Source organism: Kribbella sp. NBC_01505 (genome assembly GCF_045040285.1).
GTDB lineage: Bacteria > Actinomycetota > Actinomycetes > Propionibacteriales > Kribbellaceae > Kribbella.
Genome location: NZ_CP109425.1, coordinates 5,968,261 through 6,023,921, shown reverse-complemented (window position 1 = coordinate 6,023,921; position 55,661 = coordinate 5,968,261). Strand labels below are relative to the sequence as shown.

The 55,661-nt window shown below is 67.7% G+C and carries 60 protein-coding genes (1 of these 60 running past the window's edge); 18 read left to right on the top strand and 42 right to left on the bottom strand.

All coding sequences use genetic code 11. The annotated features are described in order from the left end of the window. The first annotated feature begins 15 nt into the window (after positions 1-15). Positions 16-666 (top strand): DUF1345 domain-containing protein, encoded by a 651-nt coding sequence (locus tag OG474_RS28480; RefSeq protein WP_405056658.1) that lies wholly within the window; start codon positions 16-18, stop codon positions 664-666. Here the strand turns inward: OG474_RS28480 and OG474_RS28475 are convergent. Further along, on the bottom strand, positions 653-1,612 hold the full coding sequence (locus OG474_RS28475) for a helix-turn-helix domain-containing protein (protein WP_405056657.1): 960 nt from the start codon (positions 1,610-1,612) through the stop codon (positions 653-655). The two genes, OG474_RS28480 and OG474_RS28475, sit on opposite strands and share 14 nt — an antisense overlap. On the opposite strand from OG474_RS28475, the gene OG474_RS28470 reads away from it, so the two are divergent. Beyond that, on the top strand, positions 1,611-2,003 hold the full coding sequence (locus tag OG474_RS28470; protein WP_405056656.1) for a hypothetical protein: 393 nt from the start codon (positions 1,611-1,613) through the stop codon (positions 2,001-2,003). The two genes, OG474_RS28475 and OG474_RS28470, sit on opposite strands and share 2 nt — an antisense overlap. 148 nt (positions 2,004-2,151) lie before the next feature. Here OG474_RS28470 and OG474_RS28465 read toward each other — a convergent pair whose 3' ends face one another. Continuing rightward, complete coding sequence (locus tag OG474_RS28465; RefSeq protein ID WP_405056655.1) at positions 2,152-3,171, bottom strand: alpha/beta hydrolase; 1,020 nt, start codon at positions 3,169-3,171, stop codon at positions 2,152-2,154. A 56-nt stretch (positions 3,172-3,227) separates the two neighbouring features. Between OG474_RS28465 and OG474_RS28460 the strand changes: the two genes are divergently transcribed. After that, on the top strand, positions 3,228-3,926 hold the full coding sequence (locus tag OG474_RS28460; protein ID WP_405056654.1) for a hypothetical protein: 699 nt from the start codon (positions 3,228-3,230) through the stop codon (positions 3,924-3,926). Positions 3,927-3,934: 8 nt separating this feature from the next. Here OG474_RS28460 and OG474_RS28455 read toward each other — a convergent pair whose 3' ends face one another. The 4 genes from OG474_RS28455 to OG474_RS28440 form a co-directional block, all read right to left on the bottom strand. Beyond that, positions 3,935-4,621, bottom strand: a complete 687-nt coding sequence (locus OG474_RS28455; RefSeq protein WP_405056653.1) for an FUSC family protein — start codon at positions 4,619-4,621, stop codon at positions 3,935-3,937. Positions 4,622-4,644: 23 nt separating this feature from the next. Beyond that, complete coding sequence (locus OG474_RS28450) at positions 4,645-5,736, bottom strand: homoserine O-acetyltransferase (protein WP_405056652.1); 1,092 nt, start codon at positions 5,734-5,736, stop codon at positions 4,645-4,647. 5 nt (positions 5,737-5,741) lie between these two features. Beyond that, positions 5,742-7,064: a bifunctional o-acetylhomoserine/o-acetylserine sulfhydrylase gene (locus tag OG474_RS28445; RefSeq protein ID WP_405056651.1), complete on the bottom strand. Its 1,323-nt coding sequence runs from the start codon at positions 7,062-7,064 to the stop codon at positions 5,742-5,744. Positions 7,065-7,219: 155 nt separating this feature from the next. Continuing rightward, positions 7,220-8,209: a LacI family DNA-binding transcriptional regulator gene (locus OG474_RS28440; protein ID WP_405056650.1), complete on the bottom strand. Its 990-nt coding sequence runs from the start codon at positions 8,207-8,209 to the stop codon at positions 7,220-7,222. A 101-nt stretch (positions 8,210-8,310) separates the two neighbouring features. Here OG474_RS28440 and OG474_RS28435 point away from each other — a divergent pair, with 101 nt between their 5' ends. Genes OG474_RS28435 through OG474_RS28420 form a run of 4 tightly spaced genes read left to right on the top strand, consistent with a single transcriptional unit; the run spans position 8,311 to position 11,114 of the window. Beyond that, on the top strand, positions 8,311-9,285 hold the full coding sequence (locus tag OG474_RS28435; RefSeq protein WP_405056649.1) for a Gfo/Idh/MocA family protein: 975 nt from the start codon (positions 8,311-8,313) through the stop codon (positions 9,283-9,285). Between the two features lie 16 nt (positions 9,286-9,301). Next, a complete protein-coding gene (locus tag OG474_RS28430; protein ID WP_405056648.1) occupies positions 9,302-10,273 on the top strand; it encodes a Gfo/Idh/MocA family protein in 972 nt (323 codons plus the stop codon). A 3-nt stretch (positions 10,274-10,276) separates the two neighbouring features. Then, complete coding sequence (locus tag OG474_RS28425) at positions 10,277-10,819, top strand: Gfo/Idh/MocA family protein (RefSeq protein ID WP_405056647.1); 543 nt, start codon at positions 10,277-10,279, stop codon at positions 10,817-10,819. After that, positions 10,749-11,114 (top strand): hypothetical protein, encoded by a 366-nt coding sequence (locus OG474_RS28420; protein ID WP_405056646.1) that lies wholly within the window; start codon positions 10,749-10,751, stop codon positions 11,112-11,114. Before OG474_RS28425 ends, OG474_RS28420 begins: the two co-directional genes overlap by 71 nt. Here the strand turns inward: OG474_RS28420 and OG474_RS28415 are convergent. Then, a complete protein-coding gene (locus tag OG474_RS28415; protein WP_405056645.1) occupies positions 11,095-12,216 on the bottom strand; it encodes a glycosyltransferase in 1,122 nt (373 codons plus the stop codon). The genes OG474_RS28420 and OG474_RS28415 overlap by 20 nt on opposite strands. Positions 12,217-12,463: 247 nt before the next feature. Between OG474_RS28415 and OG474_RS28410 the strand changes: the two genes are divergently transcribed. After that, positions 12,464-13,222: an AIM24 family protein gene (locus tag OG474_RS28410; RefSeq protein ID WP_405056644.1), complete on the top strand. Its 759-nt coding sequence runs from the start codon at positions 12,464-12,466 to the stop codon at positions 13,220-13,222. On the opposite strand, the gene OG474_RS28405 is transcribed toward OG474_RS28410, so the two are convergent. After that, entirely contained in the window at positions 13,205-13,843 is a 639-nt protein-coding gene (locus tag OG474_RS28405) for a hypothetical protein (protein WP_405056643.1), read from the bottom strand. The two genes, OG474_RS28410 and OG474_RS28405, sit on opposite strands and share 18 nt — an antisense overlap. Positions 13,844-13,988: 145 nt before the next feature. Here OG474_RS28405 and OG474_RS28400 point away from each other — a divergent pair, with 145 nt between their 5' ends. After that, entirely contained in the window at positions 13,989-14,420 is a 432-nt protein-coding gene (locus OG474_RS28400) for a GNAT family N-acetyltransferase (RefSeq protein WP_405056642.1), read from the top strand. A gap of 4 nt (positions 14,421-14,424) precedes the next feature. Here the strand turns inward: OG474_RS28400 and OG474_RS28395 are convergent, their stop codons facing one another. The 7 genes from OG474_RS28395 to OG474_RS28365 all read right to left on the bottom strand — a co-directional run bounded on the left by OG474_RS28395 (position 14,425) and on the right by OG474_RS28365 (position 24,100). After that, positions 14,425-15,648, bottom strand: a complete 1,224-nt coding sequence (locus tag OG474_RS28395; RefSeq protein WP_405056641.1) for an MFS transporter — start codon at positions 15,646-15,648, stop codon at positions 14,425-14,427. 5 nt (positions 15,649-15,653) lie between these two features. Then, positions 15,654-16,139, bottom strand: coding sequence for a MarR family winged helix-turn-helix transcriptional regulator (locus OG474_RS28390; RefSeq protein ID WP_405056640.1), 486 nt, complete (start codon positions 16,137-16,139; stop codon positions 15,654-15,656). 40 nt (positions 16,140-16,179) lie between these two features. After that, positions 16,180-17,577 (bottom strand): FAD-binding oxidoreductase, encoded by a 1,398-nt coding sequence (locus OG474_RS28385; RefSeq protein WP_405056639.1) that lies wholly within the window; start codon positions 17,575-17,577, stop codon positions 16,180-16,182. 2,035 nt (positions 17,578-19,612) lie between these two features. Further along, the gene (locus OG474_RS28380; RefSeq protein ID WP_405056638.1) at positions 19,613-20,917 is read right to left on the bottom strand and encodes an aldehyde dehydrogenase family protein; all 1,305 of its coding nucleotides are present in this window, start codon (positions 20,915-20,917) and stop codon (positions 19,613-19,615) included. Next, on the bottom strand, positions 20,914-22,428 hold the full coding sequence (locus OG474_RS28375) for a CoA transferase (RefSeq protein ID WP_405056637.1): 1,515 nt from the start codon (positions 22,426-22,428) through the stop codon (positions 20,914-20,916). The genes OG474_RS28380 and OG474_RS28375 overlap by 4 nt, the downstream gene beginning before the upstream one ends. Further along, positions 22,425-23,351: a 3-hydroxyacyl-CoA dehydrogenase family protein gene (locus OG474_RS28370; RefSeq protein ID WP_405056636.1), complete on the bottom strand. Its 927-nt coding sequence runs from the start codon at positions 23,349-23,351 to the stop codon at positions 22,425-22,427. Before OG474_RS28370 ends, OG474_RS28375 begins: the two co-directional genes overlap by 4 nt. After that, positions 23,351-24,100 (bottom strand): acetoacetate decarboxylase, encoded by a 750-nt coding sequence (locus tag OG474_RS28365; protein WP_405056635.1) that lies wholly within the window; start codon positions 24,098-24,100, stop codon positions 23,351-23,353. Before OG474_RS28365 ends, OG474_RS28370 begins: the two co-directional genes overlap by 1 nt. Positions 24,101-24,141: 41 nt before the next feature. Between OG474_RS28365 and OG474_RS28360 the strand changes: the two genes are divergently transcribed. After that, a complete protein-coding gene (locus OG474_RS28360) occupies positions 24,142-24,579 on the top strand; it encodes an SRPBCC family protein (RefSeq protein ID WP_405056634.1) in 438 nt (145 codons plus the stop codon). A 56-nt stretch (positions 24,580-24,635) separates the two neighbouring features. Here OG474_RS28360 and OG474_RS28355 read toward each other — a convergent pair whose 3' ends face one another. The 8 genes from OG474_RS28355 to OG474_RS28320 form a co-directional block, all read right to left on the bottom strand. After that, positions 24,636-26,237, bottom strand: coding sequence for a discoidin domain-containing protein (locus OG474_RS28355; protein WP_405056633.1), 1,602 nt, complete (start codon positions 26,235-26,237; stop codon positions 24,636-24,638). A gap of 25 nt (positions 26,238-26,262) precedes the next feature. Next, complete coding sequence (locus OG474_RS28350) at positions 26,263-27,255, bottom strand: hypothetical protein (protein WP_405056632.1); 993 nt, start codon at positions 27,253-27,255, stop codon at positions 26,263-26,265. After that, a complete protein-coding gene (locus OG474_RS28345; RefSeq protein WP_405056631.1) occupies positions 27,255-28,490 on the bottom strand; it encodes an MFS transporter in 1,236 nt (411 codons plus the stop codon). The genes OG474_RS28350 and OG474_RS28345 overlap by 1 nt, the downstream gene beginning before the upstream one ends. A gap of 4 nt (positions 28,491-28,494) precedes the next feature. After that, on the bottom strand, positions 28,495-30,105 hold the full coding sequence (locus tag OG474_RS28340; protein WP_405056630.1) for a discoidin domain-containing protein: 1,611 nt from the start codon (positions 30,103-30,105) through the stop codon (positions 28,495-28,497). A 98-nt stretch (positions 30,106-30,203) separates the two neighbouring features. Next, a complete protein-coding gene (locus OG474_RS28335) occupies positions 30,204-31,217 on the bottom strand; it encodes a LacI family DNA-binding transcriptional regulator (RefSeq protein ID WP_405056629.1) in 1,014 nt (337 codons plus the stop codon). A gap of 57 nt (positions 31,218-31,274) precedes the next feature. Next, entirely contained in the window at positions 31,275-31,532 is a 258-nt protein-coding gene (locus tag OG474_RS28330; RefSeq protein WP_405056628.1) for a hypothetical protein, read from the bottom strand. Positions 31,533-31,766: 234 nt separating this feature from the next. Continuing rightward, positions 31,767-32,618, bottom strand: a complete 852-nt coding sequence (locus OG474_RS28325) for an ABC transporter permease (RefSeq protein ID WP_405056627.1) — start codon at positions 32,616-32,618, stop codon at positions 31,767-31,769. After that, on the bottom strand, positions 32,615-33,472 hold the full coding sequence (locus OG474_RS28320; RefSeq protein ID WP_405056626.1) for an ABC transporter ATP-binding protein: 858 nt from the start codon (positions 33,470-33,472) through the stop codon (positions 32,615-32,617). The genes OG474_RS28325 and OG474_RS28320 overlap by 4 nt, the downstream gene beginning before the upstream one ends. A 109-nt stretch (positions 33,473-33,581) precedes the next feature. Here OG474_RS28320 and OG474_RS28315 point away from each other — a divergent pair, with 109 nt between their 5' ends. Continuing rightward, entirely contained in the window at positions 33,582-34,418 is an 837-nt protein-coding gene (locus tag OG474_RS28315) for a helix-turn-helix domain-containing protein (protein ID WP_405056625.1), read from the top strand. On the opposite strand, the gene OG474_RS28310 is transcribed toward OG474_RS28315, so the two are convergent. Further along, a complete protein-coding gene (locus tag OG474_RS28310) occupies positions 34,366-35,466 on the bottom strand; it encodes an NAD(P)/FAD-dependent oxidoreductase (RefSeq protein ID WP_405056624.1) in 1,101 nt (366 codons plus the stop codon). The genes OG474_RS28315 and OG474_RS28310 overlap by 53 nt on opposite strands. An 86-nt stretch (positions 35,467-35,552) precedes the next feature. Between OG474_RS28310 and OG474_RS28305 the strand changes: the two genes are divergently transcribed. Then, positions 35,553-37,154, top strand: a complete 1,602-nt coding sequence (locus OG474_RS28305; protein WP_405056623.1) for a hypothetical protein — start codon at positions 35,553-35,555, stop codon at positions 37,152-37,154. Between the two features lie 115 nt (positions 37,155-37,269). After that, positions 37,270-38,736: an alpha/beta fold hydrolase gene (locus OG474_RS28300; RefSeq protein WP_405056622.1), complete on the top strand. Its 1,467-nt coding sequence runs from the start codon at positions 37,270-37,272 to the stop codon at positions 38,734-38,736. Here OG474_RS28300 and OG474_RS28295 read toward each other — a convergent pair. Beyond that, complete coding sequence (locus OG474_RS28295; protein WP_405056621.1) at positions 38,733-39,485, bottom strand: hypothetical protein; 753 nt, start codon at positions 39,483-39,485, stop codon at positions 38,733-38,735. The genes OG474_RS28300 and OG474_RS28295 overlap by 4 nt on opposite strands. Before the next feature lie 293 nt (positions 39,486-39,778). Next, positions 39,779-40,588 carry a SigB/SigF/SigG family RNA polymerase sigma factor gene (locus OG474_RS28290; RefSeq protein ID WP_405056620.1) on the bottom strand — a complete coding sequence of 270 codons (810 nt, stop codon included), beginning with the start codon at positions 40,586-40,588 and terminating at the stop codon, positions 39,779-39,781. 280 nt (positions 40,589-40,868) lie between these two features. On the opposite strand from OG474_RS28290, the gene OG474_RS28285 reads away from it, so the two are divergent. Continuing rightward, a complete protein-coding gene (locus OG474_RS28285; protein ID WP_391543154.1) occupies positions 40,869-41,102 on the top strand; it encodes a DUF397 domain-containing protein in 234 nt (77 codons plus the stop codon). Positions 41,103-41,264: 162 nt separating this feature from the next. On the opposite strand, the gene OG474_RS28280 is transcribed toward OG474_RS28285, so the two are convergent. Together OG474_RS28280 and OG474_RS28275 are read right to left on the bottom strand one after the other, a co-directional pair. Further along, a complete protein-coding gene (locus OG474_RS28280) occupies positions 41,265-41,480 on the bottom strand; it encodes a hypothetical protein (protein ID WP_405056619.1) in 216 nt (71 codons plus the stop codon). Further along, positions 41,477-41,668 carry a hypothetical protein gene (locus OG474_RS28275; protein ID WP_405056618.1) on the bottom strand — a complete coding sequence of 64 codons (192 nt, stop codon included), beginning with the start codon at positions 41,666-41,668 and terminating at the stop codon, positions 41,477-41,479. Before OG474_RS28275 ends, OG474_RS28280 begins: the two co-directional genes overlap by 4 nt. 493 nt (positions 41,669-42,161) lie before the next feature. On the opposite strand from OG474_RS28275, the gene OG474_RS28270 reads away from it, so the two are divergent. Further along, positions 42,162-43,034 carry a helix-turn-helix domain-containing protein gene (locus OG474_RS28270; protein WP_405064623.1) on the top strand — a complete coding sequence of 291 codons (873 nt, stop codon included), beginning with the start codon at positions 42,162-42,164 and terminating at the stop codon, positions 43,032-43,034. A gap of 52 nt (positions 43,035-43,086) precedes the next feature. Here the strand turns inward: OG474_RS28270 and OG474_RS28265 are convergent, their stop codons facing one another. From OG474_RS28265 to OG474_RS28230, 8 genes are all read right to left on the bottom strand, one after another. Then, positions 43,087-44,001 carry an alpha/beta fold hydrolase gene (locus tag OG474_RS28265; protein WP_405056617.1) on the bottom strand — a complete coding sequence of 305 codons (915 nt, stop codon included), beginning with the start codon at positions 43,999-44,001 and terminating at the stop codon, positions 43,087-43,089. Between the two features lie 16 nt (positions 44,002-44,017). Then, positions 44,018-44,728, bottom strand: a complete 711-nt coding sequence (locus OG474_RS28260; RefSeq protein WP_405056616.1) for a TetR/AcrR family transcriptional regulator — start codon at positions 44,726-44,728, stop codon at positions 44,018-44,020. 29 nt (positions 44,729-44,757) lie between these two features. Further along, positions 44,758-45,975 carry an FAD-dependent monooxygenase gene (locus OG474_RS28255; protein ID WP_405056615.1) on the bottom strand — a complete coding sequence of 406 codons (1,218 nt, stop codon included), beginning with the start codon at positions 45,973-45,975 and terminating at the stop codon, positions 44,758-44,760. 96 nt (positions 45,976-46,071) lie between these two features. After that, entirely contained in the window at positions 46,072-46,698 is a 627-nt protein-coding gene (locus tag OG474_RS28250) for a DUF2461 domain-containing protein (RefSeq protein WP_405056614.1), read from the bottom strand. Positions 46,699-46,729: 31 nt separating this feature from the next. Continuing rightward, positions 46,730-47,275 (bottom strand): DNA-binding response regulator, encoded by a 546-nt coding sequence (locus tag OG474_RS28245; RefSeq protein WP_405056613.1) that lies wholly within the window; start codon positions 47,273-47,275, stop codon positions 46,730-46,732. Between the two features lie 170 nt (positions 47,276-47,445). Continuing rightward, the gene (locus tag OG474_RS28240; RefSeq protein WP_405056612.1) at positions 47,446-48,570 is read right to left on the bottom strand and encodes an epoxide hydrolase family protein; all 1,125 of its coding nucleotides are present in this window, start codon (positions 48,568-48,570) and stop codon (positions 47,446-47,448) included. A gap of 13 nt (positions 48,571-48,583) precedes the next feature. Then, positions 48,584-48,844 (bottom strand): hypothetical protein, encoded by a 261-nt coding sequence (locus tag OG474_RS28235; protein WP_405056611.1) that lies wholly within the window; start codon positions 48,842-48,844, stop codon positions 48,584-48,586. 214 nt (positions 48,845-49,058) lie between these two features. Next, positions 49,059-49,337 carry a DUF1905 domain-containing protein gene (locus OG474_RS28230; protein ID WP_405056610.1) on the bottom strand — a complete coding sequence of 93 codons (279 nt, stop codon included), beginning with the start codon at positions 49,335-49,337 and terminating at the stop codon, positions 49,059-49,061. A gap of 77 nt (positions 49,338-49,414) precedes the next feature. Here OG474_RS28230 and OG474_RS28225 point away from each other — a divergent pair, with 77 nt between their 5' ends. Further along, on the top strand, positions 49,415-49,933 hold the full coding sequence (locus tag OG474_RS28225; protein ID WP_405056609.1) for a GNAT family N-acetyltransferase: 519 nt from the start codon (positions 49,415-49,417) through the stop codon (positions 49,931-49,933). Here the strand turns inward: OG474_RS28225 and OG474_RS28220 are convergent. Continuing rightward, on the bottom strand, positions 49,887-50,876 hold the full coding sequence (locus OG474_RS28220; protein ID WP_405056608.1) for a cation diffusion facilitator family transporter: 990 nt from the start codon (positions 50,874-50,876) through the stop codon (positions 49,887-49,889). The two genes, OG474_RS28225 and OG474_RS28220, sit on opposite strands and share 47 nt — an antisense overlap. Before the next feature lies 1 nt (position 50,877). Beyond that, positions 50,878-51,273, bottom strand: a complete 396-nt coding sequence (locus OG474_RS28215; RefSeq protein WP_391543167.1) for an ArsR/SmtB family transcription factor — start codon at positions 51,271-51,273, stop codon at positions 50,878-50,880. Positions 51,274-51,388: 115 nt separating this feature from the next. Here OG474_RS28215 and OG474_RS28210 point away from each other — a divergent pair, with 115 nt between their 5' ends. Both OG474_RS28210 and OG474_RS28205 read left to right on the top strand, forming a co-directional pair. Next, a complete protein-coding gene (locus tag OG474_RS28210; RefSeq protein WP_405056607.1) occupies positions 51,389-52,282 on the top strand; it encodes an endonuclease/exonuclease/phosphatase family protein in 894 nt (297 codons plus the stop codon). Further along, positions 52,279-52,791, top strand: a complete 513-nt coding sequence (locus OG474_RS28205; RefSeq protein ID WP_405056606.1) for a DinB family protein — start codon at positions 52,279-52,281, stop codon at positions 52,789-52,791. The genes OG474_RS28210 and OG474_RS28205 overlap by 4 nt, the downstream gene beginning before the upstream one ends. Here the strand turns inward: OG474_RS28205 and OG474_RS28200 are convergent. The 4 genes from OG474_RS28200 to OG474_RS28185 all read right to left on the bottom strand — a co-directional run. Then, entirely contained in the window at positions 52,770-53,399 is a 630-nt protein-coding gene (locus OG474_RS28200) for a response regulator (protein ID WP_405056605.1), read from the bottom strand. The two genes, OG474_RS28205 and OG474_RS28200, sit on opposite strands and share 22 nt — an antisense overlap. Then, positions 53,396-54,541 (bottom strand): sensor histidine kinase, encoded by a 1,146-nt coding sequence (locus tag OG474_RS28195; protein WP_405056604.1) that lies wholly within the window; start codon positions 54,539-54,541, stop codon positions 53,396-53,398. The genes OG474_RS28200 and OG474_RS28195 overlap by 4 nt, the downstream gene beginning before the upstream one ends. A gap of 7 nt (positions 54,542-54,548) precedes the next feature. Next, positions 54,549-55,037, bottom strand: coding sequence for a hypothetical protein (locus OG474_RS28190; RefSeq protein WP_405056603.1), 489 nt, complete (start codon positions 55,035-55,037; stop codon positions 54,549-54,551). Positions 55,038-55,154: 117 nt separating this feature from the next. Beyond that, positions 55,155-55,661, bottom strand: the 3' end of a protein-coding gene (locus tag OG474_RS28185; protein ID WP_405056602.1) for an ABC-F family ATP-binding cassette domain-containing protein. It continues 1,092 nt past the right edge of the window; 507 of the gene's 1,599 nt are visible here — the last part of the coding sequence; its start codon lies beyond the right edge, outside the window; it ends in the stop codon at positions 55,155-55,157.

Below are 55,661 nucleotides of genomic sequence, written 5' to 3'. Positions count from 1 at the left end.
CGCTAGCATCCGACTGTGTTGAGCGTTCGCTTGGACGGCGCCACGCGAGTACTGCTCGCAGTGGCCGGTGTCGTGCTGTTGCTGGTGCTGTGGATTCCGAGCACCACCGACCCCCAGATCATCCAGGCGCTCGTGGGCTGGGATGTTCTGGGGCTCGTGTTTCTGAGTCGGCAGGTCTGGATCATGCGGCGCGGCCGGGCTGCGGCCGATGCCGAGGTGGCGCCGAAATGGTTGCTTCCGGCAAGATTTGTGCGACTGCGGTTCGGGGCGCTGCTCGTGGCCAGTGCGGCCGGACTGGCGAGTGGCAAGCTGATCGTGCTGGTGGACACGATCGACGAGGGTGATTCGTGGAACCTTTGGACGATTCGGCTGCTGGCGGCGGCGACCGTCGTACTGGCTTGGCTGATTCTGCATCTCGGGTACGCGATGCACTACGCGAACATCTACTTCGGCAACGGACAAGGCATCACGTTCCCGGGCACGCAGACGCCGAACTTCCTCGACTTCGCGTACTTCGCCTTCACGATCGGCGCGACGTTCGCGACCTCTGACGTGGAGATCACCAACCGGCGGGTGCGGCACGCGGTGATCTGGCACTCGGTGATGTCGTTCTTCTACAACGCCGCCGTCCTCGGGATCGCGATCGGCGCCTTCACCGGGAAGTAGCGTCGCGGGCCGCGAGGTGTTCGCGCCATTCCTCCATGGCCTGCTGGAGTTTCTCGCTCACGAGCATCACGAGCTCGGCCGAGGATTCGAAGCGCAGACCGGCCGGGGTGGTGGCGCCGAGGACCTGGGCCGCGCGCCGCGACGAGGCGGCGAGGGCCTCGTTCATCTGGACGGACGCGATCAGGTTGCGCAGCCAGATCTCGTCGTCGATGACGTAGCGCTCGCGGCGTTCGCCGGGGTCGCGTTCGCGGCGCAGCATCCCTTGCTGCTCAAGGAAAGCAATCGCGTGCGAGATGGACGCCGGGCTGACACGTAGCCGCTGAACCAGATCAGCGGCGGTGAGACTGCCAGAGTCCGTAATGTTCAAGCAGGTAAGGACTCTGGCCTCCATCCGAGGCAAGCCCTGCTGAACCAACAGCTCGGTGAACGAATCCGCCAACTCCTGTACGGCGGCCGGATCGCGGCCGTGACTGTCATCGACGATCGGCGGCGCGGGCGGCTCCTCCGCCTTCTGCCGGCGGGCGCGCTGCCGCGTGTCCTCCTCGGCGCGATCCGCCTGATAACCGTCGGGCCCGCCGTTCCGGGTGACCTCGCGCATCACGGTCGAGGCGGGCCGGTCCAGCCGTCGCCCGATCTCGGCGTACCCGAGTCCTTCGGTCAGCCAACCGGCGATCTGCCGACGGTCCTCGGTGGTGAGTCTGCCTCCGGGCATCGGGCCTGGCCTCCTGATCCGGTCGCGCCGGTCTGGTCGCGACGCTGCCCAGTATGCATTCACCGCGATCTCATTGCAAAGCCCGGCATTGCATTCACTCTCAGCTTCATTGCAATGCAGGCCATATTCGCGCTCAGACACGCCGAAATTGCGTGTTGACGGATCTATAAACGCAACGTACGGTTCTTCTTGTTCAGAAGTTGCCAAACGAACCGAACGCAAGGATTTCATCATGACGATCACCCTCAACGACCAGGACAAGTCCACTCTGCGCATCGCGGCGTACGGCGCCGTCTCGCTGCTCGCCGCGGCCGGTGACAAGCCGCACAAGATCGCCACCAACGGCACCATGGCGCTGACCTCGGCCACCGGCGTCGTCGGTCACGTCCTCAACGAGAAGCGCGGCAGCATCCCCCTCAAGGGAAAGAACACCGCCGAGATGGCCGACCAGGTCCTCCCGGCCCTGGCCGACGCCGTCGCCCTCCTCGAGGCCCAGTCCCCCGCCGAGGCGGAGAACTTCCGCACCACCATCACCATCGCCCTCGAGGCGGCCCAGCTCCACCAGTCCACCCCGTCCCCCACCCTCACCGAGATGACCCGCAAAATCACCGAGTCCCTCGCCTGATCCCCAACCCGGCGGCCCACCTTTGGGCACGAACGCCAACTTTGAGAACCCACCAACCATTTCCGGCGCGTCCAGATGGTTGGTGGGTGCACAAAGTGGGATCGCGTGCACAAAGAGAAGGCGGCCCACCTTTGGGCGAGGGGTGGGGTCAGGTGCGGAGGTGGTTGATGATGCCGTCGATGTCTTCGATCATGCGGTCGTGGCGGATGAAGTGGCCACCGGCGTCCTCGTGGTGGAGGTAGGGGATGCCGGCTTGATCCAGCGCGGCGCGGAACTCGCGATGGCCGGCCAGGACCTGGGTTTCGTTGATGTAGTCACCAGGGTCTGAGCTGGGAGAGGTGCCGGCGACGAGGAAGATGCGCTTGCCGCGGTAGCGTTCGATGTTCTGCATCGGGTTGTCCATCGTGACGCGGTTCTCGTCCCAGGGGACGCCGTAGATCGTCCCGCCGTTCAGCTCGACCGCGGCCGACGACGCGTTCGCCCAGTTCGCCACCAGGCCGCCGTCGCGCCGGATGCTGGCCGGGCCGGAGTGCGAGCTGACGGAGGCGAAGTGACCGAAGTACTTCGCGGTGTACTTGAGCGCGCCGAAGCCGCCCATCGAGAAGCCGGATACGGCGCGGCCGGCGGGCTCGTCGTACGTGCGGAAGTTGGCGTCGACCCACCGGACCAGCTGGTTGAGGTGGAAGTTCTCGTAGTTGCGCGGGCCGACGTTGGTGGTGACCGGGTTGGAGTACCAGCCGGCCTTTCCGCCGTCGGGCATCACCACGATGAGCGGCTTGCCCGCGGTCCACGCCCGGATCCCCTCGCGGTCGAAGGTGATGAAGTCCTGCAGACCCCCGTGCAGCAGGTAGAGAACGGGATAACGGCGACCGCCGCTGTCGTGATAGCCGTCCGGCAGCAGCACGTTCACCGCGGGCTGCCAGCCGATCTCGGCGGTCTGGAAGCGGTAGTACCACATTCGCGGATCGGCCTGGTTGCTGTCGACGATGTGCAGACCGAATCCGTCACCGGCGGCGCTGGCCGCGGCCGAGGTGGCCAGAATGGTTCCGGCGCCGAGGCCGGCCGCGACGGTCAGGCCTCCGGCGGCCTTGAGCAGGGTTCTCCGGGTGGGGCGGTGCTCACTCACCATGATCTCCTGGGGAGAGTAGGGATCATCACCGTAGGTCACGGCGACAATCTAAGTTAGTACCATAACTTAGGGGTCGACCGACCCAGAGGAGGGTTGTGACAGGCACGACACCCCGGCGTAAGACCGGCGGCAGGCAGGCGCAGATCGGGCTCGCGGACATCGAGCGCGAAGGGCTGCGCCTCGGCCTCGCGAACCTCACCGTGAACGGCGTCGCCGGCGCGCTCGGCGTCACCCCGACCGCGCTCTACCGCCATGTCGACGGCAAGCTCGGCCTGGAGACGCTCGTCGGCGAGGCGGTCCTCGCCGACCTGCGCATCACCGACGACCCGGCCGACGACCTCAACAGCCACCTGCTGTCGTTCGCCCAGCAACTCCGGACGTTCGTCCTCGACCGGCCCGGACTGGCGACGTATCTGCAGAGCCTGTTCCCGCGCGGCGCCGCGGGTCTGCGGCTGCAACGCGAGGCGATCGCCGCCCTAGGACGACGCGGGTACGACGCTCCCGGCGCCGTGATGCTGTCCGGGACGGTCGCCGCCCTCGCGATCAACCTGACCGCCGCCGAGGAACGCCATCGCCCGTACCACGACGGCCCGCACCAGCGAGAGCTCGAGAAGGTCTACGCGCTGCTCGCGGCCGACGAGGTCCTCGCGCCCGTCCAGGCGGAGATGCCGGCCATCTCCAGCGGCGACTACTTCCAGATGGTGATGACCGCGTGCATCCGCGGTCTCACCACCGCTGCCCCTCCGGACCGGACCGTCACCGAGATCCTCACCGGCCTGGGCCTCGCCGACTGACGGTGGGGTTAGTGATCGACGCCGTGGTTGAAGAAGCGTGCCGGGTCGCTGGCCGCGCGCGGCCCGGACGCGATCCAGGCGGCGAACTCGTCGGGGTATCGCCGCTCGAGCTCATCCAGGTAGGCCCGGCGGACCTCGATCGTCGCGGACCAGTGATCCGACCGTCGTTGCAGCTCGCTGAAACTGCGGCGCCAGGCTAGGCACAGCTCGGCGGCCGTCATGTCGCCCAGCTGATCCGTGGCCTCCAGCTCGGGCAGATCCAACTCCTCGGACTGTTGCTGGGTGACCTGGGTGGCTGGCCTGCGCGCCGGCCGAGGCTGCACGGGCTCGGTCTCCGAGGCCACGGTGAGCCATCCCAACCACGCGACGACCGGCGGCGCCGTACCGGCGATCAGCAGGAGGAGGAGCAACACCTCCAGGCCGACAGCCGCGCCGTACCCGATGATTGCCAGCCCACAACCTCCGCCGGCTGCCGCCCAGCGCGGAGCCGCGCGGAACACGTCGGCCGGCGGTAGCTCGCGGGACAGACCGAGACCGACGAAGATCGCGCCGGACATGAAGGCGGCGAGCACGAACGCCGCCAGATTCGGGCCCGGTGCGATGAACACCAGCGCCGTCAACACACCAATCCCGGCCAGCGCCCCGACTGCTGCGCGCCAGATCCGGAAGTACCGCGTCCCGACGTACATCTGCATGTTTGTCCAGTGCCCATTAGCGGCTATCTGTATCCAGCATCTGCCTTTGTCAGGCTCTTCACAAGGAGGGCACCGACCTGGTCGAGTTCGATCAGGAAGCCGTCATGCCCGTACGGCGAAGTGATCGGGTGCACGCCGTCGGCCGCCGGATAGGCGGCGACCAGCTCGGCGGAGAGCGACGGTGGGTAAAGGCGGTCCGAGTCGACGGCGGCCACCACCAGGCGGGACCGCAACCGAGCCAGGGTCGCGGCGAGATCACCACGGCCGCGGGTGATGTCGTGACTGTTCATGGCGCGGGTCAGCGCGACGTACGAGCCGGGGTCGAAGCGGCGCGCGAGCTTGGTCGCATGGTGGTCGAGATAGGACTCGACGGCGTAGCGGCCGCCGGTGGCGGGATCCTCGCCGGTTTGGGCAGAGCGGCCGAAGCGGGTCGCTAACTCGTACTCCGATCGGTAGGTGACGTGGGCGATCCGGCGGGCGATCCCGAGGCCGACCGCCGGGGAACGGCCGGTGCCGTAGTAGTCGCCGCCCTGCCAGTCCGGGTCGGAGGTGATCGCCGCGAGCTGCGGCGCACACCAGGCGATCTGGTCGGCCGAGGCATAGGCAGTGGCGGCCAGGACGAACGCCATACCGACGCGATCCGGGTACATCAACGGCCACTCGAGGGCGCGCATGCCGCCCATCGAGCCGCCGATCACGGCCGCCCACCGATCGATGCCGAGGGCATCGGCCAGCGCGGCCTCGGCGTTCACCTGGTCCCGGATCGTGATCGCGGGGAACCGGCTCCCCCACGGACGGCCGTCGGGGGCCTCGCTCGACGGGCCGGTGGTTCCCTGGCAACCACCGAGCACGTTCGCGGCGACGACGTACCAGTCGGCTGGGTCGAGGTACCGGCCGGTGCCGATCAGGCCGTCCCACCATCCGGGGGTCGGCTGATCGGGACCGGTCGTGCCGACCACGTGTGCGTCTCCGGTCAGTGCATGACAGATCAGGATCGCGTTGTCACCTTGGGGATTCCCCCAGGTCTCGTACGCGATCCGTGCCCCGGGCAACGTCGTACCGCTCTCGAGGAGAAGGTCGCCGACGGCAACGAAACGCCGCCCGGAGGCACTCATCGACCTCAGGCCGACTTCGCGGCGGCGAATCCGACCTCGAGGTCGGCCAGGATGTCCTCGACGTGCTCGATGCCGACGGCCAGCCGGACCAGGCCGGGGGTGACGCCGGAGGCGAGCTGGTCCTCGGCCGACAGCTGGCTGTGCGTGGTCGAGGCCGGGTGGATCACCAGGGACCGCACGTCACCGATGTTCGCGACATGGCTGTGCAGCTGCAGCGCGTCGACGAACCGCTTGCCGGCATCCACCCCGCCCTTGATCTCGAAGGCCACCACGGCGCCCGCACCGCGTGGCGCGTACTTCGCCGCCAATGCGTGCCACGGCGACGACTCCAGGCTCGCGTACGCGACGCTCTCGACCTCGTCCCGCGCCTCCAGCCACTTCGCGACCTGCAGCGCGTTGTCGACGTGCCGCTCGATCCGCAGCGACAGTGTCTCCAGGCCCTGCGCGATCAGGAACGCGTTGAACGGCGACACGGCCGCACCGATGTCACGCAGCCACTGCACGCGCGCCTTGAGGATGAAGGCCAGGTTGCCGAGATCCGAACCGACGCCGAGGTCGCGGCCGTAGGTCAGGCCGTGGTAGCTCGGGTCCGGATTGTTGAACCCGGGAAAGCGCTCCGGGTTCGCCGCGTAGTCGAACTTGCCCGAGTCGACGATCACGCCGGCGATCGCCGTACCGTGGCCGCCGAGGTACTTGGTCGCCGAGTGGACGACGATGTCCGCGCCGTGCTCGATCGGCCGGATCAGGTACGGCGTGGCGACGGTGTTGTCGACCACCAGCGGTACGCCGTACTCGTGGGCGACGTCAGCGACACCCTCGATGTCGAGGATCTCGCTCTTCGGGTTCGCGATCGTCTCCGCGAAGAAGACCTTGGTGTTCGGCTTGATCGCGGCCTTCCACGACTCCAGGTCGTTCGGGTCCTCCACGAACGAGACCTCGATCCCGAGCTTCGGGAACGTGTAGTGGAACAGGTTGTAGGTGCCGCCGTACAGGCTCGGGCTGCTCACGATGTGGTCGCCGGCCTCGGCGATGTTCAGCAGTGCGATGGTTTCCGCCGCCTGACCGGAAGCCACCAGCAGTGCCGCCGTACCGCCCTCGAGACTCGCGATCCGCTGCTCGACCGCGTCCTGCGTCGGGTTCTGGATCCGGGTGTAGATGTTCCCGAACTCCTTCAGCCCGAACAGGCTGGCCGCGTGATCGGTGCTGTCGAACGTGTACGACGTGGTCTGGTAGATCGGCAGCGCACGGGCGTTGGTGGTCGCGTCGGACGTCTGCCCGGCATGGATCTGCCTGGTCTCGAACGACCAGCTGGGCGCGGTCTCAGTCATCGGTTCCTCTTCTCGGGAAGTCACAGCAGGCCAAATCACAATCAGCAAGGCAAAAGGTACTAACTGGATCGACTTACTGGACTCAATCTCGAAGCGTGGACATCCCTGTCGATTCAGGGGCAGTCCGCCACCCAGGGGCCGGCCGATTACAGGCGTTAGGGGGCCTGCGTGGTGGTGGAGCGGGTGACCAGGTGGGTGGGGATGGTGATGACGGTGGGCTGGACTTCGGGGTTTTTGAGTGTGTGAATGAGGAGCTCCGCGGCGGAACGACCGGCGGCTGCGGCGGCAGCGGAGACTGAGGTCATGGCGGGCGTGGTCAATGCGGCGAGCGTGTCGTCGCAGCCGACCAGGCTGAAGTCGCGCGGAACGGAGATGCCGCGGAGCTCGAGGCCGGCCAGAACGCCTTGCGAGACCACATCGTCGAAGGCGATCGCGGCGGTCGCTCCGGAGTGGACGATCGCGGTGACGGAGTCGCGGCCGGCCGCGTAGGTGGGGCGGCCCACTTCGATGATGCCGACAGCCAGACCGGCCGCCGCCGAGGTCTCGACCAGGGTCGCCCTGCGTTGCTGATCGGACCACGAGTCGCGCGGGCCGGCCAGGTAGACGAGGCGGCGGTGACCGAGCTTCTTCAGCAACATGACGGCCTCGGTCATCCCGCCGGATGCATCGATCAGAACCCGCGGAATGCCGTCGATATCGCGGTTGACCAGGACGACCGGCCGCGTCCGGGCCAGGTTGCGAATCAGCTCCTCGGACTGCCGGGACGACGCCAGGACGAACCCTTCCACCTGCGAACCGAGCCGGGTGACAAGCTTGGCCTCGCGCTCCGGCGACTCGTCGGAATCCCCGAGGAAGACCGCCAGATCCGCCTCCTCCGCGGCGGACTGCAGCGTCCGCACCAGCGGCGGGAAGAACGGGTTCGCGATGTCTGGGACGATCACCGCGATGTTCCCGAACCGGCCGGTGGCGAGCGCCCGCGCGGCCTGATTACCGACGTAGCCGAGGCGCTCGGCGACACCGCGCACCCGCTCGACGGTCTCGGTGTTCAGCATCTCCGGCCGGGTGAACGCCCGCGAGACCGTCGCCCGCGACACCCCCGCCAGCACGGCGACATCCCCCAACGTCACACCCAGCCGCTGACCCATGGCGACACCTTATCTGCAACCGCTTGCACCGCCCACCGGATGACCATGGGGAGGAATTGCATCCGTTGACCTGCAATCGCTTGCATGATGGAATTCCGTGCATGACCATCCGGATCGCGATCGCCGGTGCCGCCCACCCGCACGCGAGGTACGTGACTGCCGAGATCGATCGGAACGACGAGTACCAACTGGTCGCAGTGGCCGACCCCGACCGCACAGTCGCCGAGCGCTACGCGACGCCGTACCAGGCGAAGGTCTTCACCGACCATCAGCAACTGCTCGACGAGACCCGCCCCGACGTCGTTATGGTCGCCGGAATCTACGCCGACCGCGGCCGCGCCGTCGTCGACGCTCTGGACGCCGGCGCCCACGTCCTCGCCGACAAACCACTCTGTACGTCGCTCACCGACCTGACCGCGATCAGCGAAGCCTCTCGCCGCAACAACCGGCATGTCACCGTGCTCCTCGAGAAGCGCTACTACCCCGAAACCCTCGCGATGGCCGAGCTCATCGATGAGCTCGGCACCATCCACGGTGTCGTCTCCACGGGACCACACAAGCTCAACCGCCCGACTCGCCCCGAGTGGTTCTTCGACCGCACCCGGTACGGCGGTCTACTCAACGACCTGGCCGTCCACGACATCGACGCCGCGCTGCACTTCACCGGCCTCACCGCCGGAACTGTCAGCGGCGCCCTCGCGAGCGAACCCGGCTTCCCCCGCTACGGCACCGCCACCCTCACCGGCCCCGGCGTCCTCATCACCGCCGGAGTCGACTGGCTGACGCCCGCAGCGTCACCTCTGCACGGCGACTACCGCATGAAGCTTGTCGGCAGCAACGGAACCGCCGAGCTGCAGTGGGCCCGGAAACGACTCGTCCTCACCACGACCGACAAAGCGCCGTACGACGTCGTGCTGCCACCAGGTCACCGCCCGGCCGAGCTCCCCCTACAGGCACTTGCCAATGGCAACGAACCGGACATCACCACCAGCAACAGTCTGCTGGTCACGCGACTCGCCCTCCTCGCCCAGCAGTCGGCGGAGAACGGCAACCATCCCCTGCCCTGGACCAGCTGACTCCGAAAGAGGTCTCATGCGCTTCGCCATCGTGGGTGCCGGTTCCATCGGCGCTGTCCACGCCCGCCTCCTCTCCGATCTCGAGGACGAGCTCGTCGCAGTCGTCGACACCGACCTCGAACGCGCCGAGCAGCTCGCCGCCCAGTACGGCGCTCGCGCGTACCCGGACGCGGCCAGCGCGTACTCAGAGGTCGATGCCGTCAGCATCTGCCTGCCCAGCGCCCTGCACGCCGACGCGGCGATCGAGGCGCTGCACGCTGGGAAGCACGTCCTGGTTGAGAAGCCGGTCGACATCACGCTCGCCGCCGCCGACCGGCTGATCGCCGCCCAACGCCGTACTGGGCTGACTGTCTCGGTCGTCAGCCAACGCCGCTTCCAGGAACCGGCGACGCGCATCAAGCAGGCGGTCGCCGATGGCGCACTCGGTCGGATCACCTCCGGCATCGTCGAGTCGGCGTTCTATCGGCCGCAGTCCTACTACGACGGCGACGGCTGGCGCGGGACGCTTGCGCTCGACGGCGGTGGGGCGCTGATGAACCAAGGCATCCACGCGCTCGATCTCCTGGTCTGGATGCTCGGCCGCCCAGTCGGCGTCAGCGCACAGACCGGCCGACTCGCGCACGACAACATCGAGGTCGAGGACGTAGCCGCCGCCACCATCACCTTCGAGAGCGGAGCGATCGGCCTCCTCCTCGCCAGTACGGCGGCCTACCCCGGCCGCCCGGTGCGGTTGTCGATCCACGGCGACCGCGGTACGGCGGTCATGGACGACGACCGTCTGGTCGCGCTCACCGGCGCGGATGATCTGGGGGCGCAGAGCTCTCCCCGCGCGGCGCATCTCGAGCAGTACCGGGATTTTGTCGCCGCGGTGGCGGAGGGGCGGGCGCCCGCGATCGGGTTGGCGGATGGGCGGCGGTCGTTGGCGACTGTGCTCGCGGTCTATGAGTCTGCTCGTCTGGGGCGGCCGGTCGAGTTGCAGGAGGTCTGAGCTGTGTTGCGGATTGCTCTGGTCGGGACGGAGAACAGTCATGCCCGTGAGATCATCCACCACCTCAACGCCCACCCGATCTCGGACGCGACCCGGATCGTCGCGCTGGTCGGTGCGGATGACGAGCACAACCGCGCGCTCGCCGAGCTGGGCGGCATTACCCGGATCGTCCCCACGTCCGCCGAGCTGATCGGCAGCGTCGACGCCCTGATCGTCACCAACCGGGACGGCGCCCGGCACCGCGAGCACGCCGTACCGTTCCTCGACGCCGGTATCCCGGTCTGGGTCGACAAGCCGCTGGCAGCCAGTACGGCGGACGCCCGCGCCATCCTCGAGGCGGCGGACCGCACGAGCACCCCGGTCACGTCGTACTCGGCCGTCCGCTGGGTCGCCGACGCGGATGCCCTTGCCCAGAGCATCGAAACCGTCGGCGAGCTCCAGACGGTCACCGTCACCGGCCCGGCCGACCCTGCCAGTGAATACAGCGGCATCTTCTTCTACGGCATCCACGCCGCAGACCTCGCCCAACGCCCCCGGCTCACCTGAGGACATTCAGGTCGAGCAAACCGGCAGCGCTGTCATCGCCCGCTACCGCAGCGACGGCGTCCTCGTCACCCTCCAACTCGTCAAGCCGACCGACGCCGGCCGTGTCCCGTTCCACGCCGAGATCGTCGGCCGTGCAGGCGTTGTCAGCAGCGACATCCGCCTCGACGCCGACTACGTCGTACCGGGGTTGAAGGTCTTCCTCAATCTGCTTGCCACCGGCCAGGCGCCGCTCGACGCGGCTGCCCTGCTTGCTCCGATCACCGTCCTGGAGGAGATCAGCCGCCGGCTCGGTTGAGCAGCAGTTCGGCGGCGCGCGTCGTACCGTCGGTGTCGATGGTCGGGGCGAGGGCCTGCGCGCGGGTCTTTGTTTCGGGGTCCAGGGTGGTGGCGAGGGCTTCGGTCATGGACTGCAGCGTCGGGTCCGGGTCCTGGTGGGCGACGCCGATGCCGAGCTCGGCGACGCGGCCGGCCCAGCGCGGCTGATCGACGATGCGCGGTACGACGAGTTGCGGCGTACCGGCCTTGGCGGCGGTTGTTGTGGTTCCGGCGCCGCCGTGATGGATGACGGTCGCGACCCGTGGGAAGAGGGCCTGCTGGTTGACCTCGCCGATCACGAACGTGTCCTGCTGGTCGTCGATCGCGACCAGGTCCGCCCAGCCGCGGCTCATCAGGATCCGGCGGCCGTGAGCGCGCGCTGCCTCGATGGTGTTGCGGGCGATGTCCTTCGGGGCGTGCGACGCCATACTGCCGAATCCGACGTACACAGGTGGTTCGCCGGCGTCCAGGAAGCCCTCGAGCTCAGCTGGGAGCGGCCGATCGTCAGGAAGCGTCCAGGCGCCGATCTGCAGGACGTCGGGGACGTCGGCCGGCCACAGGGTCGGATCGGCGGCCAGCCACGGCTGGTCGCCGCGAACGTGCGACCGTACGTCGTCCACCGGCGGGAGGCCGATCGCGGCCCGGCCGCTGTTCAGCGCCTCGCCGTACAGGTTGTTCGTGAACTCCGACGGCGCGCCGACGGTGTGGAAGCAGGCGAACGCGTAGCGGATCCCCAGTTTCTCGGCGACGTCGCGGGCACCGGCCGGCATCAGGCCGGTGGCGACGATCGCTTCGGCGCCCTCGGCAACTTTCGGTAGCACCTCGAATCGGGCGGCGACCAGCTCGGGCGCCAGCTTCAGCGCGTCCTCGCGGGACGGCGGCTTCGGATTGTTCACCACCGACTGCACCGAGCGACCGACCGGAACCAGCTCCACACCGGCCCGCGCTGCCAGGGCGCCGAACTCCTCGTCGGGCGGCGCACACAGCACGACCTCCGCGCCGTACTGCTGCAACTTCCAGGCCAGACCGGCGAGGGGTTCGACGTCTCCGCGTGATCCCCAGGTCAGCAACACAAACCGCATCTGCACGTCCTTGATAGGTACTGTCTTCGCATTCGTGATGGACCGCCATCCTGAGGCATCACCCGGGCCTTGCGGCAAGCCCACCCCTGGGCTATACCTTGGAAGGGGAGAGTGGTTTCCACCTGTCCGGCGCTGGGGGCGGCGAGGGCAGAGTCGGTCGGCATTGGGGCAGGATCCACGGATCCGCGGCGGCGTGGTGTGCGTCGGAACCTACGCTCGGGGTTGTTTCTCAAGAGGGGGTAGGTCAGTGCGGAGTCAACTGTTCGCGGCGGAGAACCAGGAGCAGGAGTCGGCCCAGGCGGGTCTGCGGCTGCAGAACTCGAAGCTGCTGAAGGTCGAGTTGCGCGGTGAGGTCTTCGCGCGGCAGGGCGCGATGGTCGCGTACCAGGGCAACGTCCAGTTCGAGGCCCAGGGGTCCGGCGGGATCGGCAAGTTCATCAAGCAGAAGCTCACCGGCGAGGGCATCCCGCTGATGAAGATGAAGGGTCAGGGCGACGTCTTCCTCGCCGACCGCGCCTCCGACGTGTACCTGATCGATCTCGAAGGTCCGCACGACGGGCTGAGTATCAACGGCGCCAACGTGCTCGCGTTCGAGTCCTCGCTGAGCTGGGACATCCAGCGGGTGCAGGGCATGGGCATGATGTCGAACGCCGGCCTGTTCAACTGCACGTTCTCCGGCCAGGGCCGGCTCGCGATCACCTGCAAGGGCACCCCGGTGGTGCTGACGGTGGACCAGCCGACGTACGCCGACCCGCAGGCGGCGATCGCCTGGTCGACGGGTCTGCAGACGGGCTATCAGCGCGCCGACCAGATCGGCCTGGGTACGCTGCTCGGCCGTACGACGGGTGAGGCGTTCACGATGAGCTTCGCCGGGCAGGGCTTCGTCGTCGTACAGCCGTCCGAAGAGCCGCCCGGCGGCGTCATCAGCGGCACTGGCGGCGGCCAGCAGGCCGGTCAGGACGGCGGTGTGGCCGGCGTACTGGGTGGGCTACTCGGCGGTCGCTAGTCCTTCGCAGATGTCCCAGGCAGCTTGCTGGAGAAGGGCCGCGGTGTCCGCATCGAGGCCCTTCACCGGTACGTCGATCCCTACCGGATCCTCAGCCAGTAAGGCGATCAGGAACACGCACGCGGCGAGGTAGCTGCCTGCGAGGGCCGGGTGACTGTTGTCCTGGTCATGCAGCACCGGTTCGTCGTGTTCGGCGAGGAACCGCTCCCACACCGGCCCGACCGGGATCAGCGCCGCGCCGAGCTCGACCGCGCTCCCGCCGTACGCGCTCGTGAGGGCAGCCTGCGTGTCGGGCGCATTCCGGCGCGCCCAGGTCAGGTAGAGCGCTGTGCGCGCACCAGCCTTGGTGATCGCGGCATCGAAGTCGCGCGCACTCTCCCGGAACCGCTCCGGACTCTTGATCGGCAACGTGCTCTGCTCCTGCAGCACGACAACGTCGTACCCACCGGAAGCAATCGCCGTGAGCGCCTTCCCCGCATTCAAATGCTGCCGCAACGACGCCCCACCCGCCGAGATCAGCGTCGACTCAACCTCGATCCCCCGCGCCCCAGCCAGGCCCGCCAGCAACCCGGGCAAGTTGTTACGCGCCGCAAAACTGTTCCCGACAAAGAGAATCCGCACCCCCCGAAGGTACTCGATCAACAAGCGGTGTACCGAAGAACTGGTAGTACTAGGGGTGCTGGGGTCTTGTGCAGCGTGGCGGTGGGCGCAAACGACGGTTGCGGCGGACTACTACCAGTCCGTCGGTACGCCGGGGAGAGGGATTGTGGCTGAGTTGAGGATCGTTCGGGTCGAGGATGAGGGCCAGCTGGCTGATTGGCGGTTGGTGCACAACGCGATCGTGCCGAGTGCGGGGTTATCGGTTGCGGAGGTTCGTGAGCGGGTGACGCGGAATGTGCTTGAGGTCGCGTACGACGGTGACGTGCTGGTGGGCTGTTCGACCGTGCGGCCGCCATCGACGGAGACGAGCGCGGAGACCGTGATCGCGCGGGTGCTCGCGCCGTACCGGCGGCGTGGGTTCGGCGAAGCGTTGTATCAGCACTGCTTGGCGCAGACCCGAGGGACGGGGATCGAGACGCACATCCTGGCCAGCAATGTGGACGGGGTGCGGTTCGCCGAGAAGCACGGGTTCGTCGAGGTCGAGAGCTACGTGATGCCCGGGGAAACCATCCCGTTCATGCTGATGCGGCTTGGTTAGACGGTCAGTCTGATGAAGGGACCGGTACGACGGCTCGTCGCAGGCCTGGCGTGGTTACGGAGACCGCGACGACTGCGGCTACGCAGAGAACTGCGCCGGAGATCAGGGCGGTGAACGGGGAGGTGAATTGGGCGGTGACGCCGCCTCGGACGTTACCGAGGTTCGGGCCGGCGCTGCCGACGATCTGTTCGGCCGCGGCTACTCGGCCGAGGAGTTCGTTCGGGGTGTGCAGCTGGACAATGGTGCTGCGGGCAACGACCGAGACGGTGTCGGCGGCACCCGCGACGGCCAGGAACGCGAACGCGATCCACGGGGTCGGCGCGAAGGCGAACAACCCTAGGGCGATTCCCCAGCTGCCCGCGCCGATCAGCATCACCACGCCAGGTCGCGGCAACCGGGTGTAGGTGCCGGACAGCACCGAGGCGACCACTCCCCCGACGGCGATCGCGGTCAGGAAGAGGCCGAGCGTCCGTGGATCACCACCGAACCGCTCGGCGTTCAGAGCCGGGAACAGGCTGATCGGCATCGACAACACGGTGACCGCGAGATCGGTGACCAACGCGCCCCGGATCACCGGCGTCGACACCACGAACGCCAGTCCGTCGGCCACGCCGCGCAACCCCGGCCGCACCTCGCCCGCCACGCGGAGCAGTGGCAGACCCAGTACGCCGTACAGGGCGGCGGTGAAGGTCAAGGCGTCGACCAGGTACGCCGTACTGGGGCCCCAGGCGCCGACGATGAGCCCACCGACGGCCGGGCCGACCAGCATCGCGCCTTGGAAGGCGATGCGGTTGAGCGCGATGCCGCCGGCCAGTAGTTCACGCGGAAGGAGTTGCGGGAGGATGCTTCGGGCCGCCGGACCCGACGCGGCCCCGAGGGCGGACTGCATCGACACCAGTCCAAGCAGGACACCGACGGGCACCGAACCGATCAGGAGCTGGCTCGCCATCAGGAGCGCCACGATCAGCTGGCAGATCGTGATCACCAGATAGAACCGGCGGCGTTCGAACCGGTCGACGGCTGCCCCGGCGAACAGCCCGAGCACGATCAGCGGAAGCGCCTGCGCGAGACCGATCGCGCCGGTCCAGGCCGTGCTCCTCGTCTGGTCCCAGACCTGGAACATCACCGCGACGAACGCCAACTGCGCACCGAAGATCGACACCACCTGGCCGAACCAAAGCCGCCGGAACGGTTGCGATGCGCGCAGCGGAGCCAGGTCGATCAGCATCCGCCTCACTGTGTTGCATCGCCCTGGGCGAGCTTCTCGGTCACGCGCTCGTAGAAGCTCTTCCGGGCCAGCGCCTGCTCGATGTCGCGGACGACCTGGCTCATCGTGTACGGCAACTCCGCCTCGAGCTCGGCGATCGCCGCCTCCGTGGCCCGCCATTCCGCCGCCAGCAGCCCGGCTAGCTCTTCCGCCTTCGGAGTAAGCGCCACAACCTTGGCGCGCGCGTCCGACCCAGCCTCGGTCTGCACCAGCCCAGCAGTCCGCATGGCCGCGACCTTCTGGCTGAGCGCCGAATGCGTCCGCCCGACCGACTCAGCCAGCTCGGTGATCGTCATCGGCCCCTTGAGATGGAGCCGGAGCAGCTCCATCACATAGTTCGGCTTCAGCCCCTGGATGTCTCGATCGGTGTAAACCCGCCCGATCTCACCATCGATGTGTCCTAGCAACTGATGGAGCGCACGCCACTGACTCTGCTCTGTCGGATCATCCACCGAACCATCGTAACAGCACTTATATAAGCACTGTCATGAATTAGTCGGCCGGCTTGATGTTCATGTTGCGGTGGAAGACGTTGCCCGGGTCGTAGGTCGCCTTGATCTGCTGCAGCCGGGCGTACTTCTTGTCCCCGTACGACGCGCGCACGCGGTCGGTGTCGAATTCGGCCATCGCGTTGATGTAGCTGCCGTTGCCGAGGGTGTACGGCTGGAAGGCTTCCCAGAAGGCGCGCACCCAGGCGCGTTCCGGGGAAAGGCCCTCGGCGGTCGGTGCGATCGCGACCATGAAGACCGCGTACCGCGGTGAGCGGCCGCCACCGAACGCGGTGTCGTCGTCGCCGATCTCGGAGTAGGCACCATCGAGGCGGTAGAACAGGATGTTCGAGAGCGGGGACACCTTCCGCGCGGCGTGCTCGGTGATCACGTCGATCGCCTCATCGGTCAGCGTCTCGACGTACGTGCCCTTGTCGTAGCAGTAGAAGCCCCAGGCGTTGCCCTCGTCGATCGACTTCTGCACCTCGACGAACGGCATCGGGGTGGTGAACTCGACCGTCGGCGGCAACGTCGTACGGACCCGGCCGACGATCTCGTCGAACTGCTCCTGGCCGCCGAAGCCGACGACCACCAGCGCGTAGCCGTTCTTGAGCTGGTGCTCGGCCGGTACGAACGGAGCCGGTGGGGCGTTGAGTACGCCGATGATCACCGTGACGTCGCGCGGCAGGCTCGGGACGAGTTCGCGGGCGAAGCGCAGTACTTCGGCTCCTTGGTCGAGATCCCACCAGAGCAGGCCGTACTGGACGATCGGGGTGACCTCATGGAGCTGGAACTTGAACTCGGTCACGACGCCGAAGTTGCCGCCACCACCGCGAACAGCCCAGTAGAGCTCAGGATTCTCGTCGGCCGCGGCACGCAGGATCCGGCCGTCGGCGGTGACGATCCGGACCGAGAGGACGTTGTCGAGACTGAGGCCGAACTGGCGGGTCAGGTACCCCATCCCGCCGCCGAGCGTGAGACCTGCGACGCCGGTATGGCTGATCATCCCGGCCGGCGCGGCCAGTCCGTACTCCGCTGTTGCCGCATCGAGCTGGGAGAGCAGCGCACCGCCGCCGACCAGCGCACGCTTCGCCTGCGGGTCGACGGTGATCGCGTTCATCGCGCTGACGTCGATCATCAGACCGTCGTCGACAACCGCCGCGCCGGACATGCTGTGCGCGCCACCGCGGATCGAAATCTCCAGCCCGTTGCGCACGCCGAACAGGACAGCCGCCTGTACGTCGGAATCACTCACACACTGCGCAACCAGCGCGGGCCGCCGATCGATATCAGCGTTCCAGACCCGCCGGGCCTCGTCGTACGCCGCATCCTCCGGCCCGACAACCACCCCATCGATCGCGATCCGAAGCTCGTCGATCCCGCCGCCGGCCGTCTGTGTCATCCGTAATCCTCCCCAGGCATCAGTCCCCACCAACCCTAGATCCGCCCCATCCACCTGACACCGTCCTTTAGGGCACCCCATCGCGCCACCCACCCCGCCCAGCGCACCTCAAGGAACCACTGCACGGCGCCTGACTTTTGCCGCCTCCGGCGGGTGCAACAGATGATTCGGCGCCCAGGAGTCCAACCGGCCGCGGCGCCCGCCCCCGCCTCTCACCTCGTAGGTCCCACGACAACGCGCAGCCAGATCAGGCGACCGTTGGTCACCATCCCTCCAAAACCGAAACCAAAGCCCGTCAACCCCAGCCAACCAAAACGCGGAAACCGGCCCCGCTCCCGCACCCCAACCACAACCCGCCCACCCCACCCAACGAAAACGCGAAAACCGCCCTCGCTCCCGCACCCCAACCAGAGCCCGTCCACCCCACCCAACGAAAACGCGAAAACCGGCCTCGCTCCCCGCACCCCAACCAGAGCCCGTCCACCCCACCCAACGAAAACGCGAAAACCGGCCTCGCTCCCCGCACCGCAACCAGAGCCCGTCTACCCCGTCCAACGGAAACGCGGGAACCGCCCTCGCTCTCCGGCCCAGCCACCGCGGCGCTCAACCATGCTGTCTTTCAGATCGGCCGGTCGCGGCGAGCAACCACAAACCCACGTCCCCGGCCGAAGCCTTTCGGTCTGCACCACGCCTCGCAGCGGACCTGAGCCACTGATCAACTTGCTCCGAGGACGCACTTCAGGCGGCGGTTGAGCGTGGCGAGACAGACCCAGCGCAGGTTAGTCAGTGCTGGCGGTCCACGAGACGAGGGGACCAGCCCCACGAACCGTCATCTCGGGTGACCGCGCCCCGTGCAAGCCGAGGAGCGCCGCACTATCCGGTGGATCTTGGGTACCCCGTGACGAAAATCCACCGGATAGTGCGAGATCGTCAGCTGCCCGGGCGGGCTGGGTCCAGGCCACCCAACCGTCAAGAGCGGCTCACAAACAGCCGCGGCGGACCTGAGCCACTGATCAACTTGCTCCGAGGACGCATTTCAGGCGGCGGTTGAGCGTTGCGAGGCGGACCAAGCGGACGTTAGTCAGTGCTGGCGGTCCGCGAGACGAGGGGACCAGCCCCACGAACCGTCATCTCGGGTGACCGCGCCCGTGCAGGCCGAGGAGCGCCGCGCTATCCGGTGGATCTTGGGTACCCCGTGACGAAAATCCACCGGATAGTGCGAGATCGTCGGCTGCCCGGGGCGGGCGGGGTGGGTGCAGGCCGAAAGGACTCGGCCGGGGGCGTGCGCTGTGGTTTCTCGCCGCGACCGGCCGATCTGAAAGACAGCGTCGTTGGCCGCCGCAGTGGCTGGGGTCGTTGGCGAGGCCGGTGACCGAGGTCCAGGTCGCCTGGGGTTTCCGGGTTTCGGTTGCCGCCGGCGGCGAGGCCTAGTAGCTGACCCGTCGCGGCGGTTGCTGCAGCGGCTCCGCTCGAATGCGGCCGGGAGCCGCCGCAGTTGCTGTGCGCCGCTGCGGCCGATCAGCAGAGACGGGTGGCTGAGGCGGTCTCGGGCTGAGGGGGATGGTGCGGTGAGCGATCGAGGCTCGGGTTGCCTGGGCTTCTGGGCTTTGGTTGCTGTTGGTGGTGAGGGGGGCCGGCAGCTGATCCGTCGCGGTGGTCTTGCATCAGATCAGCTGGTTTGAAGGGTGTGACGTGCTTGGCTGGGGGCCCAGCTCGTCAGTCGGAACTTTCTGGTCAAATAGCGCCCAAAGATTACCGACTAGCTGTACATCACGCGCTCAGCCATAGCCCGGAAGCTCAGGCGACCTCAACCTCGGTAGCTAACCGCACCATCCACCCCAGCCAGAGACCGGCCCACCATCCGTCCCCGTCAATCGGCCGCAGCCCCGCCCATCCAGAGCGGCGCCCGGTGTCGGCGGCTCCCCGCTAACGTCCGACGATCCGGAGAGGGGGTGTGCGGGTTCTTCGGACGTTGCTGGCGTGGGGCATTTAACGTCCGACGATCCGGAGGGTGGGTGTGCGGGTTCTTCGGACGTTAGGGGAGGGGGCGGTCCAGGACTGCTTTTAGGTGGCTGAAGGTGTCTAGGGAGTATTTGCCGTGGTAGCGGCCCATGCCGCTTTCGCCTACGCCGCCGAAGGGGAGGTCGGTGGCGGTCAGGTGGACTACGGGGTGGCCGAAACCTACTGCGCCGGAGGAGGTTTCGGTGAGGATGCGGTGTTTGACTTCGTCGGATTCGGTGAAGGCGTAGAGGGCTAGGGGCTTGTCGCGGTTGCGGATGAAGGCTAGGGCCTCGTCCAGGGACTGCACCGTGAGGATGGGGAGGATCGGGCCGAAGATCTCTTCGCCCATGACCGGGGAATCGGGGGCCACGTCGGTGAGGACGGTGGGGGCGATGTACTTGGTGGGCTTGTCGGTTTCGCCGCCGACTACTACGCGGCCACTGGAGAGTAGGCCGGAGAGTCGGTCGAAGTGGCGCTCGTTGACGATGCGCCCGTACTCGTCGCTGGTTGACGGGTCGTCGCCGAACTTGCGGCGTACCTCGGCGGCGAGTGCTGCCTCGAGGGGCGCGGGGTCGCCGATCGCCAGCACGTAGTCGGGGGCGACGCAGGTCTGGCCGGCGTTGAGGAACTTGGCTCGGACCAGGCGCTCAGCGACCTTGGCCGGGGCGACGGCGGGATCGACGATGACTGGGCTCTTGCCGCCCAGTTCGAGGGCGACCGGGGTCAGGTGCTTCGCGGCGGCGGTCATCACGATGCGGCCGACCTGGCCGTTGCCGGTGTAGAAGATGTGGTCGAAGTGCTGCTCGAGCAGTTCGGTGGTCTCCGGGATGCCGCCTTCGACCACGGCGACCGCCGAGGCATCCAGGTACGCCGGGAGGTGCCGCGCGATCGCCGCGGAGACCGTCGGGGACAACTCGCTCGGCTTGATGACGGCGACGTTGCCTGCGGCAAGGATTCCGACGAGTGGGGCGAGGGCCAGGTGCAGCGGGTAGTTCCACGGGCCGACCACGAGGGCGACGCCGAGCGGTTCGCGGATCACCTGCGCCGTACCGGGGAGCAGCTTCTCCGGTAGCGGCGCCGGCTCGGGAGCCAGCCATGCGTCCAGGTGTTCGAGGGTGTGGTCGATCTCGTTGACGATGAACATCAACTCGGTACCGCGCGCCTCGTCGGCAGGCTTGCCGAGATCGGTGTGCAGCGCGCCGACGAAGTCCGCGTCCTGCTCCAGCAGCATGGTCTTCAGAGCATTCAGCTGGGTACGACGCCACTCGACCGGCCGCGTGATCCGGGAGTCGAAGGTCGCGCGAAGGTCGGTGACGAGCTGAGGAATATCGGAGGTCATGAGAGTTGTCCGTTCGAGAGCCATTCGGGGCGGTTGGAGCCGCGGGGGACGAGGATGGTGCGGAAGGCGCCGGGGGTTGCCGACATCTGGACCTGGTCGGTGACGCCTTGGTAGAGGCCAAGTGGTGTCTCGGCGGTGAAGGTGTCCGGATCGAGGTAGGCGTGGTCGCCGCCGCTGCCGGCGATGCTCCGGGCGAAGTTCTGGTCGAAGACGCCGAGGCTGATGATCCAGAGCGCGATCCGGGTCAGTGAGATGTGCACCCGGTACGAACCGCCTTCGGTTGCGCGGCGGATCAGCGCGGCGCAGATGCCGGCGGTGGCCAGCCAGGGCACGAGGTAGTCGTTGACGACCCCGATGTGCGGCAGGACCGGCTGGTCGGCCGAGCCTTCCAGTGTCATCATGCCGGTCACGCATCCCGCGGTCTGGTCGAAGCCGACTCTCGTTGCCCACGGCCCCTGTTCACCGTGCAGAGAAACGGTGGTGTGAATGATGCCGGGCCGAAGAGCCGCGGCCCGCTGTGGTGACAGCCCGAGCCCGGCGACCTGACCAGGACGCCGGTTGGCGTAGAAGACGTCGGCGCCGCGCAGCAGCTCGCGGACGGTCTCCATCGCGGCCGGATTGCGGGCGTAGTCGACGGTGGCCGAGCGGACGCCGACGTTCGCGGTCAGGTAGACGACCGGGTTCTCCCACTCGGTCGGCCGCCAGAGGTTGAGCGCGTCGGCGCCGTGCTGGGCAAGCGCGCGGCCGATCCCGGCGCCCGCGATGACGTGACCGAGACCGAGCGCCCGGATCCCGTCGAGCGGCTGCAGCGCACCGGCGGGCAGCGGCTCGGGAGGTGAGTCGCCGATCTTCTCGATCTCGATCAGCGGAAGTCCCGCGAGCACTTCCTGGTACTGCGTGGTCTCCAGAAACTCCTCGGTACTGCGGACCATCGGCATCACGATGCCCGCGTCCGCCCCGGCTTCTTCCAGCTCGCTGGCCTTCCACCGGGCGATGGCAGCGGCGATCGCAGTCGCGTCGTCGTACGTGCGAAGGAGTTTGAGCGTCTTGGACTTGAGCTTCGGGTAGATGTTCAGCGGCATCACCCAGCGGCCGTCGCCGGCGCGGTAGAACTTGAGCGACAGCGGGCTGCCGGGGTCGGCGGTGTTGGTCGGCGGAAGCCCGTTCACCAGCTCCCACTTCTTGTCGTAGAACGGGCACAACCGGTGCGGCGCCTTCCGCAGGTCCATGCTGATGTCCTGCCCCGGCCCGCCCCGATGCCGCCACAACGCGGCCAGCGCGACCGACTTCGCCACCAGCCCGATCGCCGGTGCCGCCCCCAGCCGTACGGCGCTCGGCACGATCGGATCGGCCCCGACGAACTCGACCCGCCCACCGCAGTCGTCCGCGCTGAACCCGACATCCGCCAGCACCTCACCGAGCGCCGCCTGAATATCGAAGTGGTCGTCCGCCTCCGAGCGAATGGGGTTGGCAAGGGACGCACGCACCCGCGCAGTCACATCGGCGCTCACCGCGCAGTCTCCGATGGCGCCGTACCGAGGGCCTTCATCAGGGCGATCTGGGCGCTGTCCCGAGCCTTCGCGAGCTCGGCGATCGAGCCGCCGAAGTCGGCTGCCTGCTCGCTCAGCAGCGTGTTCGTCTGCTCGTCAAGATGCGGCGTTCCCAGCTGGCCCCAGCGTTTCTCCAGCCCCGGACCGAGATGCTCAAGGAAGTGCGGCAAGCCGCCAGGTCCACCACCCAGATGGAAGCTCAGGAACGGACCACTGATCGCCCAGCGCTGCCCCAAGGACGACGTCACCACCTCGTCGAGTTGTTGCTCGGTCACCACACCTTCGGCAACCAGATGCACGCACTCGCGGAAGATTGCCGCCTGCAACCGATTCGCCACAAAGCCCGGAACCTCCTTGGCCAGCACGATCGGCTTCTTCCCCAGACTGCGATAGAACTCCACAGCCCCCTGTACGGCGGCCTCGGACGTCCGCTCCCCCGGCACCACCTCGACCAGCGGGATCAGGTGCGGCGGGTTGAACGGATGCCCGACCACCAATCGATCGGGCGACTTGAGCACGGTGGCGATATCGGTTGCCGGTGTCCCCGAAGTCGAGGTCAGGAACAACGCGTGCGCGGGTGCGTTCGCCTCGACCGTGCTCCAGATCTGGTGCTTGAGCTCGAGCCGCTCCGGCCCGTTCTCCTGGACGACGTCCGTGCCCGTGACGGCGGTCGCGAGATCGGCCTCGAAGCTGATCCGGTCGAGCAGTCCGTCGGTCGGCAAGCCGAGCTCGACGAGCGACGGCATCAGCTCGTCCAGACCGGCCCGGACCGTCTCGGCGATCCCCGGTGCGGGATCGTTGATCACGACATCGATCCCGTGCGCCGCCATCAGGCCGGCCCACGAGACGCCGATCACGCCACCGCCGACGATTGTTGCCCTCATCACCGATCTCCGTCCAGGTAGTCGTGCACGACCGCGGGCCGGCCCAGCGTCAGATCGGTCAGGATGTGGCTGGCCGACACGATCTCCAGCACCGGCAGATCGGCGAGCGGCGCCAAGGCGTGCGGCACCAGATGCAGCCGGGCCGGCGCGGTCCAGGCGCCCTTGATGGTCAGGTCGCTGATCTGGCTCCGCGTCAGCTCGCAGATCCGCGGTTCCCCGTGGTACCCAGGAATGATCTTCAGCATGTACGTCGGCGCCATCAGCTCCGCGCGCGCATCGGCCTCGGACATCACCCGGTGCTTGTAACCCATCGTCGCGAGCGCGACCTGGATCGAGCCGTAGTCCAGCGTCCCGACCAGCGTGTCCGAATCCACCGTCAACGCGGGTTTGCCGAACTTCTTCGGGTACGCCGACACCTCCCGCCCGCTAGCGATCGCGCCGAGACTGTCGACGTACATGCCGAGCGTGAACTCGCCCGGTTCACCGTCGTACTCGACCAGGGCGACCTGACCGGATTCGGTGTAGTCACCGAGGCCGGTCACGTCCGGCATCCGCATCACTTCGAACCGGACCAGCGGGTCGGTCACCTTCAGCGGCGCCGGGACCAGCGCGTTCAGCGCGTCCGGATCGGTCCGGTAGGTGATGTTCAGATACTCCCGATCGGTGAATCGGTAGGGGCCGCGCGGGAAAGCCGGCGAGGCCAGAGGAGTGGTGAGCTGGGCCCTGACGTCGTCCTCGGACATGACCATGGAACCGATGCTAGCGGCCCACTCTTGCTACGGTGCGGCGCATGAACGCTTTCGCCCTGCGAACCACGATCGACCTGGATGCCGCGCCGCCGAAGGTCTGGGCGGTGCTCACCGACGCGGCGGCGTACCCGGAGTGGAATCCGCTCATCCTGTCGTTGACCGGCGAGTTAACGGTCGGCGCGACGGTGACGACCCGGGTCCGGGACGCCGAGGGGAAGGAACGGACCTTCAAGCCGAAGGTCCTCGTCGCCGACCCGGACCGGGAGCTCACCTGGCTCAGCCGGATCGCCTTCGGCGGCCTGTTCGACGGCGAGCACAGCTACCGCCTGGAGGAACTGCCCGGCGGGCGGACCCGGTTGCGCAACGACGAGGAGTTCCGCGGGATCTCGGTGCCGTTCCTCCGTTCGATGCTGCGCCGCACCATCGAGCCGCAGTTCGAGGCGATGAACCACGCCCTCGCCGCTCGACTGAACGAGTGACCGCCCCACTCGCCGAGCGGCCCCAGGCCCGGCGAGTAGGACGGCGAGGGTGGCGGTCAGCCCTTCGGGTGGCAGGTGTAGGTGGGGCTGCTGTCGAGGACCTCGTTGCTCAGGCCGATCAGCTGCGAGGTGAAGGAGTCGTCGGTCATGGTCAGCTTCAGCACGCCGAACGAGTTCATTCGCTTGGCCGTGATCGGGCGTTCCGGCCCGAGGTCACGCGGGTTGGCTCCGGCCATGCCGCCGATGATCTCGACCGTCCCCTTCGCGTCCTTCTGACCGCTGTTGTTCAGCGGGAAGAACCGCTCGTAGTGGTGTTCGTGCCCGTTCAGCACCAGATCGACCTTGTGATCGGTCATCACCTTCCACAGCGCGACGCCGTTCTCGTCGTCACCGCGTTCGCCGGTGCTCCAGCGCGGATGGTGGTAGTACGTCGCGATACAGCCCTTGGTGGTGGCCGCCAGGTCGGCCTTCAGCCAGGTCATCTGGGCCGGCTCGGCGTCCGCCCCGCTGGACGTGAAGTCGTTGGAGTCGAGGGCAACGAAATGCCAGTTGCCCTTGTCCCAGCTGTAGTAGCGCTTGCCCTGTGGCTTCGCGATCGCCCCGAAGTACTTGTCGTACCCGCTGAACGAGGGCGTGTCGTACGACTCATGATTACCCGGGGAGGGCTTCATGATGCTCTTGTACTTCCCCCACGTCTTGTCGAAGTAGTTCTGATACTCGGACAGCGTTCCGGAGCTGTACTGGTTGTCCCCCATCGTGATGACGTTCACCGGCTTGATGAAGTCGACAACCTTGGCACTCTTCGGGTGAATACAGGTCGAGCTCGACGCGCTGCACGCCTTCGCGATGTCGCCGGCCGCCGCCAGCACGAACTGACCGCTGCCACCCTGCCCCGTCCGCACCGCGATCGCCGCACTCGAGGCGGACACGTTGTCGGCCAGATCGCGTGCTCGGACGCTGTAGCTGTACGCAGTGTCCGCGGTCAGACCTGCATCCGTGTACGTCGTGCTCGGGGCCAGTGCCACCGCGACCCCGTTGCGGAGTACGTCGTACCCGGCGAGACCGGCGTTGTCGGTCGACGCGTTCCAGCTGAGCCCGACCGAGGTCGGCGTGATCTCTGTGCTCTTCAGCCCGGTCGGCACCGTCGGCGCCTCCGTGTCCCCCGTGGAATCGGCAACCCCGTGGACCTCGAGCTCAAGCAGTGAATACCCGTACGACGTACCGCGCTTCGTCCCGACCAGTCGCAGGTACCGCCCGTGGCCGGTCAGTCCGGTGATGTCGTCCGTCGCGCCGTTCTGATTGGTCAGCGACTTGACCGTGGTGAAGGTGGTGCCGTCGTCCGAGACCTCGATCCGGTAGTCCTTGCCGTAGGCGGCCTCCCAGTTCAGCTTGACCCGATGAACATCGGCCGCCTGACCGAGATCCACGCGGATCCACTGCGGGTCGGCGCCCTCGGCACTGGCCCAGCGCGACGACGTACTTCCGTCAACCGCCTTCTCCGCGGCGAATTCGGCCGACTCGACACTTGAGGCGAGTACCGGCTTTCCGCGGGACAACAAGGCGTCGGCAGTGGTGCCGGCGATGGCGGCGGAACCGCCGACACCGGCGACCAGAACCAGCGGCAGCACCGCTGACCAGCGGCGAGTTCTCTTGCTCAAGGCAATCTCCGTGGTGCTCGGCTGATCACGGCTTCTGGCCGCCGCCCAGGGATGGGCTGGTGGCGTGGCGGATCAGCAGGGTGGGCGGTTTGGTGAGGCCGACGGACCAGATGTCGGTGCTTCCGTCAGGAGCGCGGAGCGGGTAGAGCAGGGTGTCGTTGTCGCGCCAGACCGGCTGGTCGTCGAGCAGGCGGTCGTCCGGCGGGTTGGTGATCTTGCGGGTCGCGAGGTCGAGGACCGCGAGCCGCCATTTGCCGGTGGCAACCTTCTGCTTGTAGGCGATCCGGCGGCCGTCGGGTGACAGGGACGGGCATTCGACGTTCTGGGCGATCGCGTGGCCGTGGTACTTCGCGTAGTCGGCCTCGATCAGGTAGGTCTTGCCCTTGCTGCCCATGGTCAGGTAGAAGCGGTTGCCGTCGTCGGCGAACGTGATCCCCCAGTAATTGACATCCGAGGCGAAGTAACGCTTGCCGTCGACAAGGATCGGGAGCGTCTCCATCGACTTGATCAGGCGCTGCTTGTCCAGGTTGTAGAGACCGGTCCGGGTGGAGAAGCCAGTGGCCGCGTACGAGTCGCCGGTGACGAAGAGTGTCCAGTTCACGATCCGGCCGTTCGGCGAGACCCGGGCCCGGCTCGGAGTGCCGGGGAGGGTTTCGCGGTGGACCTCGTGAAGGTTCGCGTCCAGGACGAGCATGTCGGTGAGCGGTGGCAACGAATCGGGCTTGAGCCGCAGACAGATCGCCGTACCCCGTGCTGCGGCGAACCGATCGCAGGACAATTCCCCGACACGTCTGGCGGTCGCCGGATCGGCCGCCGGGACCGCTGCGAGCTTGCCCTGGTCGGGACCGTCGGCGAGATTGCGGAAGAACATGGTCGATGGCGCCAATGCGAGTGCCTGGCCGGTGCTGACCGGGACGGCGTTCACGGTGGCGCCGCCGGTGCGCGCGGAGACGACGTACGCGACGGCTCCGCCCAGCAGCACGGTGAAGCCGGCGATCAGGCCGACGATCTTCTTCATCATCGGGCAGCCTCCAGAGGTTTGACCACGGCCGCGGCAACGGTCACCGTCAGCAATGCGGCGGTGAAGAGGAGAAGCGCCGGTCGAACGTCCCACAGGGTCCAGAGCAGACCGACGGTGACGGCCGAGACCATCCGCGCCAGGGCCTGCCCTGTCTGCAGTACGGCGAGGCCGGACGCCCGAAGGTTCTCCGGCAGCATGGGCCCGGCGGCCGCCGGGAGTACGCCGTCGGTGGCAGCGTAGAAGGCGCCGTGCAGTGCGAGCGCGAGCCACCAGTTGCCGATCGGACCGCAGAGCAGGAGCAGCGCGACGACGAGGGCCAGGTGACCGCCGATGAAGACCTTCCAGCGTCCGATCCGGTCGCCGAGCCGGCCGAGCGGAATCGCGAGCAGGAGAAAGACTCCCGCCGTACCGAGTGGCAACAATGGAAACAACCGGCCGTCGACATCCCACCGGCGTTGCAGAGCCAGGTAGACGAAAGCATCCGTGACGGTGAACAGCCCCAACGCGGCCGCCCAGATGCAACACCGTCGGAAGCTTGCCTCTCGCAACAACCCGAGCATCGCGCGGGGCGACGGCTTGTGCTTCACCGGCTCGGCCGTCAGCCGTGTCCGGTTCGGAACCAGAACCACCAGCAGCAGTACGGCGCAGGTAGCGAGCGAGAAGCTGGTAACGAAGACTGCGTCATAGTTGCCCAGGGCAGCCCACAATACGAGCGTCGCCGCCAGTGGGCCGAGGAAGGCTCCCACCGTGTCCATGGCTCGGTGGACGCCGAAGGAGCGGCCAAGAGTTTCGGGTGAACTGCTCAGGGAGATCAACGCGTCGCGCGGGGCGGTGCGGACGCCTTTGCCGGCGCGGTCGAGGGCCAGCACGACGCCGATCGCGGGAACGGACGAGCCGGCGGCAAGGAAGCCCAGTTTGGCGACGGCAGACGTGGCGTAGCCGATGCCGGCGACGGCCTTCAGGCGTTGCCAGCGGTCCGCGACATGGCCCCCGACCAACCGCAGTACGGCGGTCGCACCGGCGTACAGGCCGTCGAGGAGGCCGAACTGCAAGGGGTTCAGGCCGAGGCCGAAGACGAGGTAGAGCGGGAGGATCGCGGTCACCATCTCCGAGGAGATGTCGGTCACCAAGCTGACGATGCCGAGGGCAACAACTGTTCCAGGCACCCGGCCGGGCCGGGAGGTCCCCCGGGCCGCGGCGTGATCCGCGGCCCGGGTTGCGGCGAGGTACATGGGACTAACCCTTCGCCCGGCAGGTGTAGGTCGGGCTGCTGTCCTCGACCTGGTTGTTCAGGCCGATCAGCTGTGAGGTCCAGGAGTTGTCGGTCATCGTCAGCTTGATCACGCCGTACGTGCTCAGCAGTTTCGCGGTCGTCGGGTGCGCGGGTGACAGGTCGTACGGGTGCGCACCCCCCATCCCGCCGAGCAGCTCGACCGTCCCCTTCGGGTCGGCGTTGCCGTCGCCGTTCATCGGCACGAACCGCTCGTAGTGGTGGTCGTGACCGTTCAGCACCAGATCGACCTTGGCACCGGTGAGCGTCCGCCAGAACTGTTCGCTGTCGTCGTTGTCACCGTGGTCGCCGGAGCTCCACCGCGGGTGGTGGAAGTACGCGGCCACACAGCCCTTGGTGTTCTTGGCCAGGTCCGCCCGCAGCCACGCGAGCTGGTCGTCGCGCGGTGTGGCCAGGGTGTCGTGCGTCATGTAGTCGGACGAGTCGAGGGCGATGAAGTGCCAGTTTCCCTTGTCCCAGCTGTAGTAACGCTTGCCCTGGGGCTTGGCGATCGCCGTTCCGAAGTACTTGTCGTAGCCGTTGTACTTCGGCGAGTCGTAGGTGTCGTGGTTGCCCGGCACCGGCTTGGTGATGCTCTTGAACTTCCCCCAGGTCTTCGAGTAGTAGCTGTTGTAGTCGGACAGATGGGCGTCGTCGTACTGACTGTCTCCCATCGTGATGACGTTGTCCGGCTTGATGAAGTCGACCACCTTGGCCGTCTTGGGGTGGATGCAGGTGGACGACGAGGACGTGCACTGTTCGGCGATGTCACCCGCGGCCGCGAGCACGAACCCGCCGGTGCCGCCGGTGCCCGTCTTCGCAGTGATCGCCGTACTCGCGGCTGACACGTTGCCGGCCAGATCACGAGCCTTGACGCTGTACGAGTACGACGTGTCGGCCGCCAGACCGGTGTCCGTGTACGACGTCGTGGTGGTCGTCGCAACAGCGACGCCGTTCCGGAGTACGTCGTACCCGGTGACCGCGACGTTGTCCGTCGACGCGGTCCAACTCAGCGAGACCGAGGACGCCGAGGTCCCCGTGCTCTGCAGTCCGGCCGGCACCGTCGGCGCCTGGGTGTCCCCCGTCGAGTCGCCGACGCCGTACACCTCGAGCTCGAACAGCGAATACCCGTACGCCGTCGCGCGCTTGGTACCGACGACCCGCACGTACCGGCCGTGGCCGGTCAGACCGGTGATGTCGTCGGTCGCACCGTTCTGATTGGTAAGGGATTTGGCAGTACTGAACGTGGTTCCGTCGTTGGAGACCTCGATCCGATAGTCCTTGGCGTAGGCGGCCTCCCAGGTCAGTTTGACCCGATGGACGTCGGCGGCCTGGCCCAGATCGACCCGGATCCATTCCGGATCGTGACCCTCCATGCTGGCCCAGCGGGTCGCGGCATTGCCGTCAACCGCCTTGTCGGCAGTCGTTGTGTTGTCCTCGATACTGGACGAGAGGACGGGTTTTCCCTGGGACAACAGGGAATCCTCGGTGGTACCGGCAAGGGCCGCCGACCCACCCAGTGCGGCGACCAGGACGACGGGTATCAGCGTCGACAGCCGGCGCAATCTTTTGCTCATGAAAACCTCCGGGGGCGTTCGGAGAGAATTGTTAGGAAGGTTACCTAACAGTCCGAGCAAGGTAAACCCCAGGTGAACGACTCGTCCAGAGCTCGGGGCTACCGAGTTGTGCCGCGCAGCACCAGCCGCGCGGGCACGATCAGCTCCTGCGGCCCGACCGCCTCGTCACCGCCGAGCTGGGCGAGCAGCCGCGCGGTGATGGCCTCGGCCATCTCGTCGTGACCCGGGTTGACCGATGACAACGAGGGCACCAGGAACGGCGCTTCGTCCAGATCGTCGAAGCCGATCACCTGGACGTCGGCAGGGACGCGAAGCTCAGCATCCGCCAGTGCCCGCAGGGCTCCGATCGCCACCACATCGGTCAGTGCGAACACCGCGTCGAAGGAGATACCGCGATCGAGCAACGATCGGATCGCGTCGTACCCGTCCTGCATCCGGAAGTTGCATCGCACGTTCAGCAAGGGATCGACGGCCACGCCGGCCTCCTCGTGAGCGGCTGCATAGCCGGTCGCGCGCAGCCCCTGCATGTTCGGCGGGCCGGAGAGTTCGCCGCCGATCATCGCGATCCGGCGGGACCCGCTCGACAGCAGCTGCCCGACCGCCTGCCGGGCGCCGCCGACGTTGTCCATCATCACGTGATCGAACCGCGAGGGCAGGGCCCGCTCACCGATCATCACCACGGGAGCGTCGGTGTTCAGCCGGGACAGTTCGCCGGGGTCGATGTCGACCACGCTGAGGATCAGACCGTCGTACATGCGCAGCCGGGAGAAAGCCACCGCGTCCAGCTCGCCCTCGCGACTCGCGCCGGTCCGCTCCATCACGATCCGGAGTCCGTGGGCCTCGAACCGATCCGCGAGCCGGCCCGCCAGCTGGGCGAAGTACGGGCGCTCGAGCTCCGGAACCGCGAGCCCGACCACACCGGTCCGGCCCGCGCGCAGGTGCCGCGCGGCCAGGTTCACCTGGTAGCCGAGCTCGGTGATCGCGGCCAGCACCCGCTCCCGGGTCGCCGCCCCGACCCGCGGCCGGCCGTTGACCACATTCGAGACCGTCATCGTCGAAACTCCCGCGAACCGGGCGACATCAGCCATCGTCACGACGGCGGCCTTCTTCATACCGCCACAGTAGTGGCCGGACAGCCGTTCGAATTAAGGGCTAGGCCCCACAGTGGGTCAGACGCGGGTACGGCGGTCGCGGACGGCCGCCGTACCGAAGCCGGCGAGGGCGATCACGATGCCGCCGGCGGCCAGGCCGCCGACCACGTTCATCCGCTGGTCGAGGCGGTTGTCGCACTGCATCGGGGTGATGCCCTTGTCCGGCGAGTACACCGATCCGCAGCTGACGTGATCGACCGAGAGGGGTCGGGTCGCGAGGAACAGCCCGGTCAGCAGCAGGAGGACCCCCACCGCGCCGAGCAGCTTGGTCAGCACTTCCCTGCCGACGGCCGAGAGCGGCGCGGGCCCTGGAGGAGGGCAGGCAAGCCCGACCAAGTCGCTGTGGTCAGACCCTGCATGCACGCTCACGCTCCCTGGACGCTTGTCAGATTTGATCAAATCTAACGCGCCTAGCCGCGTCGACTGAAGTCCAGGCCCACCTGGGCGGGCAATCTTCACTCATTCCTAACGATCCTCCCCACCTACTAACGACCGTCAGCCCTAACCGGTTCACCTGACGGAACTGCGGAGCGCCGATTCCCTCCGTTCGGCCATCACGGAGCCTGACTCCCGGCGCGCCATCCGGCGCAGCATGACCGGAGCGAGCAGCAGACCCGCCACCGCCCAGAGCCCGAGTACGCCGGCCGTCTCGAGGTGCCGCCACGACTGACCGATCTCCACCACGACCGCTTGGTCGGGCAGCAGCGCCGACCGCATCCCGAGCCCCATCCAGTAGATCGGGGCCAGCTGACCGATCCACTCCAGCCAGTTCGGCAGGGCGGTGATCGGGTAGAAGATGCCGGAGATCGCGATGAACCCGAGCATCGGGAGCTGGATCAGACCCTGCGCTCGAGCCGTCGTGAAGACCGACCCAAGGACCGCACCGATCGGCAGCGTCGCCACCAGACCGAGCAGCAGCACCCAGACCAGCGTCAGCCAACCGGTCGCGTCGACGGTGAGCCCGCCCACGATGATCAGCCCCGGGATCAGCACGATGACGAGGTCCGCGAGCAGGGACCCGGCCACCGAGACGACCTTCCCGACCAGGTAGCCGAGCATGCCGTGCGGCGTCGCCTTCGCCCGCAGCAGCGTGCCGTCCTCCCGATCGGCGGTCAGCTGCTGACTCATGCTGACCATGCCCATGGCCGCGTTCATCCCGAGGATGCTCGGCAACGCGAGCGCGCCGAGCAGCAACCCGCTCGACCCGAAGTCTCGGTGCCGAAGGTAGAACAGCGCCGCCAAGGTCAGCGCCGGCCAGAGGAAATGGCTGACCAGCTCGGGCCCATTGCTGAAGGACTGCCGCAACTCGATCAGCCCACGCTGCCAACCGGCCCGGACCGCCGCGCCCCTTGGAGTCGTCATGACGCAATCTCCTGACCGCGCACCAGCGCGAGATAGGTGTCCTCCAGCGAGGCCCGGCGGACCTCCAGTTCGCGGAGCGCCGCGCCGTACTGGGCGAACAGGTCGCGGACGAACTCGGTCGAGTCCGCCGTCTGCTTGCGGAATCCCTGCCCGTCGACGCTCCACCGGACCTCGTCCTCGCCGGCGATCGCCGCGGTCAGCTCCGTCGGCGTACCGGCGGCTACGATCCGGCCGCTGGTCAGGATCAGGATCCGGTCCGCGAGCCGACTGGCCTCGTCGAGATCGTGGGTGGTGAGCAGGATCGTCGTCCCGTACTCCGTCGCGAGCCGCCGTACCAGCTCATGGAACTCGCGCCGCGCCTCCGGATCGAACCCGGTCGTCGGCTCGTCCAGGAACAACAGTTCCGGCCGCCCGACGATCCCGATCGCCACATCGAGCCGCCGCCGCTGACCACCGGACAACGTCCGGACCTTCTTCCCCGCATGCTCGGTCAGGCCGACCGCCGCGAGCAGTTCGGCCGTCGGCCACGGACGCGTGTACGGCGTGTAGTAGCTGCCGAGATGTCCGAGCAGCTCACCGACCCGCCAGTTGCCGTGGTCGCGCCACGACTGCAGCACGATCCCGACCCGCGCCCGCCAGGCCTCATCGGCAGCCGCCGGATCGACTCCCAGAACCTCGACCCGACCGGCGGAGCGAAGCCGGAAACCCTCGAGGATCTCCACCGTCGTGCTCTTGCCCGCGCCATTCGGCCCGAGCAGCGTGAGCACCTCCCCCGGCCGCACCGCGAACGACACATCCTGCAGCACCTCGACGTCGCCGTACCGCATCCGCAACCCGTCAACTGTGATCACCATGCTGGAAAGCTACGGTTGCGTTCATCTCTTAGGAAAGCCAAAACAGCGTCATCTGTGCAATGATCTGAGAGTTAACGCACTGATGTTGCAATGACTTGAGGGTGAATCCATGCCAGGTGGCCGGCTGTCCCACCAGGAACGACGCGCGATCGCGGCCGGCCTCAGCGACGGTCTCGGGTACGCCGAGATCGCGCGGCAGCTCGATCGGCCGACCTCGACGATCAGCCGGGAGGTCGCGCGCAACGGCGGCGGGCGCGGGTATCGCGCCGACCACGCGCACTACGCGACCTCCTCCCGAGCCCGGCGCGGCCGGCGGCAGACCCCGCAAGCACCCAACGACACCGATGAGTACGCCGAGCGCTTCGCCGCGGTGATGGTCGACGGCGGAATCCCCCGGATGGCCGCGCGGGTGCTCGCCCGGCTCTACACCGCGGAGAGCCGCAGCCTGACCGCGGCCCAGCTCGTCAACGCCCTGCAGGTCAGCCCGGCCTCGATCTCGAAGGCGATCGGCTACCTGGAGCAGGTCGGCATGCTGCACCGCGAGCCCGATCCGCGCCGCCGGTTGCAGCACTACGTGATGGCCGAGGATGTCTGGCAGCAGGCATGGAAGTCCAGCTCCCGCACCAATCTGAACTGGGCCGAGACGGCGGCTGAAGGCGCTGAGCTGTTCGGCCCCGACAGTCCGGCCGGTCGCCGGCTCGCGCAGATGGCCGACTTCTTCGGGGCGCTCGGTGACGACATGAGCGGCGGGCCCGGGTTCGACATCCTCGACGATGCGCTGACCGTGCTCGCGGCGTACCGGGAGGGCGGCCGGGTGATCGAGGCCGACCGAGTGGCCGCCGTACTGGGCTGGCCGGTTGATCGGGTCAAGACCGCACTCGAGCTCGCGGCGGCTACGCGCCTGACACCCGAGCAGCGAGCAGACCTCGCAACAGCCGCGGAGTGATCGCGCCGTCGGCCAGACCGAGCTCGACGAGGTCGTCGAAGACACCCTGACCAGCCGCGGCCGCGCGGATACCGCGAGTGAGGACGTGCGGCGAATTGGTGAGGTACGCCGTCAACGCGGTATGGCGGATGTGCCGGCCGAGGAGTTTGCGGACGCTCCGGTTATAGCGGCGACTGGGGTCAGACTCGTTGCTGCGTAGGGATTCCGCGACCGCCCGACCGGCGAGCAGGCCGGTGGCGATCGCGTAGTAGATGCCTTCACCGGTCATCGGATTGATCAGCCCGGCCGCGTCACCAGCGAGCAGGACCGGACCCTTGGGCGGCCGCCAGGACCAGCCGGTGAGCGGTAGATGGTGGCCCTGCCATTCGCTGCCACCGTCGGTCGCTCCGGGGAGCAACACGTCCAGCTGGGCGAGCAGGTCGGCGCGAGTCGGATGCGGACGGCCGTCCGCGAGGCGCTCGCCGTACCCGACGTTGGACCAGCCGTCGCCACGATCGAACGACCACGCGTACGACGGTTGCCGGCCGGCGCCGTACGCGATCACCTGACTGGCCGATCGGGCCGGCGGGGTGGGCGCGTAGCCGCGGATCGCGAGCGCGACCGGGCCGGTCGGTGCACCGAGCTCACGCCGTACGACGGAGTGCGCGCCATCGGCGCCGATCACGAACCTGCCGTCCAGCTCGTCGAGTCGGCGAACCCGGCGGCGGATCAACTCTGCCCCGGCGGACTGCGCCGCCACCACGAGTCGGTGGTCGAAGACTGCGCGCGGAACGACCCAGTTCGGTCGGGCCATGTCGCGCTCGACCCCGACCGCCCCGTTGGTCAGAACGAAGCGGCGTACCGGGGTCCAGTCGTCGACGAGGCCGGTGACACCGACCGCGGCGAGCAGGTCGAAGACGTGCGGGGCGATGCCGTCACCACAGGTCTTGTCGCGGGGAAAATCATGGCGGTCCACTAGTAGTACTGACAGGCTCGGGTCGACCGCGAGCGCACCGAGAGCGGCCGCGGCTCCGGCCGGCCCGGCGCCGATGATCACCAGATCCCACACAGGGGTCAGTCTCCCATTGGTCTACCCGATGTTCGAGGCTGTTCGAACAGGTTCACGTCGTGGGGTGCGGCGGCGACCATCGGGGCATGAGAATCCGCCTCCTCGCGACCGCCGTGCTGCTGTTCGGCGCCACTCTGGTCGCTCCCAGTACGGCACAAGCTCGCGATCTCCAGATCGAGAGCGTCGCCAACGGACCGGTCTCCCGGCAGGAGGTGCTGCTGCGGTCGGCGTCGTGGATCCGCGACAAGGTGCCGTACAGCCAGGACAACGGCAGCCCGCACGTGAACGAGTTCGGCAGCTACCGCCGGGACTGCTCGGGTTTCCTGTCGATGGCGTGGCATCTGAGCAGCTCGCTCACCACAGCGAGCCTGCCGTCGGTGATGCATCAGATCACGTACGACGATCTGCAGCCGGGCGATGCATTGTGGCGCCGGTCGGGTGGGGTGAACCACGCCGGGCTGTTCGTCGGCTGGTACGACGCGGCGAAGACCCGGCCGAAGGTTCGTGAGGAGTACGACTTCGGCCATATCGCCGAGGAGCGGATCTGGACGAACAGCTACTTCAAGACCTTCACGCCGTACCGGTACAACAAGGTGGTCGGTGCGACCGCGAGCCCGGTGTCGTCGATCGGTCAGGACGTGACCGGGCGGCTGATGCAGTTCACCGCGACGGCAGATGGTGCGGTCCAGCTGAGCGAGCAGACCGGTCCGGCCTCGACCAGCTGGCAGACCGGCACGATCGACCCGCCGGGTGGCGTGGTTCCCGGCGTACCGATCGCGACAGCGGCCGACTCGATCGGGCGGGCGTACTACTTCGCGCGCACGCCGGACAACAAGCTGCGGACCGGTTGGGAGACCAGCCCCGGCGCCGGACCGTGGCTGTCGGCAACTATCGAGCCGACGACCGATCTCGAAGGTGTTGAGACGGTTCAGCCGGTCGGGCGTCCGGCCGCGGTGATCGATGCCCGGGGCAAGCTCACGTACTTCGTCCGGACCAGCGACGGTCGGCTGTTGCACGGCTGGCAGGACCAGGCCGGGAGCACGGTCTGGCACGCGACGATCATCCGGGACGGCGCGGGCGTCGCCGTACAGCTTGATGGTGACCCGGTGATTTCGCAGGACGTGCTCGGGCGGATCGCATTCCTCGCTCGCACCTCTGACGGCAAGCTGCGCTACGGACGGCAGGCCGCGCCGGGCACCGGCCCGTGGGTGGTCAGCACGCTGGCGGCCACCGGCATCGTCGGCAACCCCTCGGTCGGGCTCGATGTGTCGGGCAAGCTCGTGTACTTCGCTCGCGGCACCGACGGCAAGCTGCAGCACGGCTGGCAGTCGACCCCGGGTGCGGACACCTGGCAGTCGACCGTCGTACCGCCGACCACCGACACCGACGGCGTCGAGACCGTGCAGCTCGCCGGCGACCCGGCGATCAGCCTCGACAACAGCGGCAAGCTGACGTACTTCGTCCGGACCACCGACAACCGCATCCTGCACGGCTGGCAGAACGTCCCCGGCTCGGACCCGTGGCACGCGACGATCATCCGGGATGCCGTCAGCAACCAGCCCGCACCGGCCACGGTCGACCCGATCCTCTACACCGACTCGGCCGGCAAACTCGTCGTACTGACCGCAGGCACTTGGCTCTACCAACACGCGCCCGGCACCGGACCGTGGCACGTGGCAACTCTCTGACTGCGCGTTAGGGCATTCGCGAGGTAGCGCACGAACTACCTCTAGCAGGGTCCTTGGGCCACTGCCGACGCCGGAGCTCGGCTCTAGCGTCGGCAGTGAACTCGAGGAGGGGACGATGAAACTACTGCTGGCGCTGGCGCTCCTAGGCGCATCGACCAGTACGACGGCTGTCGCGCAGGCGACGAGCGCGATCGACTGGCATCAGTGCGCACTGAGCGCGGACGATGCCGAAGGCAAGGCACTCGACCAGGCCGGGGCGCAGTGTGGTGACCTGAAGGTCCCGCTGGACTACACCCGGCCGAACGGTCCGAAGATCACGCTGGCGATGTCGCGGATCAAGGCGACCGGTGCGCGGATCGGCGCGCTCGTGATCAACAACGGCGGTCCCGGCAGCCCGAGCCTGACCGCGGCGCTGGACCGGCCGGACGTGATGGGGACCGTCGGGACGCGGTACGACCTGATCGGGCTGGACCCGCGGGCCATCGGCCGCAGTACGCCGATCGACTGCAAACTGCCGTTCGCCGGCTGGCCGTGGGCAGGCGGTACGACGCAGACGTCGTTCCGGCAGAGTGCGGAGATCCAGGCCGATGTCGCGAACCGGTGCGCGCGGGAAGCCGGGGCGATGCTGCCGTACATCACGACGCGGAACACCGCGCGCGACCTGGACCGGGTGCGGATCGCGCTCGGCGAGCAGAAGATCTCGTACCTGGGCTATTCCTATGGGACTTATCTCGGGGCTGTCTATCTACAGATGTTCCCGGGGCGGACCGATCGGGTCGTCCTGGACGGACCTGTCGACCCGGACCGGTTTGGTCCGCGGCTGCTCCAGCAGGTCGGGCCGCAGAACGAGGACAACCTGCGGGCTTGGGCCGGTTGGGCAGCAGCCCGCAACTCGACGTACCGGCTGGGATCGACCACGCGCGAGGTGCTGGCGTCCATCGACCGCATCTACCGGCACGTGCGGACGACCGAACTGGAGATCGGCGGGCACAAGATCGGCGAAGGCCTGCTTCCGATGCTGTTCTTCGTCGCAATGAACGACGACCGCGATCCGGCGCGGGCGGATGCCGCCGTACTGGTGCAGACGTTGGTCAAGGCGGTCGACGGGCCGGTCCTCGATCCGCGAGCCGATCTTGCTGAGCTGCTCGACGTGATCATGTCTCCCGCGATGTCGCAGACGATCAGCGCTCAAACGGCGATCGTGTGTGGCGACCGGGCGGCGCCTCGCGACCCGCAGGTCTATTGGCGAGACATCCAGGCGCACCGATCGCGCGAACCGCACTACGGGTCGATCACCCGGAGCATCTCGCCGTGTGCCTTCTGGCCGGTCCAGCCGCAGGAGGCACCGACCAAGGTCGCGAACTCGGAGCACGCACTGATCGTTGCCGCCGAGCACGACCCGCGGACCGCCTACGAGAACGCGGCGGTCCTGAAGAAGAGCATCAGCGACTCCCGGGTGCTCACGGTCAAGAACGCGCGCAAGCACGGCGTCTTCGGCGAGTACGGCAACGCGTGCGCTGATCAGAAGGTCATTTCCTACCTGTTCAGCGGCAAGCTGCCCACTCAGGATGTCGCCTGCTAGTAGCCCGGTCGCTTGCCGGGTTTGTTGATCCGACGAGGCGCCGTACGGCGTGGGCGGGGTGTCAGGCGATCGGCGTGGCCCCCGCTTGCCGGGGCGGATGGGCTGACCGGGCGGGCCTCGTCCAGGTCGACCACCTTGGGCGGTGGCGGGACGAAGATCGGCCTGGTCCGCTCCTCTCTTACTGGCGGCGGCGGTGGCGGAGTCGGTGCTCGGGGCGCTTCGGCCCGGGCGACCGACTCCTTACTTGCTCTGGGGAGCGCGGCCACGGCAATCGCCGCGACCGGCGGCCGGACCGTCCGCTGGAGCAGTTTGGTCTGCAGCTCGATGCCGAGCGCATCGAGCAGCCGGCTCCACGCGGTGACCATGATGGCGACGGCGAACGTCGTACAGGCCGCGAACAAGATCGCCTGCAGACCGGAGGCCCAGTCCGACGGGCCCGTCCGGGTCATCGCGGCGAGCATCGCCACCACGACCGCGTTCGTGATGCCGACGGCAACAGCCACGCCGACCGTACGCAGCAGCACCCGCCGCTCCAGCCCGACATCGTCGGCCGCAGCCACCAGCCCGGCGATCAGCCCGGCCAGAACCGGCACGGTATAGACAAGCGCCAGCGTCAGCCCCGGGCTCGCCACCAGATAGAAGATGTCGAACACCAGCGCGGTCCCGGTCAGCGCGGCCGCGAAACACACCACCATCGGCGGATACGCCCGCACGATGGCGGCCGCGTCCGCGGGCACCGTCCTGATCATCCCGAACGCCAAACCACCGCTCCATCCCGCTTGCTCTCCCCCATTGTGCCGCCAACCGCACTCCCAGTAACCAACGATCCCCGGCAAGTCGCGACACCCACCCAAAGGTGGGCCGCCTTCTCTTTGTGCACGAACCAGCACTTTGGGACCCCACCAACCGTTTTCGCGGCCCGAAAACGGTTGGTGGATGCACAAAGACGGCGTTCATGCCCAAGGGTGGGTCGGCGTGTCTTTGGGCGGGTCGGCGTGTCTTTGGGCGGGGTGGGAGGGGGTGGTTGGTGGGGGCAAGGGGGTTAGGCGGCTGCCGGCATCGGGGTTAGTTTGGCGCGGAGGTCGTTCAGGGTTTTGCGGAGGACTCGGGAGACCTGCATCTGGCTGACGCCGATGTCCTTGCCGATCTCGGACTGGGTCCAGCCCTCGACGAAGCGCAGCTGCAGGATGCGGCGTTCGCGGTCGTTGAGGTCCTGCAGCACCGGCTGCAGCATCTCGACCGTCTCCAGCTGATCGATGCTGGTGTCGTCGGAGTCGGCCACCACGTCGGCCAGGGTCAGATCGGCGTCGGTCTCGGCCGGGCGGTCGAGGGACAGCACGTTGAAGCAGCCCTTCGCGGCCATCGCCTGCTCGACCTCGGTCACCTCGACCTCGAGATGCTCGGCCAGCTCGGCCGGAGTGGGCTCGCGGTTCAGCTCCTGCTCCAGCTCGGGCAGCTTGCCGGCGATCGAACCCTGCATCTCCTGGAGGCGGCGCGGGATCCGGACGGTCCAGGCGCAGTCGCGGAAGTACCGCTTGACCTCGCCGCGGATGGTCGGGATGGCGAAACCGATGAACGGCGTCTCCGCCTCGAGCCGGTAGTGGTGCGCGGCCTTCACGAGCCCGAGGTAGGCGACCTGCTCCAGGTCGTCGGCCTCGGCGCCCCGGCCGCGGAACCGGCGGGCGATCCCGCGCGCCATCTCCAGATTGAGCTCGACGACCTCTTCGAGCAGCTCCTGCCGCTCGGCCTCGTCGGTGCTGGCTGCCCGGCGTTCCATCAGTTCCCGGGTGGCTGCTTCTCGGGCGGCCCGGTCGGCCGCGGTCGAACACTGAACGGTTCTGGTGATGCTCATCTGGATGACCTCGCGACTGTCTCGTCACGGCGTGGCTCTTAGCTGAACCACGGTCACGCCTGCCTGCTGCCCGTACCCACCTCGCCGGATCGCATGCACCTGCCCGCCCAGCCCCCGTTTTGCTCACCGAGCGCGAGCGAACCCGCTCTTCGAACGCTCGTTTGAGGCTCCCGACATGACAGTGGGTAATGGAGCAGACACGAGACCCCTAAACATGTACGATGCAAATGCAAGCCCAAATGCACGTGCATATGCCAAGGACGTACGGAAGGTGCAGCTGATGACTGCTATCTACAACGGCATGCCCGGCGACTCCATGACTGAGCTGGTGTGGAAGAAGAGCCAGCGGAGCAGCCCCCAGGGCAACTGCGTAGAGGTGGCAAAGCTGCCGGGCGGCGGCGTGGCGATGCGGAACTCGCGTCACACCGACGGACCGGCACTGGTATTCACCAAAGCGGAGATCGAGGCTTTCCTGGGCGGTGCCCAGGACGGGGAGTTCGACTACCTCGTCTGAACCTCGATGAGTCTCCTGAAAAGGACCAGGGCCCCTTCGCCAGGCGAGTGACGAAGGGGCCCTTTTTCATGCCCTCCTGAGCCGGCCCCCCGACAACGTCGAAGGCCGGCCCTCGGAGGGAGGACCGGCCTTCGGTGTTACCGGAAAAGCTTTGCTGTACTGCTACTGCACCGTGAGGGGCCAGAGCTGCTCGCTGCTCGGGAGCTCGGAGGCCTTACCGGTCGCCGCGTTGTCCACCGTGATCCGCAGACCGGTGAACTTGGGCGTCATCACCCGCTGGTACCGGGAGGCACGGTCGGGCTCGGCCAGGTACTCCGCGATCAGATGATCTCCCAGCCAGATCCGCACCATCTTCCGTCCTCCTCGGTCTGTGTTCATGGGGCCAGGCTCACGATGGGGTCACCGTCGAGCTGACGGACACCGCGCAACCAGCCTTCGAAGGCCCAGCGCTGCTGCTCGGGGCAGCGCGCCACCAGCTCCTGGATCTCCCGCTCAGTCAGCTCGTCCGGCGCGCGTCCGCCCGCGTAGGCGGTCTGCTCGGCTACCTCACTGTCGTCGTCAATCATCGACTCGGGTTCCCCAACCAGTCATGCCGGTGCGCTCGTCACCAGCGATCTGTAGGACCGGCCTGCCAGGCCTCGCGGTTGTCACGATTTGCGAGATCCAGCTCACCTTCTGTGCATGAATCAATCATGGCGTCGGCACGCTTCGAATGCAAGCGCCAGATGCACGTGCATCCGCACGTTTTCCATTTTGAGATAACAATCGACCGTTTTACGCCTGAACAGGCCCTCCGGAGCCCCCGTCGAACACCGTTCGACGACACGAACCCGTCCGACTTTGTCTTGACAAATGAGAGGCACTCCGAGCACCCCGAATCACCCAATGTCACGACCGATGGCGATTCGCGTGGCTTATGTAAGAACTTCGGCAGATTCAGGCTCGGGCGTGCGATGATGTCTGCCTGCGAGCCCGGTTCCCGCCGGATCGCGCTGAGGACGCTGAGGACGCTGAGGACAGAGCACTGAGAAACAGAGCACTGGGGGGCCGGAGGTGAGTGTGACCGAGTCGGGCGCGCAAAGCGGGCCGACAGCACTCCGCATCATCCTCGGAGCGCACCTGCGCCGGATGCGTGAGGCCGCCGGAATCAGCCGGTCGGACGCCGGCTGGGAGATCCGCTCGTCGGAGTCGAAGGTCAGCCGGATGGAGCTCGGCCGCGTCGGCTTCAAGGAGCGCGACGTCCGCGACCTGCTCACGCTCTACGGCCTCGACGACGGCGAGGAGCGCGAGCGGCTGCTGGCGCTCGCCCGCGAGGCGAACAACCCCGGCTGGTGGCACCGGTACGGCGACGTCCTGCCCAGCTGGTTCCACTCGTACCTGGGGCTGGAGTCGGCGGCCGCGCTGATCCGCTCCTACGAGCTGCAGTTCATCCCGGGTCTGCTGCAGACCACCGACTATGCCCGCGCGGTCGTCCAGCTCGGCCGCGGCCTGGTCACGGCCGAAGAGGTCGAGCGTCGCGTCAACCTGCGGATCAGCCGCCAGGAAGTGCTGACCCGGCCGACCCCTGTCCGGCTCTGGGCGGTCGTCGACGAAGCGGTGCTCCGCCGGCCGATCGGCGGTCAGAAGACGATGATGATGCAGCTGGACCACCTCATCGAGATGAGCCAGCTGCCGAACGTCACCCTGCAGGTGATGGGCTTCACCGACGGCGGCCACGCGGCCACCGGCGGTGCGTACAGCATTCTCCGGTTCCCCGAGCCGGACCTCGCCGATGTCGTCTACATCGAGCACCTGACCAGCGCGCTGTATCTGGACAAGCAGGACGACCTCGATCAGTACACGGCGACGATGGAAGCGCTCTGCGTCGCGGCACCCCCGCCGAACAAGACGCGCGACATCCTCACCAAGATCCGCCGCGACTTCGACGCCTGACCGGCGTCGATCGGAATCACCCAGCGTCAGCCGCCTCAAAGCCGTTGCAGGCTCAAAGCCCTTGCAGGAAGGCCAGAATCGCGGCGTTCACGACATCCGGCTTCTCCTGCTGCGTCCAGTGCCCACAGTCCGGTACGTCGACAACGCCGCGCAGGTTCGGCACGATCGCGCGCTTGTCGTCGTCGAACGGATACATCATCCGTACGGCGTCCTGCTCACCGCTGATGTACAACGCCGGCGGCGTGATCGGCACGTCCTGCCAGGCCGCGGTCTGCTCCCAGTTGCGATCCAGGTTGCGGTAGTAGTTCAGTCCCCCGGTGAACCCGCTGGCCGTGAACTGCTCGACGAACGTGGCCAGCTCATCCTCGGTGATCCAGGACGGCAACGTCTCGGGTTCGTCGTACTTGCCGGCGAAACCAGGCGACGGCTCCGCAGCAGGGACGCCACAGTAGATCCGGCGCAGCGACGAGGCAACGTCCTTGTCCAGCTCGGCATCCGCGACACCGGGCTCCTGGAAGTAGTTCTGATAGAAGTCCGCCCCGAACTTCCGCTCGGAGAGAGTCAACGGCGGCAGCGGACCACGCGGCAACGGCGGCACACTGATACCGACCACGCCGCGTACGACGTCGGGCCGCAGCAGCGCGGTGTTCCAAGTGACGATGGAACCCCAGTCGTGGCCGACGACAACGGCCTGCTCCTCCCCCAGCTCGTGGATCAGCGCGACGACATCGCCGACCAGGTGGAAGATCGAGTACTGGTCGATCCCGTCCGGGCGGTCGCTGGCGCCGTACCCGCGTTGGTCGAGCGCGACCGCGTGATAGCCGGCGTCGGCGAGAGCGGTGAGCTGATGGCGCCAGGAGTACGCCGTCTCCGGAAAACCGTGCACCAGCAGGACGAGCGGGCCTTCGCCCTGCTCGGAAATCTGGATGTTGATTCCGTTCAGTCGGACCTGACGATTGCTAGGCACAGCTCTGTCTCCTCGGTTATTCGTTGGGTTTGCCGATCGAGACCAGCAAGTGCTCGCGCTTGATCTCGATCTCGGCGAGGGCGGCGTCGGCGGTGGCCTGCACGTCGCCGGGGCCGGGCTCCTCCGGACCGAGGAGCGCTGTCGTCGCGGCGGCGATCACTCGGGCCGGGTCGTCCACTGAGATGGCCGTCAGCACCCGGCGCTCGACGGCATGGGTCAGGAACCCCATCAGGAGCGCCTGCAGTGCATAGGCCTGGTCGTCGAAGGTCCAGTCGGTCCGGACGAGATGATGCCGGCGCCACACCGGCAGTGCGGCATGCATGAGGGCGGCGGGACCGAGCTTCGCCAGCAGCTCGGCGCTGCGCGGGTGCTGGGTGAGCATGCCGAGCAGGTCGTCGTCCTCGATCTGGAGCGCGCAGATGAACGGATGGTCGACCGTGCTCCGGACCAGCAGCGGAATCAGCCGGCTGGGCCGAGCGAGGTCAGGGTCGGCGTTCAGCAGTTCGGTGAAGGCGTCGAGGGCGGCCAGGAAGTCGCGGCCGAACAGCCCGACCAGCAGGTCCTCGCGGGTGCTCCAGTGCAGGTAAATGGTGCCCTTGGCAACATGTGCCCGCTCGGCGATCTCCGCGACGGTCAGTCCCTTGACCCCGCGCTTGAGCACCAGCTCCCGGGCGGCGCCGAGAATGCGCGCCGCGCTGCCGGAATCCTGCTCGGCCAGTACCGCCATCGTCGTCCTTCCCGTGACCGCGCCCTGTCTCAGGCCGCGGCGATGTCCAAGTCCTTCATGCGACCGGACTTGTTGTGCGTCCGCACGAAGCGCAGCACCTGCGAGGCTACCGGCATCGTCATTCCGCGCATCATCATCCGGCGCACGGTGATCTGCTTGCGGTTCGGCGTGAACACCGCGGTCTGCTCGAATCCCAGCTGCTGGTAGTAGCCCATGTGCGGGCGCAGTTGCTGGTCCCACTCGGTCAGCGCGCGCTGGACGTCGTCGTACCGGCCGAGCATGGTGCCCAGCAGATCCGCCCCGGCCAGGCCGGCGGAGACGCCCATCCCGGCGTACAGGGTCACGCACCAGGCCGAGTCTCCGACCAGTACGACGCGTCCGTTGTGCCAGCGATCCATGTGCACCTGCTCGACCGAGTCGAACAGCAACTCGTCGGTGGCCTCGAGTGCTTCGAGCGCGGCACCGAGCATGTCGCCCGTTGGCTCGGGACCGAAGGCCTTGCGCACCCGGACGGCCGGCGGCTCGGTGAACTCGGCGTCGATGTCGTCGGTCTGGTAGCCGAAGAGCACGGTCGGCGCGTGGTCGGCGAACGGGAACACCCACAGCGAGCGGTCCGGCTCCAGCAACGTGAGGCCGTCGTGCAGCGCGAGCTTGCCGAGTCCACCGGGCAGCTGGAAGGCCGCGATCATGTAGTTCAGTCGGTGCAGGTAGCGCTCGTCCGGTCCGAAGGCGAGGCGACGTACGGTCGAGCGCAGACCGTCGGCCCCGACGACGAGGTCGAACCGCTCGGTGATCGCCGTACCGTCGGCGGTGTTCGTCAGCGTGACGTCCACACCGTCGGCGTCCTGCTCGATCTTGGTCGGCACGGTCGAGTACCGCACCTCGACATCGGCAGGGAGCGCCTCGAAGGCGGCCTGCTCGACATCGCCGCGGAGCATCAGCCACGGGGTGCCGGGGATGTCACGGAAGCCGAACCCGGCCCGCCACTCGCCGAAGCGATCGGCGTCGTAGTTCCGGCCGTCGAACGCGGTCCGGTCGTGGAGCGAGTCCAGGAGGCCGAGCCGCTCGGCCGCGGTCTTGCCCGCGCCGAACAGGCCGACGAAGTACCCGCCCGACCGCCGTTGCGGAGCCTTCTCGATCAGGACCGGCGTCCAGCCGGCCCGGAGAAGCGCGAGTGCTGTCGAGGTGCCGCTGATGCCGAGGCCAACAACCAGTGCTCGGCGCTGCCGTTCCGATGTCGTGGTCATAACTCCACAGTAGACGGACTGACCAAATTCGTCATTTGGTTCAGTGGGTGAGGTGCGTCACTCCCAGCGACCGGCGCAACACGGCCTACAGGGGCTCTACGAGTTGTCGGTGAGCCAGGTGATGAGCGGCTGGGTCGCCTGCCAGTCGGCGCGGATGGACGCGGCGAGCTCCGGCGTGTGGATGAGCGGCTCGAAACCGTAGGACTTCGTCACGGTCAGGGATTTGTGCCGCAGCAGCTCGATCCGCGGATGCTCGGCGTCGTACCCGCGCGGGCTCGTCTTGAGCCGGTCGCCTCCGACCGTCCAGCCGCCGGCGGTGAGGTCGTCCAGAAGTCCCTCGAGCTGCTTGCCCCGCCGGTCGTCGTCGATGGCGGTCCGCACCCGCGCCAGCCGCTCGGCGTTCGCCTCGTAGAAACCGGCCGCGACCCGAACCCCGGGCGCCGACACCTCGACGTACCAGCCGGTGGCCGGCGCCACATCGATGAACGCACCCTGATGCGTCTTGTACGGCGTCTTGTCCTTCGCGAACCGAACATCGCGGTACGGCCGGAAGAGCTTGGCCTTCCCGAACTCGCCCTCCAGCTCGGCCAGCAGCGCCGCCATCGGCACCCGGACCGACTCCTCGTAGACGTGTTTGTTCGCAGTCCAGTACGTCTTGCTGTTGTCCATCTCGAGGTCGTCGTAGAAGTCCAGCGCAGCCGCCGGGAAGCCGGTGAATCCCATACCGGCAACCCTAGTCCGGCCCGTCGACGACTTAGATCCAGCCCGCCTGCTCGGCCTTGCGGATCGCCTCGATCCGAGTGCGCGCCTGCGTCTTGGTGAGGATGCGGGACAGGTAGTTGCGCACCGTCCCCGCACTCAGGCACAGCTTCCGGGCAACCTCCTGCGCGGTCGCGCCGGTCGTCACCAGCTTGAGCACCTGACATTCGCGATCGGTCAGCGGATTGTCCTTGACCCGGATCGCGGCCAGCATCAGCTCCGGATCGAGCACGGTCTGCCCACGCGCGATCTGCCGGATCGCGCGGACCAATTCGTCCGGCGACGCGTCGGTCGCGATCAACCCCACCCGCGGCGCCTGCCGGACCAGCCGCAGACTCGCGGCCGCCGACAGATCCCGATCGGACAGCACCAGCACCCCGCTGTCCGGCGACCGTCGCGCCAGCGTCTCGATGCCGACGTCACCTGGCAGGCATGCGTCGAGCACCAGTACGTCGGGCCGCTCCCGCACGGACGCCGGTAACACGTCGTCCGCGTGGTCCAGTACGGCCACCACTTCCAAATCGTCTTCAGTTGCGAACACCGTGGTCAATGCTCCGCGAAGCAATGCACCCCGGTGTCCGAGCAGAACTCGGATCACGGCCCCCGCCCCCCATGGCGATCCTGATTCCGGCACCGGCCAGTTACGAAATAGCTGGCCTTCTCGTCAATCAGTTACGCCAGTTTGATGGCCCCCCAGCCGATTGTCACTACCTATCTTAGGGAGCGCCCCTGGAAGAACGCACGAACGTCCCCGACGAAAACGGACGCTTGTTCCAGCGCGGCGAAGTGCCCGCCGTGCGGGTGGCTGGTCCACCGGACGAGGTTGTTCGTCCGCTCGGCCTTGTGCCGCAGCGGGATGAAATTCTCGTGCGCGAGGTCGAGCAGCGCGGTCGGCGTGGACGAGGTCTCGTCCCCGTACGACGCGTGCGCCCGCTCGTAGTAGACCCGGGCGGCCGATCCCGCCGTCCGGGTCAGCCAGTAGAGCATCACGTTGGTGAGCAGGTGATCACGGTCGATCGCACTGGCCGGATCGGACCAGGCAGTGAACTTCTCCGCGATCCACGCGAGCTGCCCGACCGGTGAGTCGGTGAGGGCATAGGCCAGCGTCTGCGGCCGGGTGGACTGCAGGTCGGCGTACCCCTGCTCCTCCTTCGACCAGTGCTGGAACCGCCGCCACGACGCCCAGGTCCGGTCCCGCTCGTCCTGGTCCAGCGGCTCGAGCTCCTCGGCGGTCGGTTCCGACGTGGCCCCGGCTCCAGGGATCAGATTGAGGTGTACGCCGATCACGCGCTCCGGGTGCAGTCGCCCGAGTTCGCGGGAGATCGCAGCTCCCCAGTCACCACCCTGTACGCCGTACTGGTGGTAGCCGAGCCTTGTCATCAGCTCGGCCCAGGCCTTCGCGATCCGGTGGTACTCCCAACCGCGGTCGCGGGTCGGCCCGGACAGGCCGAAGCCGGGGATACTCGGGATGACCAGGTGGAACGACTCCAGCAGCGGGCCGGCGACCTCGGTGAACTCGACGATCGACCCTGGCCAGCCGTGTGTGAGGATCAGCGGGATCGCGTCCGGCGCCGACGACCGGAGGTGCGCGAAATGCACGTTCGCGCCGTCGATCGTGGTGGTGAACTGCGGCCACTCGTTCAGGCGCGCCTCGGCTGCCCGCCAGTCGTAGGCGTCACGCCAGTACGCGACCAACTCCTGCAGATACCCGAGCGGTACGCCGTAGTCCCAGCCGACCTCGGGAAGTTCGTCCGGCCACCGCACCAGGTCGAGCCGGGTACGAAGATCCGTCAGGTCGCTGTCCGGCACTGCCAGCCGGAAGGGTTCGATAGTCATCGAGCCCAGCCTCTCAGGCGTTGCTGCGAGCGACCATCCGCGTGACGACGACCGCCGCTGCCAGCAGCAGGATCCCGACGGCGATCACCACGGTGACCAGCGTGCCCGCGCTGCTCAGTGCGCTGTCGCAGGTCATCGGCGTGATGCCGGCCGCGGTCCGGAAGGCCGAGCCGCAGTAGGCGCCGCTCGACGAGACCGAGCGGAACCCGAGCGCGATCCCACCCAGCAGAACGACCACTCCTGCGACGCCGAGGACCTTGTTCAGCACCGTCATGACGTCCACCCCGGTGCGTGAGGGCATGCCGACGGCACACCGCGCGAGCCCCGTTGCACGTTCCTTCACCCCAAATCTCGACGAACCACCCGCATCCGAACTTACGGTCCGGGCCGGATGATCCACAGTCGAGGAGGCCGTCAGCAGCAATTCTTCACAGAGACCTTACTCAGAACATGACGGAGTGTGACCGCCACCACGGTCGCGGGTCGCTTCAGAGCCGCTCGGTGAGGTGCACAGTGATCTCGTCACCAGGGCTTTTCGCCAGCAACGTGCGGAGTTCCGCCTTCACCGGAAGTTTGTGTGTTCCGTCACCGAGAGCCATGAACGAGCTCTCGAACGGGTGCCCGTCCATCGTCCCCCGCACCTTCACCAGCCCGCGGGTCCCGAAGAACTCGGCCGATCCCGGCAGCTGCACATACGTCCAGCCGCCCTTGGCCGGGCTCTGCAGCAGCGGTGCGGTAAAGGTCTTGTCCAGCTTCTGCGCGCTCACGATGAGCTCCTTTCGACACCCCTAGGTAGAGACTGGCAGACCGCTTTCGACATCCGCGCCGAACTATTCTGGGAAACGTGCAGATCACGATGCGACCCGGCGACGGGAACGACGTACCGGCGGTGCTGGCGCTGCTGGACGGAGCGACCGAGTGGCTGGTCGCGCAGGGGCGGACCGACCAGTGGGGCACGCAGCCGCACTCGAGCAGCCCGTGGCGGATCGAGCAGATCACCGGGTACGCCGGTTCTGGCGGCCTCTGGATCGCCGAGTACGACGGCCGCCCGGTCGGCGCACTCGCCATCGGCACCGCCAAACCGCCCGTGCTGCCGGCCGACCGGCCGGAGGTCTTCGTCCGGCTGCTCGTCACGGACCGGAGGTCGACCGGCCAGGGCATCGGCGGCGTACTGCTCGATCACGCGCGCAAGCTCGCCCGCGACGCGGGCATCACCCAGATCCGGCTCGACTGCTTCGCCGGGAACGACGGAGCCCTGATCCGGTACTACGAGTCGCAGGGGTTCACGCGGGCCGAGTCCTTCAGCGTGCAGCGGGTCAATGCCCCGGACTGGCCAGGTCAGGTCCTCGTCCAGCGGCTGTGATCGAGCGGTGCACGATGCCGTGCGCGTCCGAACAGTGCGCGGCGATCTCGTCACCGCTGGCGTGGTCGACCTGAAGTGTGGAGTGGGTCAGTCCGTGCCGCTCAGCCAGCAACGCCTCGATCCGGACCCGGATCTGGTGACAGTCCAGCCCCTCGGCGACCAGGATGTGCGCTGAGGCGGCAGGCTCGCCGGAGGTGATCTCCCAGACATGCAGGTCGTGGACCTCGACCACTCCGTCGATCGCGCACAGCTCGGCGCCGAGCGCCTGCGGGTCGATCGCGGCCGGGGCCGCTTCCAGGAAGATCCGGCCTGAGTCACGCACGAGCGCCACCCCAGCCTTCAGCATCAGCGCAGCCACCACCAGCGCGGCGATCGCGTCGGCCCGGGCGAATCCCGTCAACAGCACGACCAGACCGGCGAGCGCGGTCGCGATGAACGCGAACAGGTCGTTCAGGATGTGCTGGAAGGCGCCTTCGACGTTCAGGCTGGAACGATTCGCCTTGCTGATCAGCCAGGTCGCGAACAGGTTCACCACGATGCCGACCACACCGGTGATCAGGACCAGCGCACCCTTCACCTCGGGTGGGTGGATCATCCGGTTGACGGCCTCGTAGACGAAGTACACCGCGAGCAGCAGCAGGGTGATCCCGTTCGCCTGGGCGGACAGGATCTCGACCCGCTTGAAGCCGAACGTGTACCCACCGGCCGGCGGCTTGGCCGACAACCGGATCGCCACCAGCGCGAGCACGATCGCGATCGCGTCGGTCAGCATGTGCGCCGCGTCGGTGATCAGGGCCAGCGAACCAGCCGCGAACCCGACCACGACCTCCGCCAGCATGAAGCCGACGATCAGCGCCAGCGCACCACTCAGCAGCTTCCGGTCCGCATCACCGCTGACCGCATGGCCGTGACCGTGCCCATGTCCGTGCCCAGCCTCGGCCATCTCAGCGCTCCGGGTGAATCGCGTCGGTGTGCTCGGTGTGCGCGACGGCAAGGTCGACCAGCATCCGCACATGCGCGTCGTCCAGCCGGTAGAACGCGTTCCGCCCATCCCGCCGTACGGCGACGACGCGGTGCGCGCGGAGCAGTCGCAGGGCATGCGATGTCGCCGACTCGCTGAGCCCGGTCACCGCGGCCAGGTCGCAAACGCACAGCTCGCCGTCCAGCAACGCGACCAGCAACTTCAGCCGCCGCGGATCACCGAGCAGACTGAACACGTCAGCGGTGTCGACGATGGCGTCCTCGGCCGGCATCCGGTCATTGACGCTCGCCACCCGCTCCGGATCAACCAGGCGGACCGCGCACTCGTCCAGACCCTGCACATCTGCAGAACTGTTCATATGTCGAGGCTAACGCACGATCTGCCCCGACGCGACTCCCGTTGAAAACCCACGGGGTGATGAATTTCTCGGTAAGCTACCTACCGACCGCCTCCACCGCCCCAGGAGCAGCCCCATGCGTCGTCTTGCCGGAATCCTCACCGCCTTCCTCCTGAGTCTGGGCGTGGTGACACCAGCCGCCGCCGACACGACGGCGACGTACCAGGTCTGGAGCTGGAACGTCGCCGGCTGGGCGATGAACAAGGCGTCGGTCGACAACAACATGGTGAAGGGCGCGGTCTCCTCGATCCAGGCCCGCGGTGCCCAGTTCGTGGCGCTGAACGAGATCTGCTGGCAGCAGTACAAGGAGATCCAGAGCAGGCTCGCGACGGCCGGCTGGCCGCAGGACACGGCGAACTTCTCCCGGTTCGCGGAGCAGCGCGCGGACGTCTGCAACGGCGAGGCCTTCGGCGAGGCGATCTTCAGCAAGTTCCCGCTCGGCACCGCACAGAAGGTCCTCCTCCCCCAGGACGACACCAAGGAGCAGCGCCAACTGCTCTGCGCGCCGCTGGTCGCGCGCCCCCAACTGCGCTTCTGTACGGCGCACATCACGCCGTACAGCACGAATGTCCAGCAACTGCAGAAGGTGCTGTCCGTACTGGAGCAGCAGAACGCCAGCGGCGACACCACGCTGATCGCGGGCGACTTCAACGCCCAGCCGAGCTGGGGACGGCTCGACGACTGGTACGACGCCGAGCTGAAGACCGAGGTCAACATCCAGAACCGCGGCCAGTACCGCGAACTCGACGATCTCGACCCGATCTGCGCCGGCTACGGCGAAACCACCACCGAGAACAACACCGAGGGCCCCTGCGGTCACCCGAAGAAGATCGACCTGATCTTCGTCCGCAAGAACCACCTCAAGGGCCCGTACTCCGAAGACTCGCTCGCGATCGCGCAGAACTGCACCGGCGGCAAACCCTGCTCCGACCACCGCATCATCGTCGGCACCGTCACAATCGACAGGTGAACTATCCCGACACCACTGCCGGCGAACGCGACTCCCTCGAGCAGTTCCTCGACTTCCACCGGAACCGCCTCCTGAAGGGCCTCGACGAAGTCACCGACGCCGAGGCCGCCGCGCGTGTGCTTCCGGCGACGGACATGACGATCGGCGGGCTCGTCAAGCACCTGGCCGCCGTTGAGGACCTCTGGTTCAGTCGCAAGCTGCTCGACGTACCGAGTTCCGAGCCGTGGCATTCGGCGCCGTTCGACCAGGACCCCGATTGGGAGTGGCACTCGGCGGCGGACAACACCGTGGCCGAGGTCAGGCAGTTGTACGTCGATGCCTGCGCAACGAGTCGCGCGGTGGCAGCACAGTTCGCCTCACTCGACGATCAGGCCAAGCGGCCGTCGTTCGGCGATCACCAGGTCAGTCTGCGGTGGATCTATCTGCACATGATCGAGGAGACTGCGCAGCATCGCGGGCACCTCGATCTGTTGCTCGACGCTGTGCGTCAGGCCAGGCCGAGCCGGTAGGCATAGGCGACCGCCTGGGCCCGGTCGCGAAGGTTGGCCTTGGCGAAGAGGTGGTTGATGTGCGTCTTCACCGTCGCTTCGCTGACCACCAACTGCCGCGCGATCTCGGTGTTGGACAAGCCGCCGGCGATCAACCGGAGCACGTCGAGTTCGCGCGGCGTGAGACCGGTGTCGACCGGCTTCGGCGCGGCCGCCGCGCCTTCGATCAGCCGGCGCTGGACATCGGCGTCGAGGATCGACTGCCCCGCGGCCGCGGCCTCGATGGCCCGGCCGATCGACTCCGCATCGGCGTCTTTGGTGAGGAAACCACGTGCCCCAGCGCGCAGCGCGGACAGCACCGAGTCGTCATCGCTGTACGTCGTGAGCACGACGACCTCGGTCCTTGGGTGGTCGGTGCGGACCTGCCGGGTCGCCTCGACCCCGTCCACGTTCGGCATCCGCAGATCGACGAGCAGCACGTCCGGGTTGTGCTCGGCAACCATCCGAACCGCTTCGGCACCGTCCGACGCGGCCGCGACCACGTCGATCCCGGGCAGCAGCTTCAGCAACGTCACCAGGCCGTCGCGGACCACTCGCTGGTCGTCGGCGACCACCACCCGAACACTCATCCCGGCACCTTCAGCTCAACTCGCCACCCGACCGCGGTCGGCCCAGCCACCAGCGATCCACCCAGCAGCTCGGCCCGTTCCCGCATTCCGACCAGACCATAGCCGCCCGGCGCCGCTCGATCCGGGCGCCTCCCCGGCCGATCCTCCACAGTCAGGCGGACGACGTCGCCGTACTCCAACGTCGCCACCACCGGCGCCCCGACCGCATGCTTGCGCGTGTTGGCCAGCGTCTCCTGCAGAGTCCGGTACAGCGCGTTCATCACCTCGGCCGGCAGCTCCCGCGCCGTACCGAGAGTCTCGAAGGTGGCGCTTGCCCCAGTCTCAAGCCGGTACGTCGTGACCAGATCGGCCAGCGCTCTCGCGTCCGGAACCGAGTCGTCCCGGAGCGCAGCGACCGCCCGCCGCGCCTCGGCCAACCCATCGGCCGCCAGCCCCTGCGCCTGCGTCACCTGCTCGATCGCCTCGGCCGAGGCTCCATCGCGAACCAGCATCAACCGAGCACCCTGCAGATTCAAAGACAGCCCGGCCAGCGAATGCGCCAGTACGTCGTGGACGTCGCGCGCGATCCGGGCCCGCTCGGCCAACGCGGCAGCTCGGCCGTGCTCCTCGAGCGCGGTCTGCTTGCGGGCCAGCGAGACCTCGAGCTCCTCCAGCTGCGTCTGGCGATTGCGCCGGTTGGTCGACCCCAGCACCAGCGCGGCCATGCCGAACACGCCCCCGAATGCCGCTCCGATCGAGTCGGAGTCCAGATAGAACGGCACCGTCGCCCCCACGGCGGCGATGCCGACCACCACCCATTCGACCGGTCCCGGCCGGTGGTAGCGCACCGCGACGCGGGCCGCCCAGAACGGCAGCGCGATGAGCGCACTCCCCGGCAGCGCGTACCACAGCAGGGATCCCGCGATCGCGAAGGCGAGCAAGGCGAAGACCGACCGTCCGATCGGTTCCCCGTCCGGCAGGAGGAGCAGCCATCCGTTGCTGATGACAACAATCGCGGCGAGCGCTACGACGAGCGGGAACGGGAGCCTGCGCTCGCCGTGAAACGAAACCACGGTGAACACCACCAGCACACTGGGCAGCCCGCGCAACACCATGCCGGGTCCGGCGGAGCGCCGTACCCGGTCCTGGAGTGTCAGTTCCACAGTCACATCATGCCCGCTGAGTGGCCAACGGGATGTGCAGGTTCTCGGCCCGGCGGTAGACGGCCGCGCTCTGGGCCGCGAGCGTGACGCCGATGGTGAAGACCAGCGAGGCCTCGCTGACGGGGTTGTGCGGCCAGATCGCCGCGGAGGCGAACCCGCCGGCGACCCGGATCCCGATCGTCACCAGCCACAGGACGAGCGTCGTACCGGTGCCCTTCTGCCAGAGTCCGTTCGGCGTGGCAGTCAGTCGCAGGCTGGCGCCGCGAGCCAGTCCGAAGCCGATCAGCACGACGCAGTCCAGCACCAGAAAGGCCAGCTGAGCCGGGGAGGCCTGGTCGAGCGCCGACGACAGCGAGAACAGGCCGAGCGCGAGCAGAACGCCCGGCATCATGAACAGCGCGCGCTGCGAAACCAGCGAGCCGATCAGCTGGCGGCCGACCACCCGCACCAGCACGAAGCCTGCGACCAAGACTGCCAAGACAACGTGGGCCGACATTTCGGGGTCCTTTCCGAGGAGTTTGTGATGCCTCCAATCTCCTCGGAAAGGACCTCCGGAACGTCAGCCCGCAGGTCGCACCCAGGTGGAACCTCCACCTCAACCCTGGGGTTGAGATCAGGCCAGCGACACCAACGACAGGTAGTCGTCGGACCACAGGTCCTCGTCGGCGTCCGGCAGGATCAGCACCCGATCCGGCCGGAGCGCCTCGATCGCACCCTCGTCGTGGGTGACCATGATGGTCGCGCCCGGGTAGCTGCCGACCGCGCCCAGGACCTCGTCGCGAGAGGCGGGGTCGAGGTTGTTGGTCGGCTCATCCAGCAGCAACACGTTGGCACCCGAGTGGACCAGGCCGGCCAGGGCCAGCCGGGTCTTCTCGCCGCCCGAGAGGACCCCGGCGGGCTTGTCCACGTCGTCGCCGCTGAACAGGAACGAGCCGAGCACGTTCCGCACCTCGCCGTCGGTCAGCCCCGGCGCAACCGCCGCCAGGTTCTGCCGAACCGTACCGGCCAGGTCCAGCGTGTCGTGCTCCTGCGCGAAGTACCCGAGCCGCAGCCCATGACCCGGCACGACGCGGCCCGCGTCCGGCTCCTCCCGACCCGCGAGCAGCCGCAGCAGCGTGGT

What these genes read in the sequence shown, in the direction of transcription:
- OG474_RS28470 (WP_405056656.1), top strand. Translation starts at nt 1,611, where the DNA reads ATGACGATCACCCTCAACGACCAGGACAAGTCCACTCTGCGCATCGCG.
- OG474_RS28475 (WP_405056657.1), bottom strand. Translation starts at nt 1,612, where the DNA reads ATGATGAAATCCTTGCGTTCGGTTCGTTTGGCAACTTCTGAACAAGAA.
- OG474_RS28455 (WP_405056653.1), bottom strand. Translation starts at nt 4,621, where the DNA reads ATGCAGATGTACGTCGGGACGCGGTACTTCCGGATCTGGCGCGCAGCA.
- OG474_RS28450 (WP_405056652.1), bottom strand. Translation starts at nt 5,736, where the DNA reads ATGAGTGCCTCCGGGCGGCGTTTCGTTGCCGTCGGCGACCTTCTCCTC.
- OG474_RS28445 (WP_405056651.1), bottom strand. Translation starts at nt 7,064, where the DNA reads ATGACTGAGACCGCGCCCAGCTGGTCGTTCGAGACCAGGCAGATCCAT.
- OG474_RS28440 (WP_405056650.1), bottom strand. Translation starts at nt 8,209, where the DNA reads ATGGGTCAGCGGCTGGGTGTGACGTTGGGGGATGTCGCCGTGCTGGCG.
- OG474_RS28435 (WP_405056649.1), top strand. Translation starts at nt 8,311, where the DNA reads ATGACCATCCGGATCGCGATCGCCGGTGCCGCCCACCCGCACGCGAGG.
- OG474_RS28430 (WP_405056648.1), top strand. Translation starts at nt 9,302, where the DNA reads ATGCGCTTCGCCATCGTGGGTGCCGGTTCCATCGGCGCTGTCCACGCC.
- OG474_RS28415 (WP_405056645.1), bottom strand. Translation starts at nt 12,216, where the DNA reads ATGCGGTTTGTGTTGCTGACCTGGGGATCACGCGGAGACGTCGAACCC.
- OG474_RS28395 (WP_405056641.1), bottom strand. Translation starts at nt 15,648, where the DNA reads ATGCTGATCGACCTGGCTCCGCTGCGCGCATCGCAACCGTTCCGGCGG.
- OG474_RS28385 (WP_405056639.1), bottom strand. Translation starts at nt 17,577, where the DNA reads ATGACACAGACGGCCGGCGGCGGGATCGACGAGCTTCGGATCGCGATC.
- OG474_RS28380 (WP_405056638.1), bottom strand. Translation starts at nt 20,917, where the DNA reads ATGACCTCCGATATTCCTCAGCTCGTCACCGACCTTCGCGCGACCTTC.
- OG474_RS28370 (WP_405056636.1), bottom strand. Translation starts at nt 23,351, where the DNA reads ATGAGGGCAACAATCGTCGGCGGTGGCGTGATCGGCGTCTCGTGGGCC.
- OG474_RS28365 (WP_405056635.1), bottom strand. Translation starts at nt 24,100, where the DNA reads ATGGTCATGTCCGAGGACGACGTCAGGGCCCAGCTCACCACTCCTCTG.
- OG474_RS28360 (WP_405056634.1), top strand. Translation starts at nt 24,142, where the DNA reads ATGAACGCTTTCGCCCTGCGAACCACGATCGACCTGGATGCCGCGCCG.
- OG474_RS28350 (WP_405056632.1), bottom strand. Translation starts at nt 27,255, where the DNA reads ATGAAGAAGATCGTCGGCCTGATCGCCGGCTTCACCGTGCTGCTGGGC.
- OG474_RS28345 (WP_405056631.1), bottom strand. Translation starts at nt 28,490, where the DNA reads ATGTACCTCGCCGCAACCCGGGCCGCGGATCACGCCGCGGCCCGGGGG.
- OG474_RS28340 (WP_405056630.1), bottom strand. Translation starts at nt 30,105, where the DNA reads ATGAGCAAAAGATTGCGCCGGCTGTCGACGCTGATACCCGTCGTCCTG.
- OG474_RS28335 (WP_405056629.1), bottom strand. Translation starts at nt 31,217, where the DNA reads ATGAAGAAGGCCGCCGTCGTGACGATGGCTGATGTCGCCCGGTTCGCG.
- OG474_RS28325 (WP_405056627.1), bottom strand. Translation starts at nt 32,618, where the DNA reads ATGACGACTCCAAGGGGCGCGGCGGTCCGGGCCGGTTGGCAGCGTGGG.
- OG474_RS28320 (WP_405056626.1), bottom strand. Translation starts at nt 33,472, where the DNA reads ATGGTGATCACAGTTGACGGGTTGCGGATGCGGTACGGCGACGTCGAG.
- OG474_RS28315 (WP_405056625.1), top strand. Translation starts at nt 33,582, where the DNA reads ATGCCAGGTGGCCGGCTGTCCCACCAGGAACGACGCGCGATCGCGGCC.
- OG474_RS28305 (WP_405056623.1), top strand. Translation starts at nt 35,553, where the DNA reads ATGAGAATCCGCCTCCTCGCGACCGCCGTGCTGCTGTTCGGCGCCACT.
- OG474_RS28300 (WP_405056622.1), top strand. Translation starts at nt 37,270, where the DNA reads ATGAAACTACTGCTGGCGCTGGCGCTCCTAGGCGCATCGACCAGTACG.
- OG474_RS28295 (WP_405056621.1), bottom strand. Translation starts at nt 39,485, where the DNA reads ATGATCAGGACGGTGCCCGCGGACGCGGCCGCCATCGTGCGGGCGTAT.
- OG474_RS28290 (WP_405056620.1), bottom strand. Translation starts at nt 40,588, where the DNA reads ATGAGCATCACCAGAACCGTTCAGTGTTCGACCGCGGCCGACCGGGCC.
- OG474_RS28285 (WP_391543154.1), top strand. Translation starts at nt 40,869, where the DNA reads ATGACTGCTATCTACAACGGCATGCCCGGCGACTCCATGACTGAGCTG.
- OG474_RS28280 (WP_405056619.1), bottom strand. Translation starts at nt 41,480, where the DNA reads ATGAACACAGACCGAGGAGGACGGAAGATGGTGCGGATCTGGCTGGGA.
- OG474_RS28275 (WP_405056618.1), bottom strand. Translation starts at nt 41,668, where the DNA reads ATGATTGACGACGACAGTGAGGTAGCCGAGCAGACCGCCTACGCGGGC.
- OG474_RS28260 (WP_405056616.1), bottom strand. Translation starts at nt 44,728, where the DNA reads ATGGCGGTACTGGCCGAGCAGGATTCCGGCAGCGCGGCGCGCATTCTC.
- OG474_RS28255 (WP_405056615.1), bottom strand. Translation starts at nt 45,975, where the DNA reads ATGACCACGACATCGGAACGGCAGCGCCGAGCACTGGTTGTTGGCCTC.
- OG474_RS28250 (WP_405056614.1), bottom strand. Translation starts at nt 46,698, where the DNA reads ATGGGATTCACCGGCTTCCCGGCGGCTGCGCTGGACTTCTACGACGAC.
- OG474_RS28240 (WP_405056612.1), bottom strand. Translation starts at nt 48,570, where the DNA reads ATGACTATCGAACCCTTCCGGCTGGCAGTGCCGGACAGCGACCTGACG.
- OG474_RS28235 (WP_405056611.1), bottom strand. Translation starts at nt 48,844, where the DNA reads ATGACGGTGCTGAACAAGGTCCTCGGCGTCGCAGGAGTGGTCGTTCTG.
- OG474_RS28220 (WP_405056608.1), bottom strand. Translation starts at nt 50,876, where the DNA reads ATGGCCGAGGCTGGGCACGGACATGGGCACGGTCACGGCCATGCGGTC.
- OG474_RS28215 (WP_391543167.1), bottom strand. Translation starts at nt 51,273, where the DNA reads ATGAACAGTTCTGCAGATGTGCAGGGTCTGGACGAGTGCGCGGTCCGC.
- OG474_RS28210 (WP_405056607.1), top strand. Translation starts at nt 51,389, where the DNA reads ATGCGTCGTCTTGCCGGAATCCTCACCGCCTTCCTCCTGAGTCTGGGC.
- OG474_RS28200 (WP_405056605.1), bottom strand. Translation starts at nt 53,399, where the DNA reads ATGAGTGTTCGGGTGGTGGTCGCCGACGACCAGCGAGTGGTCCGCGAC.
- OG474_RS28190 (WP_405056603.1), bottom strand. Translation starts at nt 55,037, where the DNA reads ATGTCGGCCCACGTTGTCTTGGCAGTCTTGGTCGCAGGCTTCGTGCTG.